Origin of the sequence: Parapedobacter sp. SGR-10, assembly GCF_011030405.1 — a bacterium.
Classification (GTDB): Bacteria; Bacteroidota; Bacteroidia; order Sphingobacteriales; family Sphingobacteriaceae; genus Sphingobacterium.
This window is the reverse complement of record NZ_JAAJTJ010000001.1, coordinates 461,371-507,503: the sequence shown is the minus strand read 5'-3', so window position 1 is coordinate 507,503 and position 46,133 is coordinate 461,371. Positions and strand designations below refer to the sequence as shown.

Genomic DNA, 46,133 nt, shown 5'->3' with positions numbered 1-46,133 from the left:
AATCCCACTGGGTGCATATGTTCCGGAATCACTGTCTACGAAACTGAAAACAACGGTTCTCTTTCCTTTTCTGGGTGCATATCCTCCGGAATCGTCCCGGATCTATACCCGAATCCAATAACTGGGTGCATATGCTCCGGAATATCGACGGATCGGCTCAGTATCTCTCCCTAAACAGCTCCTTTTACGCTGTTTTTGGGTGCATATATGCCGGAATGGCAGAGATATCAGCTCCTTTTGAGCCTGGATTAACAGCCGGATATTGGGTGCATATCCTCCGGATTATGCACAAAGTTTTTTCCATAATAAAATGTGTTATTCATTGTGGAAATAGGGCCTCCTTTTACCTCTAATACAATTAATCCATGCTTTGAAAGTATTACAAAATCAATTTGCGCACTTGTCTTTTTGTAATAATTGTGATTATCTGAGTGCTCTGGTAATTTTAAATCGTGCCAAACATCCCATTCAATTTCACTTTTACTCAAATCCTCCCAAAGTTTTCTGTAAACAGTAATTTCTCCGTTAAGAGGACTTCCGTCTTCTTTTACGATAATTTTTTCTAATGCATCTATTGGGTTATTTGGATGAAAGTGATTTCTTGTAAATGTTTTCTAGAATTGACTACATTTTCCATGAACCATCCTTCAAGAGTTGAATTTGCTTGATGTTTTTTTACAGCAACAATTCTTAAAAAGGTTTTTATTAAACGTAATCCTAATTTTTTATCTGCTTTTCCTGATTTGTTTGATGAAGAGAAGCTGACACAAGGAGGACTACCTAATATTACAGATGTATTAGGAATGTTTTCAATTTCTTCAATCGAGTTTTCAAAATCTAAAATATTTTTCACTTCACATTGAAGATTGAAATTATGATTAAAAGTATCGACAGCTGGCTTCCAATGGTCATAACCCTGCACGATATTAAATCCCATTTGCCTAAAACCTTCTGAAAAACCTCCTGCTCCGCAGAAGAAATCAACTGTTGTCAATGGATGATATATTTTGAAATTATTTTCTTTCATTTTTTGTAACTAATACTCTTATACCAATAGAAAAACGCTTCTGGATTGGTCTTCTTTAATTTATTTAATTTATTGTAGGTTGGATCTTCAATCAGCCAATCCTTAATCTCCAATGGATTTTTGAACCGTTCAATTTCCTGACTTCCTTTATTCAGCAATGAAGTCAGATAGGCAACTTTAGCTGATGCCGTTATGGCTTCCTCTATCGAAAAACGGTCGATAATGAAATTCGTAAAGTTCTTAATGCCCAATTGCAGGTGTTTGAATTCATCAGATTTTGTATCTCTTTCTGCTAATGTGTAACAGGCCTGCCAAGTATCTTCCAATACCTCTTTGGCATCCATATTTAACTTTCGATAGCCGATTTCCTCCTGTACCACTCTCGAATAACTTTCTTTTACTACGTTGAGGTCATTTATTTGGTCAAACAAGAAACCTATATCATATAACTGTTTAATGATTTCGACAGGACGATTTTTTGAATACAATATACCTGTGGTTTTCGGAGCGAAAGCCGTAAGCTTATCTCCCAAAATAGCCTCAAACGTTGGTAATACAACTATCGTATCTTTTCCCGATGTGGTTAACCAGCTATGATTTATTGGATATTCTTTTGTTTCAGGATATGGATTGGGCGTGTATAACAAATCCAATAATATTGGTTCTTCGTGACCATCTACCACACTTTTGTAGAATATTTTAAAATGCCCGATCGGTGCATCAGGCGTATGCTTTCGGTCGTTGTCATCTTCCCAATGGATAAACATTTCTAATTGGCTTATCTTTTCTAAAATCGCCTTGATTTTATCTTCCGGTTCTTCTGTAATGATGTCAATATCTATCGAAAATCGCTTAGGTGTTTCCGTAGCTAAAAGCAGAGCTGTTCCGCCTTTAAACACAAAATTTAGATTATTCAATTGCAATTGCTCCAAAAGTGTTAAAGCGTATATTACTTTTTCAATCAGTTTTGGGTCAATGCGTTTCCCCAACTTATTTCGTAAGTCGGTGATCCATTCAATAGTATATGACTTTGTGTCTATCATAATTTATATATCATTGGCATAAATAAATTTATTTTGCCAAACTTATATTTATCAGTTCGTCAATTTCTTCCTCTCTGTTTCTTCGGACAGCGTACCTACGCATCTTTAACTCATTTAAAGTATATTTCTCCATTACACTCTGCATAATAAATTCCTTTTCATTTTGCTGTGCTGAAAAAAGTGATGTGTCAATCAACATATCCACCAATAACTTTTCTAATGCAGGAATAATAATTTTGTCTTTTTCTATCAAAGGAGGTTCTGAAACCATATTCTTCACAATAAGGACTTCATCTTGGTTGTGAATGTAGCGGTCAAATATTTCCTCATCAGGATTAAAGAAAACGCTTTTAGTAGTGTCCGTTAAAAACGCGAATACAGATTCGGAAGCATCTTTTTCAACTTCCACGACGGTATAATGCTTAAAAGGTTGATGACGCATAAAATCATTCAACCACACGGTATCCCAAACACAAAAACTGATATAGGGAAATTCCCGCTTAACCTTATTGAATATTCTTTTTAGCGTGGTTGAAATATTGGGCTGAAAAGGCTTTTGTCCATCAAGTTCATAAATCCCTCTGGAGGGAGCATTTATAACCCCTTCTTTTTTCAGCTTGGACAGATACATATTAATGGTGTTGTCAGACCAATCAGGAAAATCCTTTTTTATTGATTCCACAAGCTTCTGCTTGGAAAGTCTTTCACTTTCCTTAAAATAGCGACCGATATGTTTTTCTAACGTTTCTGCCAAAACAGTTTTTTATGGTAAATGTAGCACTAATTTATATAAGTTCGGCATAAAAAATATATTTTATCAAAGTTATATTTTAATTAAGTTTTGTTTTTCAAGGTTTTAAGTCTGGATCTTGCTGTAAATTAACGTCTAAAATAAGATGTTATGAAAAAGGGTAAAACGCCAGAACAGAACCTTGAAGATATAAACAAGTTTTATGAACAGATGGAGAAAGAAAAAGAAGACCGTCTGATAGACCTTATTGTGGAGATAATTGCGGATGCAACGCTAAGGGAATATTATGGACAGATTGATGCCAGAGATAACCCGACATCTGGTAAAGAAAGAGATGAATAGTTCTTAAAATTCACTCCAAAAGAAAAAAACAGAAAAAAAAGAAAGCCTTTCTACCTAACGGATATAAGATAACGAAGCACTATAAGTCCCGAAAGGTCCTTAAGGAAGATGTTTTGTTGTTTAAAATACCAATAATTAGGTATTGATGTTTATTTTTGTGCCTAAATAATAGTATATGTTGTACTGTGTAATATGTTTGCATACATGTGTTTGGGATAAAATTAAAAGCTTTTGTTATGTTTGCTACTCATATCCAAATGATGTGTACCGTTACCAAGACTAGTATAAATAAATATGAATAAGCCGCGCGCCGTAGTACTGGACGATCATCAGCTATTTGCCGATTCCTTTTCCTTGTTGTTAGAAAAATACAGGTTTTTTGAATATATTCATTTATTTTATACGGCAGAAGAATTTAGTGATTTTCTGATTTCGTTGGGTAGACAGGATATTTATGTTTTTTTGGATTATTATCTTCAGGACAAAAGCGGGCTTTCCCTGTTACCTGATATCAAACGATTAAATAAAAATGCGCGTGTAGTATTTGTGACCAGTGCTACTTCGCCCGATGTCATCCAGAATATATTGCTTGCAAAACCATATGGAATTATCAGTAAATTGTGTGACCCTGCCACACTGATCGAGTGTATGCAACATCTTGACACGAAGGAGCCTTTTCTGGATACATACGTCCAAAAAATATTGGAAGATCATCGCGCCATCATCTTGAATTTTACCCCCAGAGAACTGGAATTGTTACGCTATTTTGCCAATGGGATGAGTATAGCGGAGACCGCCGATAAAGTATCTCTTAGTGTGCACACCATTATTTCCCATAGGCGTAAAATGATGAACAAAGCCAATTGCCATTCTATAGGACAGCTGGTCAAATACGCACGAGACCACGAACTTATTTAAAGATTTCGCATACGACTCTTATCATGGCAAAGGTTTATCCATTACTTCTGGCCATCCTCTATTCTCTGCTATTCGCTACAGCCAAGGGTCAATCTCCATTAACCGATTCACTGGAAGCATATTATAGACAATATGAAAAAAAGGAAATAACGGCTAAGGGTTATCTGAGACAGGCAGGGCGATTGCTCGATAAGCAATTTGCACAAGGTGTTCTCTTCGAACGGGAAGATCTCATCCGTATCCTCGAACCATACAAAAAAATCGCATGGAGTGCAGATTCGCTGAACGCCTTTCGTATCAACTATTACATCAATCTGAGCAATAATGCCAACTATGCGAATCGTGAAGGGGAAAGCGTGTATTTTTTGGAAAAGGCCGAGAAAGAAGTCAATACCCACTATGGACAACGTAGCCTGATGGTGGCCGGTAGAAAATGCAACACATATTGGGATAAGCATGCCTACCAAAAAGTGATTGATACCTATGAGGAATGTGTTGATTACCTGAATGAATTTCCTACGCTCATTAGCAATAAGGATATTAACATGAATATAGCTGCCAGCTATATCAATGTCATCAATCCTGCCATAGCCTCCTATGCTCACTTGAGGGATACAGCGAAGGTGGAATCTACGCTCAAACTCGCTGAAAACATCCACCAGGCATTGATAGCTGTGATTAAGCCGCAGCACCAAAACACGTTGACGATCAACTTTTATCAAAATCACCTTTATTTCCATAAATATTTCACCTTACTGCACAAACGGCAGGAGAGTTATGATACTTTGGAGAAAATGTCGGCTGCTCTATTCAACTCTGAACATGCATCTGATGCCATCATCGGCAACCTACTCCCGATACTCTATACGGCTAAAGCAGATTTTTTTCTGCATTATGAAATAAATGACAGTGCAGCCTATTATATAGATAAACTCAAGGGGGATGCTGTCGATTTTGGACAGCACTATTATACGATCAATCGTTTGGAAGCCAATCTATGGGCCAATAAGGGGCAATATCGAAAAGCATACGAAATAGCCATGTCAGCTGCACATCATATCGACTCTATACAAGGTGTACTCGTCAATGATATCGACCAGATGCTGTACGCACATACGGCATCCGAAGAGAGCAGAGCTCTGCTGATCGAAGCGGAGAAAAAAGAAAAAGAGCGCAATGTATGGGTTGCAGTGATTGCAGCACTGGCCCTTGTATGTTTCTTGTCTTTATATCTCTATATGCGGGCAAAGAGTTTAAAAACCCGGCAGCTTGTTTCCAGGCTGAACCAGGAAGCCAATCTGCAAGTGGCCGTACTAGAGGAGATAAGAACGACTATCCGAACTGAAGAACAACAAAAGCTTGCCCAGGATCTCCACGACAATCTGGCCGGTACACTCGCTGCTATCAAAAATAATATCACGTATATGTACGATGGATTACTCACCCCTTCCCAACAGGAAAATATCCAGATCATTTCGGCCCTCTTGGATAGGGCCTACCAACAGACGCGCACCAAAAGCCATCATATGTCCGAGGAAAGTATCATACGGCAAGAGGAGGCCTATATCGAACATCTACATAAATTGATGCGGACAGCTTTGCCATCAAACCGATATGAGACGCATATCGCAATCGACAAGGATGTATTTGCGGGGACATCTATAGACCTGCGTATCAATATGCTCCGTGTGATACAGGAAATACTGACCAATATCATTAAGCACGCCTATGCCCAAAAGGTCAATATGGCTATATACAAAGAAGTTGATTTGCTGTATATACATATAGAGAATGATGGAAGAACTTTTGATCCTGATAAAATCACTACCGCTAAAACATTTGGACTGAACTCTATACGCGAACGGCTGAAAAGTATGAAAGGGACGATGGATATGGCGTCCAAAGGTATCGGAACGGAGATAACGATCTGTGTGCCTATATAATGCTTCAGCGACACACGAAAGAGTTCGTGGGCCAGCATGGGTCAAACGAAAAAGTCCGTAGAGAGCCCTCCGCTTTGGTCTTGGTCCAACTCTACGGACAGACAGAGAGTCTCTACTACTTTAATTCCTTCAACAGCTTACTTGCTTTCTGACCTACTTTGCCTTGAGCAGGTATCTCGTTGAGTAATGCTATAGCTTTATCCTTTTGTTCCGTTTTGTGGTATGCCACTGCGAGGTAGTATTTTGCTTCATCGGCAAAAATTGATTTTCCTTCTGCTAATGGTGTGAGTTCCTGTATGCTTTGCGCCCAGTTTTCTTCACCAAAATAGGTCAAAGCGGCGTAGTACTGGTACTGTACGATTGTCGAATCGGCTGTGATGAGGATATCCAGCATGGTTCGTGCCTGTTCGTATTCTTTGTTATTGAAAGCCTTCACGGCATGTTCATAGCTTACATTCTCCTCCTGTCCACGTACGATCTCTGACTGCATGGTTGGCAGATCGTACAGTCCACTGTCACTGTTGCGGAGTAGGAATAGCGAAAAGAAGACCAGCAAACATGCTACAGCGGCGATAGGAAGATACAACTTGTACACTTTCTTGGAAGAACCTTTGGTGGACTGTGACAATATGCGGGCATTCTGCATATGGGTACGTAGTATTTTCTCGTTTGAGTTCAGCCTACTGCGGATGATGCCTTGTAGCTCCTGTTGTAGGCTGACTTCCACCTTCAGATCCTCATCCTCTGCGATCTGTTTTTCGAATTGTATTAACTCTTCACCTAGCAAGAGTCCATCGATATAATCCTGAATTTTTTCTGCCCTGTTTTCCATTACGTTGTTCGTTTTAAAAAATCCCGCTTTGTTTTACTTTCTGAATCAATGAAGCCATACACTCACTTTTCTTTTTGCGTAGGTAAGCATAAGAAATGCCCATCGACTCTGCAATCTGTTCCTGGTGCTTTTCGGCCAGGCAACGCTTAATGATTTCCTGACAGCTTTTTCCTAGTGTATCCAATAGACCCATGACTTTGTTTTCTTTGTCCACCTGGCTTAACATTTCTTCCCACTCGTGCTGTGAATGATCTTCAATATGAAATAAGTCATCGGATGCTTTTGTTACCTGTATTTTTTGATTTTTTTTCAATACATTCAGCCATTTGCGTTTGCACACCAAAGCGAGAAAAGATCCGAAGCTCGTGGTCAGTTCAAAATTACGTTCGCGGGCCATGTGATAAATGTCCACCAACGATTCTTGCAGGATATCGTACCCATCATCTTCCGTTCCACTATTTTTCTGTATGAGGGTAACAATTTGCCTTGCGTATTTATTATATATAAGCTGTATACCCTTACTATCGTTATCTTTTAGATATTGGATATAAATTTGGTCGATGTGCATCAAAAACGAAGTTTATTTGTAAATTTAACAATATTTGTATAATTCGAGTACAATACCTTATTAATATTAACAGAGCTGCTACCATGAAACCAGTTATATACTTGGCAACGATCCTAATGTATGTGCAATCTCTCTTTGCACAGCAGCCCGAATCCCTTGTGCCTGTCGATACTTTTGAAAGCAAGATATATACAGAGATACTGGGCAATCAGCTGTCATTCAAATCCGAGTTGAGGCCTTTGGTACAAGTACCGGGTGGGCGTGCTCCTTATTACACCTATCTGTGGGATTTTGGTGACGGGCATTTCAGTACGCAGGCTGAGCCTGTACACCAATATACAAAGCCTGGTGAATATAGTGTGACCTTGTATGCCGTAAATAACTATGATGATGGTGGAAAACCCAAACGACCCAGAAAGAAGGTGGAGGTTAGTTCAGCCATTGCTTCTCAAACGAGCTCTCCCAATCCGTTCGAACAAAACTTCTTTTCTTCCAATGGTATATTCCAGATTTTTAAACTCTCCGATGCCAAACCGGGAGAGGATATTGCGCTTGTAGTGGGTGTAAATACGGAGGGTAGAAAGGGTAGGATATATCTTTTGTCCAATGAAAAGGTCGCTGGTCTTGATGGTTTTAAATTTGCAAACCAGAGCTGTTATTACCAGGAAAAAATTGATACGTTGCCACAACGGGATGGGTTACAAAGTCTATGGGCTAATGTCAAGCAATCTACCTTTACCAAAACCGGTAGTCCCGATTATGGTGTCAAAGAAGTCTCGCTTTTTGCAAATGCCAATCAAGCCGTCGACTATTTCAAAAACCTTTACAGTGCGTACAACAGCCTAACAGCCTATGATGTAGACCCTTCAAACGCAGAACAACAATTTTCCCTTATCAATCTGGATGTGACCGAGGATATGCTCGTAGATACCAATGCCATTGTGACCATTACAGGTGTGTTTATTCCCGAAGACGGTATAGCCAATGTACATCAAGTGGATATTCCGGTCGTGAAATCCCATGATCCCAACAAGATGTCGGTCAAGCCGGCACGGATGAGCTATAGGTTCCAGAGCAAAAACAAAACGCTGACCTACAAGGTACAGTTTCAGAATGATGGCGAAGGAGATGCCCGCAATGTCCGCCTGGAAATGGCTCTTCCTCCGGAAGTCAACAAGGAGACCTTTCGGTTAAAGGCACTGTACCCAAAATGTGACACCTGCCAGACTGCAAATGCAATGGGTTGCTACCGGTATTATATCAAGGACGATGGTACCTTTGTGTTTCACTTCAAGGATATCGCCCTACCGGGTACGGCAGCCAAGGACATCACAGATATGGACAGTACCAAGGGTTTTATCCTTTTCGACATCGACATGGAAAAGAAGAAGTTTCGGAACAAATCGTTCAAATCGTTCACAAATATCTATTTTGACAAGAACCCACCGATCAAGACCAATACCTCTACTTCTCGTTTTAGGCAGATCATCTCGCCGATTGTAACTGTCGGGACTACAGCAACATTTGGTACACCAAAGGAGCATGAAACCAAGTATCAGTTCAAACCTGGCATACAATTGGGCTTCGGATTGGCTCCTATGGCTCCTTACAAAAGACCATTCTGGCAGGCGGAAATCTATACCAGTTATTATGCACAAAACAGCTCCGTACCTCGTAAGGATGAACAAGGAATTGTTGATGTAACAGTTTGGGAAAACGGAAGGGAAATCGAGAGAAAACAGGAGTACAGCGCCAAAGATTCAAGTGATAGTCGGAGCTTTGTCTCCGTACAGCTACCGGTGCAGGTAAGATATAATATCAATGCATGGGTATCTATCGGGGTGGGTGTGTCGCTAAGAAAGGATTTCAACACTTCAGTTAGCAATCAAGTCGATTATTATTTTACAGGTGCCCAAGGTACACCGGAAAAGGTTGCTTCTTTTGAAAACATAGATATTGTCACAAAGCACAGCAATATTAAATATAACCCATTTCTCGACATCAATATCGGGCGTGTCTACATGGGACCAGCAATAGGGTTTAGGGTGGCTTATGACAAAAACCAAAAATCCCACAGTGGTATATATGGTATCTGGCGGTTTTGACGGTATTGAGGGGCACACGAAAGGATTCGTGCGCCAGCGAGGCGGTTTTGATTTTTTATATGTATATTGTGTTGTAGGGACAAAAAATCTTTTGTCTATCAATGGGGTTTTTACCGTATCGGGCGAAGAACGTTTCGCCCCTACGATATATTCATAAAGATCATATGCGAATAAACCGGAGTGTATATGTTGTGATCGGTTGCTTTTGGGTGGTGACGCTTCTGCAATGTACATCACCTGTGCTTCCCACAGTTTCTACCAATAATGTTTCGGTAGTAATGCCTGATTCCATTTTCGAATACTTTGAGAACATTGCCGATACAGCTCCCGAAAGGTATGTCCATAACCCGGACTCTTTTTTGAATAGTCTACAACTTCATCCCCAATCTGTTGAACAGCAGGAAATGTATGTTTATGGATTGATATTCATGGCCTATGCCTTAAAAGAGTATGGTGATATATACCAGAGTGTCCGGTATTACGAGCGAGTATTAGGATTTATTCAGCAACACGATATGAAAGATCCTGCATATCTGGATTATGTCATTAAGCCACTCGCAAATAATTATATCCGGATCGATGATAACCGTAAAGCTATCAGCCTATTAGAAAAAACCATCAGCGAGATACCCAGGGATGACTATACGTCTCTTTCCGGTTTTACCGGAAATTTGGCAAATGCTTATCTTTTTAACGGTGAACCTCATAAAGCTGAAGAGCTACTGCTCCGAACCCTTGCCTATCCGATTCCTTCTCTTTCCAAAGGATTGTTATACAATACACTCTCAGACGTGTTGAAAGATGATCACGAGCGAAGTAATCGGTATAATAGACTGGCATTGGACGAGTTCAGCAAACATCGTCTTACCGGAGATACATTGGTCTGGTACACTTCCGCTTTGGGGCTGTACGCCGAACTCAATAATCATATACAACCGGCCCGGAAAGCTTTATCCGTTTTAAATCAAAATTTCCCAAACTCTCAATTCCGGACAAAAGCAAAGTTGCAACAGGTGATAGCCAACCTTCTGTATGAGAAGGGGGATATTCAGATGGCAAAAAAGGAATTTGTACAGGCCATTTCGCTGTTTACTCAAGCATTGAACGAAACATACATTCTGGACTATACCTATACCCAAGCATTGGTCGGATTGGCAAGGTGCCATAGTCGACAAGATCGTATAGACTCGGCTTTGTACTATTACCAATGGGCAATCGAAAATGACTTTAGAACCCAACAGCTCATTACGAGCAAAAGAAACCAAATCAACAATAATATCTGGAATAGGGGCATCATTGAGGAAATGACGGCGCTTTCTGAAAGACTGCTGGAACAAGGAAAACCTAAACAGGACTTGCTGGAAACCTTGTTGTGGTGTATCGAACTAAGTAAAGGAAGACTGCTGATCAATGAAATAAACCGATCGGATAACTGGGATAAAGCGAATCCAGAGCTGAAAAACGCCATACAGACGATCAGAAATCTCTATCAAAAGATCAGTCAATCTTCAGACAACGTTCAACGACAGGCGCTTCAAAAACAAATCGACCAGATGATGATTGATTTTCAATTGTCCGAACGCTATTTCGAGACCTACAATTATTCACCGGATAAGGTCATATTTTTGAAGCATCTGCATGATGAGACAAAGACTTATTACAGTTATTTTGTACATGAGGACAGTACGGTTACGGTCATTGGGCGGCTAGGCCAGCAATATGTCTACCATAAGGTAGAAGATCCAGCTTTTATAGACCGGATTGGCCGTTTCAAAGAAAGATATTTCGGTCTTTCACCTCATGCGTACAATCAGGATCCACAGCATTATCGACAGCAGTCCAGACATATCGTCCATGAATTATTGCCCAAAGTCCAGTTCGCTGAAAGCGATATATGTCTCTCGTTGGACGGTGAGCTCTATGGCTTACCCTTTGATGCTTTGTATGCAAATGACTTTTTGGTGTATACGCACAATTTTGCCTACCTCAATTCTTTTATTCTGTACGATTTATTGGACGCACCCAATGTGGACAAGACAGATATCAGTTTGCTGTACCGATCTACTTTCCCCAAGCCTTTGCCTGATCTACACTTTGTACAGGAAGAGGTTAACAATCTCAGTCGGCATTTTGGCAGCGAGCGCATCGGTCCGGAGCAGCAGCATGATACGGCCATTGTCCGGCAATTTTCCAGCGCACATGTGATCCATATTGCAGCCCATACCGTCTTGGACCACGAAGAAAACCCTATTATTTATTTACAAAATCCTATATCGACAGCGCAATTGCGTTTTTATCATATTTATTCGCCAATGGTCTTTTTGTCGGCTTGTAATACCGGTAGTGGCAAGGCACTTCCTTCAGAAGGCATGGAAAGTGTACAACGTGTTTTTCTGGGCAAAGGTGTACCCTCGGTCATTTCCACCTATTGGTTTGCTAACGATGAAACTATGCTCCGGTTGACTTCACTTTTCTATGAGGAACTTTATCGGCATAAAAAACCAGTTATGTCTCTGGCCAATGCAAAGCGGATATTCTTGTCAAAAGCCTCAGTAGAACACCAAAACCCCTGGTATTGGGCCAATATCAATTATTCGGGTATAGGGAATGAGATAGGGTTGAAAAAAAAGACAGATGATTCTGTCCTTATGTGGATTGGCGGTATTTTGTGCATACTCATTTTCATAGGGATAAAATATAGAGGTGTCTAAAAAGTCTGTCATCCTGACAATAGGAAGGATCTAAAATGGCTTTGAATATAGATTCCTCCTGTCGTCGGAATGACAAAATAACGGTAGCTAGACACCCTCGTCTGTGTAAAGCAGATCAAGGCCGTGATCTGCGGTAAAGAAATATAAAAAAACCAAGGATAAAAGCTATTAAACCAGGTTCTTCCCGGGTTTTCTCCTTTTGTGTAAGGGTGTTTATGTTGTTTTTCATAGTTGAGGTTTGTTAGTGCTGTGATTTAAAACGAAATCTTTTTCAGTTTTGCTACTCTGGTTTCAAATAAAGGACACGTGGCACGCTTACCTACCATCAGGAGTGTGCCGCGTGTGCCTTTTCATCTATTTAAAAATCCAAGACCTTTATTTCCGTGCGTCTGTTTTCTTGATGCTGTTCTTCGGAACAATCGGCTCCATTTCCGCAATTGTTCTTTAGTCTGGTCTCTCCGTATCCTTTAGAGATCAACCTGTTTCTCGATATACCATTTTTGACGAGGTAATCCACAGCTGAATCTGCACGACGTTGGGAGAGTTTCAGGTTATATCCGTCATTTCCCCTACTATCTGTATGTGAGGACAACTCGATACGCAGGGAAGGGTTCTGTTTTAAGATAGATACTACATTGTCCAATATCAATGCTGCATCGGGACGAATATCGCTCTTGTCAAAATCGTACAGGATGTTTTTCAGTTCCCAGGAACTATCTTTGACCAGCTCACATACACCTAGTTTGAGTGTCACGTACAAAGTTTGGCTGCGGTCCAATCCTTTGGTAGATACCAATTCTGTCTGCGAGTATTTTCCTTGTTGGTTGGCCACGACAGTAAATTCACTTTGAGGATCCAATTGGTAGATGAACTGACCTTTTGTGTCCGAAATCTGACTTATGTTGGTTTTATTTCCAGTATTGGTCAGCATAGTATTGATACCGCCGAGATTGCTCTGTGTGGTACAATCAAAAGTTTCTCCGACCAAAGTAAACCGAGGGTCATCGTGATAAATTTCTTTGAAAATGACCGATGAATTGCTTTTGAAATCTGCTTCGCTCAACGTCAGGATAGGTGTTTTAATACCATTTTTCTCGCCGACGATTTGATAATTTCCGGGTTTGATATCCTCTATTTTGGCTGCTTGCCCACTGGCGTCCGAAATGGATTTCTCTTCCACGCTTCCTCCACTGATGGACACAGTCACACCACTGAGCGCCAGATTGGTCTGTTTATCCTTGACGACGATCTGTAAGGCTTTGGTTTTGGCCACCGGTGCAGGGATATCCTCGTATTTGACGGGCTCTTCTTTTTTTGGAGGGACGACCGGTACTGTTTTTCCAAAGATCATTTTTACGCCTATACCTGCCTGTACGGTTTGATGCGGTGTTCGGCTAGAGACTTGTAGCTCTTCGTAATGATCCAGAAAGCTCAGGACGGAGGTCGTGGCATCTACGGGTTGAATCTCTACACTATTTTTGACCGTAAATTGGCTAGCTTTGCTGCCGAATTTGGTGCCAAATGTCTGCACATAGTCTGCATGTGCAAATACCGCAATTTTGGGACTGATCACGTAGTTGAACCGTAGTCCGCCCAACCCGGCCCAGCTATTCGCTCTGTTGTCTGGGCCATTTTCTGTCCATTTGGGATCATACAGTGTCGCATTCCCAAGAGCATCGGTGTAGGTCATGGTGCGTACATATTCGGGAAAATACTGCATCATGATACCTCCACGCACATATGCTTCCAATTGGAATTTGTTTTTGCTAAATTTATAGGTCGGCCCTAAGGTAAACAGGAAATCTTGAAAACGGGTTTTGTTGCGGTAGTCAGTCCCGAAATGGCCATTTTCAAATTTGAAGCTATCCTGCTTGTTTATTTCGTTGTAGATATAGCGGGCGTCCACACCTATACCAAACTTGTTGCCGGAAAAATATTTATCGACAAACAAACCTGTGTAATAGCCTATTTTGGTTTCGCCGACTTTTTTGTAACTGTCCATGGGTACACTGCTTCCTCCCTGTACACCGATTTGAAGGTCTCCTTTGCTACTTTCCTGTGCAAAGGTTAAAAAGGAACAGCTCAATAACATGAGGGTAAGTAGAAGTTTTTTCATAACATTTTATTTTTAATCTGTATAGTCTTAATGGCAGATGCATGTTCCTGATGCGTCTACATACAGATCAAAAATTTGTTAGGAATGTTACCTGTGTTTTTGGGAAAAAGTTAGGGTATTCTTGTTGGTGCACAAATCCTTTCGTGTACCTCTTAACAGGCACACGAAAGGATTACCTGCGGTGAGCTCGCTTTGCTCGGTTCGTGCCAGCGTGGGTCATTTATAAAAAATGCCTATGCAATTTGTTGAAAAGGCATAGGCATTTTTTTTAAGATTACGCACTCTTTCACGGATTGCCTTGTATTATACCAAATACTCAAACAAAGTCTGATCTTTGTTGATTTCGATGAAATCGAACTTGTAGGCTTTCAACCGTTCGATGAAAGTGATATAGTCTTTTGGGTCATTCAGCTCGATACCGATCAATGCTGGACCACGTTCGCGTTCGGTTTTCTTGATGTACTCAAATCGTGTAATATCGTCTTTAGGGCCAAGTACTTCTGTTACCAATAGGCGTAAGGCTCCGGGACGTTGTGGAAAACGCACGATAAAATAATGCTTGAATCCCTCGTACAGCAGAGACATTTCCTTGATCTCGCTCATACGGTCGATGTCGTTGTTGCCTCCGGATATGATGCAGACGACTTTTTTACCTTTGATCTCTTCTTTGTGGAACTCCAGAGCGGCTACGGACAGCGCTCCTGCAGGTTCGACGACAATGGCGTCCTTGTTGTACAACTCAAGGATAGTCGTACAGATTTTGCCTTCGGGTACCAATTTTACGCTATCCAACAGTTGGCTGCTGATGGAATAGGTCAATGAACCTATTTTTTTTACGGCAGCTCCGTCTACGAATTTGTTGATCTGTTCCAGTTCAATAGGCCCTCCATTGTCCAAAGCGGCCCGCATGGAAGGGGCTCCTTCGGGTTCTACGCCATACAATTTGGTGTCTGGCGAAAACTTTTTCATGTGGTAGCTGAGTCCGGAAGAGAGCCCGCCACCACCGATAGGTATGAGGACTACCTCCACATCGGGAAGATCTTCCAATATTTCGACAGCTACGGTTCCCTGGCCTTCAATGACTTTGAGGTCATCAAAAGGAGGGATAAAAGCCATGCTGTTTTGGTCGGCGTATTCCATTGCTGCTTTTTGGCAATCGTCAAAAGTATCACCCGTCAGGACGATTTCGATACTGCCATTGCCCCACATTTCGGTTTGCGTGATTTTTTGGCGAGGGGTGGGGCCGGGCATGAAGATCACTCCTTTGATATCAAGCTTCTTGCAGGACAGTGCTACGCCCTGTGCATGGTTGCCTGCACTGGCACAGACTACGCCCTTGGCTCGTTCTTCTTCGGAAAGACTGCTGATCTTGTTGAATGCTCCACGGAGCTTGTACGAGCGTACGACTTGAAGATCCTCCCGCTTCAAATAGATTTCGGCACCATATCTCTCAGAAAGGTGCAGGTTATATTGAAGAGGTGTACGGGTGACGACTCCTTTTATCCTTTCGTTGGCTTGTAGGGAATCTATGTTTAGGGTTGATAAGTCCATTTTTAGAATATTTAGATTAAAGAATAAGGAGCAAAGACCGTTTTTTCTTTTTGTCCTTACTCCTTTATCCTTATTGTCTTTGTTCTATTTCTATTTCACCAACGACAAAAGGTCATCGTCGGTAATTTCTTTTTTCACGTCCGCTAGTACTAAGAAGCGTTGGTAGGTTTCCGCCAATGTATCTTTGTCCAAATGGTGACCAAGGCGCTCTAAATGGTGCTTTAAGGCGTGGCGACCTGAACGGGCTGTCAAGATGATGTCGGCTTCTTCCAGACCTACATCTTCCGGACGGATGATCTCGTACGTCTCACGGTGTTTGAGGAAGCCATCTTGGTGTATGCCCGAACTGTGCGCAAAGGCATTGCGGCCGACGATGGCCTTGTTGGGTTGTACCGGCATGTTCATCATTTCGCTGACCTTGCGTGAGATATAGGTGAACATTTTGCTGTTGATGTTGGATGATAGGTTGCCGAACTCTTTGTTGTGGACTTTGAGTATCATGGCTACTTCTTCCAAAGAAGTGTTTCCGGCACGTTCGCCTATACCGTTGATGGTACATTCAATCTGGCGGGCACCGTTCAATACAGCTGAGATAGAATTGGCTGTGGCCAACCCCAAATCATTGTGACAATGGGCTGAAATAATTGCCTCGTCAATGTTTTTTACGTGTTCTTTCAAATATTTGATCTTCGAACCATACTGGTGTGGTAAACAATAGCCATTGGTATCGGGGATATTGACTACCGTTGCTCCGGCAGCGATTACGGCTTCGATCATGCTGGCCAAGAACTCCAGATCCGCCCGTCCTGCATCTTCGGCATAGAATTCTACGTCTTCGACATAGCTCTTCGCATGTTTTACGGCGGATACAGCTCTTTCGAGAATTTCTTCACGTGTGCTGTTGAACTTGTACTGTATATGTACATCCGATGAGCCTATTCCGGTATGTATACGGGGCCTTTTGGCGTATTTCAGTGCTTCGGCGGCTACATCTATATCATTTTTATTAGCACGTGTCAAGGCACAGATAATGACATCGTTGACCGCTTTGGAAAGCTCCACCACGGATTGGAAATCGCCGGGACTGGACACGGGAAACCCAGCTTCGATAATATCTACGCCGAGTTTTTCCAAATCTCTTGCAATATCGATTTTCTCAGGAGTAGTCAATTGACAACCCGGTACCTGCTCACCATCACGCAAGGTGGTGTCAAAAATGTATAAGTGATTAGGATCGTGTAGCATAGTTTTAAAATTAAAAATTAAATATAATGAGATAATTCAATGATTTGGAAATTTGGAAATGCCTTTATGTTATTCATGTCCAAATTACCTCATTTTCAAATCTTCAAATTAAAAAATCAAGCACTTTAGCCCCCATTTCGTTTGTTCCCAATATTTTGTCTGAGGCCGTTGCCGCATTGGCAATATCGCCTGTGCGCCAACCGGCTTTGAGTGTAGTAGCTACGGCATTGGTTACGGTCTTAGCTTCTTCTTGCAGGCCGAAAGCGATGTCCAACATCAGGGCTGCCGATAGAATGGAAGCTAGTGGATTGGCTTTGTTTTGACCAGCAATATCATGTGCTGAGCCATGGATAGGTTCAAAGAAGCCTGTACCGTCTCCGATAGAGGCTGAAGCCAACATGCCCATAGACCCCGCAATTTGCGAAGCCTCATCCGTCAATATATCGCCAAATAGATTTGCGGTAAGTACGACATCAAATTTCTTTGGATTTTTGACTAATTGCATAGCTGCATTGTCGATAAACATGTGTTCGGTCTCTACGTCCGGGTATTCTTTGGCAATTTCCTGTACAACTTCTCTCCATAGGCGGGAGGTTTCCAATACATTGGCCTTATCTACCGAACATAATTTCTTGCTACGTGTACGAGCTGCATCATACGCTTTACGGGCGATGCGTTCGACTTCGTAACGGTGGTAATTCATCAGATCCGAAGCAAAGGTATTGTCATCGTTGCGCTTTTTTTCTCCAAAATAAACATCACCTGTCAGTTCGCGGAAAAATAAAATATCTGTTCCACGAAGCACTTCGGGCTTAAGGCTTGAGGCATCCAATAGTTCATCAAACAGGAGGATAGGACGTAGATTGGCATACAACCCCAGTTCTTTACGTATTTTTAATAAGCCTTGTTCGGGACGCACTTTGGCCGAAGGGTCGTTGTCGTACTTGGCATGACCAATGGCACCAAACAGGATGGCATCGGATGCCTTTGCTTTTTCCAATGTCTCGTCCGGTAGTGGGTTGCCTATAGCTTCAATGGCTGTATGCCCCATGATCGCTTCATCAAATGTGAAGTCATGGCCATATCTGCTGGCTACAGCTTCCAGTACTTGTTTACCCCAAGTCGTTACTTCTTGTCCGATTCCATCTCCCGGAATAATAAGGATATTTTTTTTCATTTTTTATAAAAAGTTGTCAGTTGTCAGTAATCAGTTGTTAGTACTACTTACTTATCACTATTTCCAAATAGTCTTTTATCTTTTTAGTCAGGTCATTGTGAGGGCGAAGCAATCTTTTGTATATTATAAGTTTGCTTTGCAGCTGTCTTTGTGCCTCCTCGCAATGACGAATTTTCAAATCCTCACATTTATAATTACCTTACCTTTTTCCAATACAATTTTATGTTCATCGAAGACAAACCGTTTTTTGTCATGTCGAGGATACGAGACATCTATACATTCAGGATAGATTCCTCCTATCGTCGGAATGACAAAACATGAGACCATCTTCAAATTCCCACATTCGTCATCACCTCACCTTTTTCCAATACAATCCTGTGTTCGATGCAAGAGGGCAACTGACTTTCGTAATGCCCGACATATATTAACGTCTTGCCGTGCTGTGCCAACTCATCTACCACATCATTGAAATATTTTGTCTGCTCACTGTCCAGCCCCTGGCACGGTTCGTCCAATACCAATAGGGGAGGATTTTTGATAATGGTCCTTGCTAACATAGCAAGTCTTTGTTTGCCCAAAGGTAATGTGTGCAGTAATTCGTCTTTATGTTTTATTAAATCGAAAAATTCTAATAATTCTATTATTTGTTTTTTCTCCTGAAACTTTACATCGATAAACCACCCGATACTGTCGTAAAAACCCGATGCGATCGTATGCCATACGGTTGCATTTTGATCGAAATACCAATGCATTTCGGGAGAAATCATCCCAATCTTGGCCTTGATATCCCAAATGCTCTCCCCAGAGCCTCTCTTGTTGCCAAACAACGTAATATCGTGTCCATAAGCTTGTGGGTGGTCACCGTTGATCAGGCTCAATAGGGTAGACTTACCAGACCCGTTGGGCCCTTGCAACAACCATTTTTCGCCGACCTTGATTTCCCAAGAGATATTTTTCAGCACCTCTTTATCTCCATAACGGATATGGATATTATTTAATTGTGCTATGATGTCATAATCCGTCTGTGGTACTTCTTTCAAGAATTCGGGAAGTTTCTTTTTTTGACGTTTGTTATCCTTTGGAAAGTCTAAAGCACCATGCACGTTTATTAATCGGCTGTCTTCTGCAATATAGGCAAATCTGTTGATAGTCGAAGGCAGTTTTTGGTCGTTGGTGATCAGGATAAGTTGAACGCCTTCCTTTGCCAACTCGTCCAGCCAGTCGTTCAACACTACTCTTGACCGGGCATCCAGACCGGTATAAGGTTCATCAATAATGAGGAGCTGGGGTTTTAGCCAGAGACCTTTGACCAATTGGAGTTTTTTATGTTCGCCACTGGATAGCTCGATCAACTGCGACTGCTGTACATTTTCGAAACCGATCTCGACGACCTTGTCCGCAATATCGGCAAAGTCCAGGTTTTCTTGTTCGGCAAAATGTTCCAGTTCAGCTTTGACGGTCAGCGTATCTTGTCCTTGATGACGGTTGTAGCGTTGCTGATAGTAGAAGTTGCGATCTCCTTCCAGATTGGTAAATTGATACCAATTGCTGATGTAGTGCACTTTTGGGGACAAAGGAAGCGTAGGGTCAAAATGAATGCTCACGCGGCCATCACTAGGTATTAATCCTGCAATGGCTTTTGCCAAGGTTGTTTTTCCCGTACCGCTTTTGCCTCCCAAGACATAGTTTTCCCCTTTGTTGATTGTCCATGAAAGATCGTTCAATACCATCTTAGGTGGGTATTGAATGGTCAGTTGGTCGATATGCACAAAAGGTTCTGTCATTTGTATCATGTTGTAGAGACGCAATGCATTGCGTCTCTACCTGTAAAACGAAAAAGGTCTTGTTCTTTCAAATTCTTCGATCTCTGCTTTGTGGCTGAGGATAAAATCGATATCGTCGTAGCCATTGATCAAGCAGGATTTTTTGTATGCGTTGATCTCAAATTCGAAGTTATCTCCAGTGTCGTTGATCGTTACTGTTTGTGCTTCCAAATCGACCGTGAGCCCTGCATTTGGATTGGCAAAAACTGTTTCGAATATTTTTTCTAAAAAAGCATCTGGCACCGTGATAGGCAGTACGCCATTGTTCAGGGCGTTGCCTTTGAAGATGTCCGCAAAGAAAGAGCTGATCACAACATCAAAGCCGTAGTCTTGTATCGCCCAAGCAGCGTGTTCACGTGATGAACCGCAACCGAAATTCTTTCCGGCCACAAGTATCTTACCTGAATAGGTCGGATCGTTCATGACGAAATCGGCTTTCGGCTGATTGTCGCTATCAAAACGCCAGTCGCGGAACAGGTTGTCGCCAAATCCTTCGCGTGTCGTTGCCTTGAGGAAACGAGCAGGGATAATCTGGTCGGTATCGATATTTTCAATAGGTAGGGGTACTACCCTTGATGTTAATTTTTCAAATTTTTTCATTTTTCATTAAATTTCTGGTAACCTTCCGGTTGTTATTCCAACTCTGTTCCAGGCATTCATCGCGATGATAGCCATCATCACTTCCGTGAAATATTGTTGGCCCAAAACTTCCAGAGCTTGGTCGTATACATCGTCCGGTACACCTTGTTGATGAATGAGCGTGATGCAATCACATAAAGCCAATATTGCCCGTTCTTCTTTGGAAAAACAAGAAACTTCATGCCATACGGACAACAAATGGATACGCCTATGGTCTTCACCATATTGGATGGCATCCTGGATATGCTTGTCGATGCAGTACGAACAACCGTTGATCTGTGACACTCTGATTTTGATTAATTCAGCGTGTATTTTGGAAAGTGAAGTTTGCGCAAGGTACTCCTCAAAACGAAGCATCGTCTGAAAAGCCTTTTTGTCCACATCTCCCAAAAGTTTGCGATTGTACGGCTTAAATTCCAATTTGTTTTGTTTCTTCATCATTTAATTACAAGAATCATGATTCTGACAACAGCTCTCTCACATCCACAACCTTGCCGGTAATGGCCGCGGCTGCGGCAGTCAACGGACTGACCAGCATGGTGCGAGCATTTGGGCCTTGACGGCCTTCGAAGTTACGATTAGACGTAGATACACAGTATTTTCCCGCAGGGATTTTGTCTTCGTTCATACCCAGACAAGCCGAGCAACCCGGCTCACGCAACATAAAACCTGCTTCTTCGAAAATCTTGTCTATACCTTCTTTTTTTGCCTGTGCTTCAACCTGCTTTGATCCCGGTACAATCCATACTTCCACGTTTTCGGCTTTCTGTTTGCCCTGTACGAATGCGGCTACCTGACGAAGGTCTTCGATACGGGAATTGGTACAGCTTCCGATGAAAACATAATCTACAGGCTTGTCCAGCACTTTTTCACCATCATGGAAACCCATATAATCCAATGCCTTTTTGTAGGACGGTTGTTCGCTTTCCGGCTGCGAAGCTGTCGTAGGAATATGTTCAGTCACCCCTATACCCATACCCGGATTTGTACCGTAGGTAATCATTGGTTGGATATCGGCTGCGTCAAATACCAATACTTCGTCAAATTGTGCATCTTCGTCTGAATAGAGTGTTTGCCAGTATGTCAGTGCTTCATCCCATTTCTCGCCTTGGGGAGCAAATTCGCGACCGTAGATATAATCAAAGGTGGTCTGGTCAGGGGCGATCAATCCACCGCGAGCACCCATCTCGATGCTCATGTTGCAAACGGTCATGCGGCCTTCCATGCTTAATGAGCGGATCGCTGAACCTGCAAATTCTACAAAATAGCCCGTGCCACCGGCGGCGGTTATTTTTGAGATAACATATAAGATAATATCCTTTGCACCTACACCTTTGCCCAACTCGCCATTGACTTCGATTTTCATCGTTTTGGGTTTTTGCTGCAAGAGGCATTGTGTCGCAAACACTTGCTCTACCTGTGAAGTACCGATACCAAAGGCTATCGCTCCGAATGCACCATGTGTAGAAGTGTGGCTATCGCCACATACCATCGTTTTGCCCGGTAGGGTGATACCCAATTCAGGTCCGATCACGTGTACAATCCCTTGATATGGGTGGCCCAAGCCGTAAAGTTCGATGCCAAATTCTTTGGTATTCTTGGTTAACATATCCACCTGATAGCGCGAAAGCTCTTCCTGGATGGGTAGATGTTGATTTAATGTAGGCACGTTGTGGTCTGCCGTAGCTACAGTTTGCTGTGGACGAAAAACAGAAAGACCTCTTTTTCGAAGACCATCAAATGCCTGTGGCGAAGTCACTTCATGAATCAGGTGTGTATCGATATATAGAATATCCGGAAATCCTTCCTGACTCTTGACAACGTGTGCATCCCAAATTTTTTCTACTAATGTTTTTCCCATTTTCTCTCTTCTTTTTTAGTGGTCAGTCGTCAGTGGACAGTAATCAGTACTGACCAACTGAACACTGTCCACTGATAACTATTACACTGTCTTAATCGCTTTCATAGCGGTCATCGCTTTACGTAAGCGTGTGCCTACGATCTCAACAGGGTGGTTGCGTAAAATCTCATTGACTTGTACCAACTTAATGTTGTCTACCGCACTGTCTTTGCCTTCGTTGAAGTTTTTGCCGACTACATCTGTATCGATTTTTTTCATGAAGTCTGCCAACAAAGGCTTACAGGCTTGATCGAACAAATAACAGCCGTATTCTGCTGTGTCTGAAATAACACGGTTCATTTCGAATAGTTTTTTACGAGCGATTGTGTTGGCGATCAACGGTGTTTCGTGCAGTGATTCGTAGTAAGCGGATTCGGGTTTGATACCTGCTTCTACCATAACCTCGAAGGCCAATTCTACACCGGCACGTACAAAGGCTACCATCAGTAAGTAATTGTCGAAATATTCTTGCTCACCGATCTTTACATCACCTGCGGTAGATTTTTCGAAAGCGGTCTCCCCCGTTTCGGCTCTCCATTTCAATAAGTTGGCATCTCCGTTGGCCCAGTCAATCATCATGGTACGGCTAAATTCGCCGGACATGATGTCGTCCTGGTGTTTTTGGAACAAGGGACGCATGATGTCTTTCAGTTCCTCGGACAGCTCGAAAGCCTTGATCTTGGCAGGGTTGCTCAGGCGATCCATCATACCGCTCACACCACCGTGTTTTAAGGCCTCTGTAATGACTTCAACACCGTATTGAACCAGTTTTGAGGCATAACCTGCATCAATACCTTTTTCGATCATCTTGTCAAAAGACAGGATAGAGCCAGTCTGCAACAGGCCACAAAGGATTGTTTGCTCACCCATCAAATCGGATTTTACCTCAGCAACAAAAGATGATTTCAATACACCTGCACGGTGACCACCTATGCCTACACAATAGGCTTTTGCTTCGGCCCAACCTTTACCTTGAGGGTCATTCTCCGGGTGTACGGCGATCAAAGTCGGTACACCAAAACCTCTCAAATATTCTGCACGTACCTCTGATCCCGGAGATTTAGGTGCAACCATGATGACGGTCAAATCCTTACGGATCTGCATGCCTTCTTCTACGATGTTGAATCCGTGGGAATATGACAATGTAGCGCCTTGTTTCATCAAAGGCATGACGGCATTGACCACCGCTGTATGCTGCTTGTCGGGAGTAAGGTTGATGACCAAGTCTGCACTAGGAATCAACTCTTCGTAAGTTCCTACCGTGAAGTTGTTGTCAGTTGCATTCTTCCAGGATGCTCTTTTTTCTTCAATAGCTTCTTTACGTAAAGCGTAAGATACGTCCAGTCCGCTGTCTCTCAAGTTGAGACCTTGGTTAAGGCCTTGTGCACCTGCCCCTACGATTACGATTTTTTTACCTTTCAAAGCATTTACGCCATCAGCAAACTCTGATGAATCCATAAATTCTGCTTGTCCTAATTGGATTAGTTGCTCTCTGAGCGGTAATGTGTTGAAATAATTTGCCATTGTATGTTTTTGTTTTTTTATGTTGATTACGTTGTTTTAATGTAGAGACGCAAAATTTTGCGTCTCTACGGTGTTAATATTATCCTTCTTTGTGCCAACGCATAGCCGAAATGCAGATTGTCATGGCCTGCCGAGGTGATGACGACATCCTCGATGGTCGGCATCACTTCGTTGTAGGTGCTGGTCTCAAAAGGTGTGATTTCCTTGAAGATTCCTGCCTGGTAATCCTTTTCGATCTGTTCAATTGTTTGGATAGCCAATGCTTTCAGGTCTTCAACTTCCTCTTGTGACACGGTGTACGTGGGTTTTGTCCCCTTGGTGTAAGCAGGCCCGTACTTGATCGTATAGTCGGGTCTCACCCCTGTACGCAGGTAGCACAATCCTTGTGTGGCAACGACGATATGACCAAAATTCCAGATGATATTGTTGTTGAATCCATCGGGAATGTGGTTTAATTGCTCCAAACTAAGTCCATCGACAAGCTCAATAAAGGCTTTGCGTGCTTGGATGATGTATTTGAATGTTTCTTTCATGTTTAGTTGTCAGTAGTCAGTGATCAGTTGTCAGTAACTTTAAACTTTGAACCTTAAACTTTTAAACCCTTACTTACATCGTAAACACCTTATCCTGTTGGTCCAAGAACTCATTTTCTATCACTTCCGGAGAGGGCTCCTCTTTTTCGAACTGCTTTAATTTGCTGTGAAAGCCGGCGCTGTCTTTGATGATGGCGATACGTGCTCCACGGACAAATTCGATCAGGCTATATTTACCGAGCTCTTCTGTCAAGCGGTCTATTTCTTCGCGATGCCCTGCTGTCTCGAAGACAATATAGTCATTACGGATGACGACCACATTGGCTCCGTATTGGCGTAGCAACCGTTCGACATAGGCTTTTTCAGCAATCACGTCCGCAGGTACTTTGTACAGTGCCTGCTCCTGCCAGATCAGTTCATCGTTGGTATTGTAGTAAGCTTTCAACACTTCCACTTGTTTTTCGATCTGACGGCAAAGTTTGCGTGCCACTTCTTCCGATTCGGTAATCAGAATCGTAAAACGGTGGATACCTTCGACTTCTGAAGGGGAGGTGTTCAAGCTTTCGATATTGATCTTTCTTCTGGAGAAGATGCCCGAGATACGTCCTATCATACCGATAGAATTCTCTGTGTATATGGTGATGGTGTATTCTTGTTTTTCCATTGTTTTACGCTATAAGTTCTAGGCCTTAGGCAATAGGCTCTAATTGCTTAAAGCTTACTGCCTATAGCCTGCAGCTGTCTTATTTTAACCTAATTTCCGATACGGCTGTACCTTGTGCAACCATGGGGAACACGTTGTTCTCTTTGCCTACGACGACTTCCAATAGGTAAGATCCATCATGATCCAACATTGTTTTCAATGCTTGTTCCAGATCTTTTCTATCCGAAATCTTGTTGCCTTCAATATAATAAGACTTGGCCAAGGCTACAAAGTCAGGGCTGGTAATGTTCACAAAAGAGTAACGTTTGTCATTGAACAATTGTTGCCATTGTCTTACCATACCTAAGAAACTATTATTCAAGATCAGAATCTTGACCTTAGCGCCGAATTGCATAATCGTTCCAAGTTCCTGCAAAGTCATCTGAAACCCTCCGTCGCCAATGATGGCGATGATATCACGATGAGGGGCTCCATACCATGCACCGATGGCTGCCGGCAATCCGAATCCCATAGTCCCCAACCCTCCGGAGGTAACGTTGGATTTGCTCTTGTTGAATTTAGCATAGCGGCAAGCAATCATTTGGTGTTGACCTACGTCCGTCACGATGACGGCGTCACCACCAGTTAGCTCATTCAGTACACGGACGACTTCGCCCATGGTCATGATGTCAGAGGTTGGATTGAGCTCGTCGTAGATGACTTCTTTTATCTCTTCTTTTTCCAATTCACGGAACTGTTGCAACCAAGCACTGTGATCGGCTTTGTTGATCAATTCAGTCAACATAGGTAAGGTTTCTTTACAATCCCCCCAAACCGGTACGGTTGTTTTGACGTTTTTGTCGATCTCGGCAGGATCTATATCCAAATGGATCACCTTTGCCTGCTTGGCATACTTGTCCAGACGGCCCGTAACCCGGTCATCAAAACGCATGCCTACAGCGATGAGTACATCGCAAGAGTTGGTCATGACATTAGGAGCATAATTGCCGTGCATACCCAACATACCCACGTGCAGCGGGTGATCTGTTTCCAATGCAGACAGCCCCATGACCGTCGCTGCAGCAGGGAGGCCTCCTTTTTCGATGAAATCCTTAAATTCTTGCTCGGCTTTGCCGAGAATGATACCTTGCCCAAACAAAACAAAAGGTTTTTTTGCTTCATTGATGACTTTAGCAGCCTCTTCGACATATTCTCTGCGTACGATAGGGGCAGGCCTGTAACTACGTACGTGGTTGCATTTCTCATAGCTTTTATAGTCGAATAGCTGAATCTGCGCATTCTTGGTAATATCGATCAATACAGGGCCGGGACGTCCGGTCTGTGCGATATAGAACGCTTTGGCAAGTACTTCGGGAATTTCGGTTGCATCGGTCACCTGATAATTCCATTTGGTAACGGGTGTCGTGATGTTGATGACATCTGTTTCCTGAAATGCATCGGTTCCTAATAGAGCTGCAAAGACTTGTCCGGTGATGCAGACGATGGGATTACTATCAATCATGGCATCGGCAAGACCTGTGACCAGGTTTGTTGCGCCGGGACCACTTGTCGCAAAAGCCACACCTACACGTCCTGATGTACGTGCATACCCTTGTGCGGCATGAATCCCACCTTGCTCGTGGCGTACCAAAATATGCTTTAGCTTGTCGTTGTAGTCATACAGCGCATCGTAAATAGGCATGATGGCACCACCTGGATAACCAAACACAGTATCCACACCTTCGTGGATCAACGCTTCCAACACGGCTTGAGATCCGGAGATCTGTGTATTGGCCAATGTGGATTGGGTTTCCTTTGTTTCCGTTTTTTCCAGTGTACTCATTTTATATTAGTATTGAGATGTTAGTATTGGGTATTGAGATTAAGGAATAAGGAGCAAGGATCAAGGACAATAGACTAACCGGAAATCTTTGTTCTTTGCTCTTTAATCTTTGTTCTTTTTTATAAATCCGTCACACAACCTTGTGAAGCATTTGCTACCGTTTTGGCATATTTGTACAGGACGCCTTTGCTTACTTTCAGTGCAGGCTGTTGCCAGTTTGCTCTGCGTTTAGCGATTTCCTCATCCGAAAGCTTGACATTGATCGTATTGTTCACGGCGTCTATTTCGATGATGTCATCGTCTTCGACCAGACCGATCAGTCCTCCTTCATAGGCTTCAGGTGTGATATGTCCCACGACGAATCCGTGTGTCCCACCGGAGAAGCGTCCATCGGTAATCAAAGCGACAGATTTACCCAGGCCCGCACCGATGATCAAGGAAGTTGGTTTCAGCATTTCTGGCATTCCCGGAGCACCTTTTGGCCCTTCATTTTTGATGACGACAACATCGCCGGATTTTACACGTCCAGAAGCTATACCTTTTGCCAAGTCCTGCTCGCCATCGAATACGCGGGCGGGTCCGGTGAATTTCTCTCCTTCTTTGCCCGAAATCTTGGCCACCGAACCTTGCTCTGCCAGATTGCCGTACAAGATTTGCAAGTGCCCGGTCTTTTTGATCGGGCTGGACAAAGGTTGTACGATAGCTTGATTGTAATCCATGATGGATTTGACATCTGCCAGGTTTTCGGCGACCGTTTTTCCGGTTACTGTCAAGCAGTCACCGTGTAAGAGTCCTTCGTCTAATAAGTAACGCATGACAGCAGGTGTACCGCCATATTGGTGGAGATCCTGCATCAAGTATTTGCCTGATGGTTTGAAATCTGCCAATACAGGTGTTTCGTCGGACATACGTTGAAAATCATCCGGTGTGATGTCTACGCCTACGGAATGACCAATAGCAATGAAGTGGAGTACCGCATTGGTCGAACCACCAAGGACGACAATCAGACGCATGGCATTTTCGAAGGCTTTGCGTGTCATGATATCCGATGGTTTGATATCCTTTTCCAACAGGATGCGTATATATTTACCTGTTTCAAAGCATTCTTTCTTCTTTTCTTCGGATACAGCAGGATTGGAGGACGAATACGGTAGACTCATCCCCAAAGCCTCGATTGCAGAAGCCATAGTATTGGCTGTGTACATTCCTCCGCAAGCACCAGCTCCCGGGCAAGTGTGGCGGATGACACCGTCATAATCTTCATCGGAAATCGTACCAGCAATTTTTTTACCCAATGCTTCAAAAGCAGACACGATGTTCAATTCTTCGCCTTTGTAATAGCCGGGTGCAATAGTTCCACCGTAGACCATAATAGAAGGGCGATTGAGTCTGGCCATAGCCATGATCGCTCCGGGCATATTCTTGTCACAACCTGGGATCGCGACTACACCATCATAGTATTGTCCGCCACAGATGGTCTCTATGCTATCTGCAATGACATCACGGGATACCAAAGAGTAGCGCATACCTTCTGTACCATTGCTCATACCGTCACTCACACCGATGGTGCCAAAGGTAAGACCTACCAAGTCATTGTCCCAAATACCTTTTTTGACCACTTGTGCCAAATCGTTGAGGTGCATATTGCAGGTATTACCATCGTAACCCATACTAGCAATACCGACTTGACCTTTGTCCATGTCGGCATCGGTCAGTCCGATACCGTATAGCATGGCTTTCGCTGCAGGCTGTGTTTCGTCCTGCGTAAAGATGCGACTGTACTTGTTTAAAATCGCTTTGTCAGATGATGACTTCATAATTCTCTTGCTCTAATACTAAGTTTTTATATTTTCGTTGGATAGATGCTCCAATGGTGTCTTTCCACTCTTCTTTATAGACGACGTGATCCACCTGTTTGATACCGATGATTTCTGTGGCGGTACCACTTAGAAATGCGCTATCGGCCTTGTACAAGTCTTCTACGGTCAGTCGCTTTTCAATGAGGTCAAATCCCAGTTCATGACAAATGCCAATGACTGTCTGCCGTGTGATACCCGGAAATATATTGCCCAAAGGTGGAGTATATATCTTAAAATCTTTTTCGATAAAGATATTTTCACTGGATGCCTGCGATACGAAGCCTTCCTGATCCAGCAAGATTGCCTCGTCGAAGCCTTTTTGTAGCGCGTCACTAGTTGCCAATATGGAGTTGATATATTGACCGGATACCTTTGCATTGACCAAGAACGACTTGGGATTGGGCCTCTCAATAGGTGAAATATTGACCCGAAGCAGGTTTTGTCCCAAGTAAGGCCCCCATTCCCATGCAGCAATCATGATGTTGGCTTCCTTGGATGCGGTGAGGTGCATGTTGGAACCGGAGAATACCAACGGGCGTATATAGGCTGCACGAAGATTGTTTGCTTCGAGTAGTTCATAGCTTTTCTCGATCAGTACACGATTCTGCCAAGTATAGGAAAGATCTATGGCCTGACAGGAATGCTGTAGCCTTTCGAAGTGTTCCTCTGCTTTGAATATACGTGTGCCATTGTGGGTATTGTATGCTCGGAGACCTTCGAATGCACCATAACCATAGTGTAGGGACTGACCAAAAAGGTCAATGCCAGCCTGACTTGCTTTTACAAACTCGCCGTTCAAATAGATTAAGGTGTCCTGATGATAGTATTGCATTGCTACGTCTAAAATGAATAAAGTGTTCCTTCCCAAAACAATTTATTCCTATGAAATATTTACTTGGTTAAGTTAGCCCGATTTGAAATTCTTTACAATAGCTAAACAAACTATTTTTAAAAAGTTTTTTATTTTGTTTTATATATGTTTATATGTAATTATGTATTTGTTTTATTGGTTTCAATAGAATATTATTTGTTTTGTTGTGAACTATATTTAAAATCGGTATATTTTTTGAAAAGATGAGTTTTCCGTTTAAGAGCTGAAATTCTTCCTAAAATTAGCTTTTTGCCTTATAAAGTTGTAAAAAATAAGCCCTTAAAACAGAAGTCTTAAGGGCTTGTTATTTGTATTTTTTACTTTTATTTTTCAGTAATTCCTTCGGCTAAGATGACGATATTATTATCCTTGGCTTCGACGACACCACCTTTGATAATAATGGTCCGTTCCTCATTATTGTTGATCTTAATAATGACCTTTCCATCCTCAAGTGTGGATACTATGGCCGCATGATCTTTCAATATCTGGAAAGAGCCTGCTGCGCCCGGTACGGTAACGGCTGTTGCCTCACCTTCGTAGGCCAATTTGTCGGGAGTTATGACTGTTAATTTCACTTGATTTACGATTTACGATTTACGATTTACGATTTACGATTGCAAACAAATCTACAATCTAAAATCCGCAATTGTAAATTAGTTTAAACGGCTTCAGCCAATAGTTTTTTGCCTTTTTCGATTGCATCTTCGATCGTACCGACCAAGTTGAATGCAGCTTCTGGGTATTCGTCTACCTCACCATCAATGATCATGTTGAATCCTTTGATGGTATCTTTGATGTCTACCAATACACCTTTTAGACCTGTAAACTGCTCGGCCACGTGAAACGGCTGAGACAAGAAACGTTGTACACGACGTGCGCGATGTACGGTCAGTTTGTCTTCTTCCGAAAGCTCGTCCATACCTAAGATGGCGATGATATCTTGCAATTCTTTGTAGCGTTGAAGGATTTCTTTCACGCGTTGAGCTGTATTGTAATGTTCGTCACCTAGTACGGCCGGAGAAAGGATACGTGAAGTCGAATCCAAAGGGTCTACCGCAGGGTAGATACCTAGCTCGGCAATCTTACGTGATAATACTGTAGTAGCATCCAAGTGTGCGAAAGTCGTCGCAGGGGCGGGGTCAGTCAAGTCATCCGCAGGCACGTAAACCGCTTGTACGGATGTGATAGAACCATTTTTTGTAGAAGTGATACGCTCTTGCATCAACCCCATTTCAGTAGCCAATGTAGGTTGGTAACCAACCGCTGAAGGCATACGTCCCAATAGGGCAGATACCTCAGAACCGGCTTGTGTGAAACGGAAGATATTGTCAATAAAGAACAACACGTCACGTCCTTGGCCTTCACCATCACCATCACGGAAGTATTCGGCAACAGTAAGACCAGAAAGGGCTACACGTGCACGTGCTCCGGGAGGCTCGTTCATCTGACCGAACACAAATGTACATTTAGAGTCTTTCAACAGCTCTTCGTCTACGCTTTCGATAGGCCATTCGCCTTTTTCCATGCCTTCCATGAAGTGCTCACCATATTTGATGATACCCGACTCCAGCATTTCACGAAGCAAGTCGTTTCCTTCACGGGTACGCTCACCTACACCGGCAAATACGGATAGACCACCGTGACCTTTAGCAATATTGTTGATCAATTCCTGGATTAATACGGTTTTACCTACACCCGCACCTCCAAACAAACCGATCTTCCCACCTTTTGCATAAGGCTCCAACAGGTCAATGACTTTGATACCTGTGAAAAGTACTTCTGATTCGGTAGAAAGGTCTTCAAATTTAGGAGGTACATTGTGGATAGGACGTCCATTGGTCGTATCCAAAGCGCGGATACCGTCGATAGGACCACCGACGACGTTGAATACACGACCTTTGATCTCTTCGCCCACAGGCATTTTGATCGGAGCTCCGGTGTCCACTACTTCCATGCCGCGTACCAAACCTTCGGTAGCGTCCATGGCAATCGTACGGACACGTTCTTCGCCCAAGTGCTGCTGAACTTCTAAAACGATGCGTTGTCCATTTTCTTTCTCAATGTACAAGGCGTCATAAATCTTAGGAAGATTTTCATTGTCGGCGAAGTTGACGTCAACCACGGGGCCGATAATCTGCGCTATTTTACCAATATTGGCCATATTATAGGAACTAAATTTATTAATCTATTTATCCACAGGTCTTTCGATCTGTAATTTGGAATGCAAAAATAAGTTTTATCAAATGAAAAGCAAAACGAAAAGCAAAATAAAAATTATAATGGTAGAGACGCAATGCATTGCGTCTCTACCATTATAATTTTTATCTGGAATAACGGAACTGCTGTTTGTCCATTAGTCCCATCTGGTCTTTCATCATTTTGATCTGATCGGCCAATAATTTATTCTTGTCAGCTCTTTTTGCTTCCTGCAATAGTTTTTCTGCTTCCCGCTTGTTTCGTTTGGCCATGGCTACACCTGCCAGGCTGAGCTTTGCCAAGGCGACATTATGATCCATGTGAAGCCCCAACGACAAGGCTCTTTTAAAGAACTTTTCCGACTGCATAGGCGCACGTTGGGATTCAATAAGACCTAGCAGAAGGTGGTAATAACCATGTTGAGCAGAGATCAATTGCTTTTCGTAGCTCTTGATGTTTTTCAACCATTTTTCGGCTTTGGCCATATCCTGCTTACGAAGATACCATTGGGCAATGAGCATATTCTCATTGAAAAATACGGTCACCCAAGCCAGTATCGTCACGAGAATGCCTAAGATCCCCCATCCCCAATGACCAAACCAAAATAATACTACCGTGCCGACAAGTAGAAGCGAACTCAATATGATGCGGACTATATTTGACATGTCTGTTCCTTTAAATTAGAACTGCAAAATTAGGTAAAATGCTTTGCATTAGCGAATGCTATGGCAGAAAAAATGTTGGTGGTAGGATTCGAGCAGAAGGTCTATGTAGGGGCAAATCATGATTTGTCCTTAATCTGGGCGAAAGATGTTTCGCCTACGTGTATCGGAGATATATTGGGATCGTTTCTTTCGTAGAGACGCAAGATGTTGCGTCTCTACGTTGGGCTTGAAAGAGGGATTCGTGTGCTAGCAACAGCTTTGTGCCTTTATTGTTTCAGAAAAAAAATGTATTTTTGAAAATATGGCAACACTATATGACGAGAGCTGGGCTCCGATACTGAAACCTTTGTTCCAGCAAGATTATATGAAGCAGTTGTCTGCTTTTGTGCAGCAAGAGCGAAGTAGAGCAACTGTTTTTCCTCCTCAGAATCTCGTATTTAACGCTTTCCGCCTCACGCCTTTTGACAACGTGAAAGTCGTGATATTGGGGCAGGATCCTTATCATAATATTGGCCAGGCTCACGGATTATCTTTTTCCGTTCCGGCGGGAATTCCCCATCCACCTTCCTTGCGTAATATCTTTGCCGAGTTGGTCACGGATATTCCAGGATTTCAGGTACCAGCATCGGGAGATCTGACCCGCTGGGCCCAACAGGGAGTGCTGTTGCTCAATGCGACGTTGACTGTCCGTGCCCATGAGGCAGCATCCCATCAGGGAAGGGGGTGGGAAACGTTTACGGATCAAGTCATTACGGCTATTTCATCCCAGCTGGAAAATGTTGTCTTTCTTCTTTGGGGTTCTTATGCACAGCGTAAAAGTGTGCTGATAGATGCCAATAAACATCTGATCTTGAAAACGGTACATCCATCACCCTTATCTGTATACAGGGGATTCTTTGGCTGTCAACATTTTTCCAAAGCAAATGCTTATCTAACCCAAAAAGGTAAGCAGCCTATTGATTGGCGGTTGGGCTAAGCATATCTTTCTTTGATATGTTCGTAGCGGTGTTCTTCTGTCGGGAGATGTGCCGTATGTTCGATCTTTATTTTAACGCCATTTTGTTCGATATGGGTAAATAACAAATGACTATCGTAGGTGACCGACCACTGCTCTGCGGGATCAAAGGACGCGGATGCAGCACCTTGAACGACATACTCCAATCGCCCATCACTTGTGAAGCGTTTGATCGTAAATAGTAGTTTTTCCTTATTGTAGGTTACGGTGTACCAGGCACCGTCTCCTACACCACCGAGGTACATCGCATTCTTGGGGAGGGTAATAGGCTTTGAATTAAATTTCATTGCCCCGATAACCCGATCTGTGGGGAGCAAATTAGCTTTTTTGCTTTTAATATTGTCCCCTAGCTGCTTGATCAGAAACCACAGGGATTGCCATCGGTTCATCTTAAAATGTTTTAAGCCCTCTTCCCGTAAGTAGGAATAGATCATCCTATCGGAAGCTGCATTGACCAAATTGCTGACAGGACTGGATTTGATGGTTTCCGGAAGGTTGATACTATGCCAAAAATGAAATCTTGACGACGATTTTAAGAGCATCCTAGTAATGAAACGGGAGCAATTGTTGTTGTTGCGGGCTACTGCGCCATAGGGATAGGTTCCACGTGCTACCCACTCATCCCCAAATTGTTTAGCGGTGTCAAAATCTATACCTTTTACGATAGAAAAAAACAGTTTTCCTTCGCCGTACATAAAGGGTTTTAAGCTTTCAAAATGTGCGATGATTTCTTCCAGGTTTTGAATGTTGCCATCGCTTATCTTTGCCGTGGTTTTGATTTCGAGCAAAGGATCCGAATACTTGGATCTGGCTCTGCCAAAACCACGTGGGGTAATATATCTTCCAAAATCATAGAAGAGCATTTCGCCACTTTTGTGATTGACGACAACTATACCTGTGTGGCCTACTTTAAAATTCAGATTCTTGACTAGCCCTATTCTTTTGAAAAACATCATCCATGCTTCATCCCCGCGTATCGTTGCATCGGGCCAGGTCAGTATGATTGCAAAGTCTTTGTAGGGCATGGTGTACACTTTGTTTTTAGTATTCGAGTGGGACGATAGGCTCTTTTTTGGAGGTAGACATGATCATCATCGTCTGAAAAGTTTTTACGTACGGTATTTTTGCAATTTTCTCCATAATGACCGCTTCGTATGCTTTGATATCCTTGACATAGACTTTGAGAATAAAATCGCAGTTGCCAGTGACATGGTGGCACTCGGTGACTTCTGGAATGACTTTCACCGCTTCCACAAACTCAGGAATAGCATTGTGCGTATGAAAATCCAACGAGATCTGTATGAAAGACTTGATACCCAATCCTAATTTCTCTTCGTCTACAAAAGCGTGGTAACTTTTGATAAAACCAGAATTTTCCAGTTTTCGGACACGTTCCAAAGTTGGAGCAGGAGAGAGGCCAATGTTTGTGGCCAATTGCAGGTTCGTAATACGACCGTTTTCCTGGAGCAGGCGTAATATCTTGAGATCTAATTTGTCCGGTTGGTACAACATGTCAGCGTGTAATTTTTACTTCCAAAGATAAATATAGAAAATATTTTGGAGAAGTGGGGCACGAAGAATCTTGTACTTTCAAAATAGAGGTTATTTTGAGAGAATTGAATCGTCATAAAGGGCGGATTAATCCCTTATATTGGAATGCATAGGTTGTATCAATATAGCTATAAGGAATGGTGATAACCTTCGTCACTGAGGGTATCAGATACCAATTGTAACCGAATCGTACTGTTGCCTTTTTGTTTAAACTTCCTTCATTAGTCCGGGGCTTAAACTCCGGGCTAATGAAGTATATATTAGTACTGTCCGTAGACTTCTGTAAGGGCCTCCCAAAACTCTACCAAGGCAAAGAAAAAGTCTTCACAAAGCTGAAGCACTTCATAGCCTCTATGACCCCTTCTTTGATGCCCAAACCGGAATCTTTGAGGCCCCCGAACGGAGAATTTTCAATACGATATCCTGGGACTTCATTTATGTTTACGGTACCGACGTTCAGCTCTTTGATAAACCGGGTCGCATAAGCCATATTATTGGTCACTATACCCGATGACAGGCCGTAAGCTGTAGAATTGGACAAGGCGATCGCGTCGTCGATATCTTTGAACGGAAGTATAGGGGCCAAAGGACCGAAAGATTCCTGTACGATCATTTGTGCATCCCGCGGTACCTCGTCGATCACCGTAGGCTCCAGCAAAGCTCCTGTGCGTTTACCGCCCAACAATACTTTGGCACCTTGTGCGACAGCCTTGTGTACGACACTTTCCAAATAGATGGCGGCTGCTTCGTCGATGACTGTACCCACTTTTGTTTCCGGGTCTGCAGGATCACCGCAGGTGTATTCTTTTGCTTTTTCCACAAATCTCGCGACAAAATCAGCTTTGACTTTTTCGTGCACGAGAATACGTTTTACTGCTGTACAGCGCTGTCCGCTGTTGCGAAATGACCCTTCTGCTGCCAACAGGACGGCCTTGTCCAGATCGGCATCTTCCATAATAATCAACGGATCGTTGCCACCGAGTTCAAGAATTACCTTTTTATAACCGGCAGTAGCCGCAATATGCTTGCCCACGGCAACACTTCCTGTAAACGAAACAATGTCTACCCGTGGATCTTTGACCAAGGGCTCAGCCACATTGGCAGTCTCGCCGAGCAATACGCTCAACATCGCCTTCGGAAGTCCTGCTTCGTAGAACAATTCGGTAATTTTGATGGCTGTCAAAGGCGTTTTTTCGGAAGGCTTTAGAATGACGGGTGTTCCTGTTGCCAAGGCTGGTGCAATTTTGTGTACGACCTGATTCAACGGATGGTTGAACGGTGTGATACATACTGCGAGATTTAAAGGTTCTCTTTGCGTAAATATCTTGCGTGCTTTGCCCTGAGGAGATATGTCACAGGAAAATATCTGTCCATCGTCCTTTAGGCATTCTGTCGCGGCAAAAAAGAGTACGTCATGTGCTCTTCCGGTTTCGTATCGGGCTTCACGTATGGCCAGTCCGGCTTCAGCACAGATCGTTTGTGCAAATTCTTCCTTCTGCTCCAGCAGCAGTTTGCGTACATTGTCCAATATGGTGTAGCGTTCGTATCTGGACAGGGTTGTTTTGTTTTCCAATGCCAGTTTGATAGCTTTTTGCGTATCTTCTGGGCCGGCCAAAGTCACTGTGCCGACAAGACGGTTATCGTATGGGCTGCGCACTTCCAGCACATTTTCCGATTGCAGTGGTATCCCGGCGACATAGCTGCTTGCCCGGATCACTTCTGTTGATGTTGTTGTCATTATACCAAATAATTAATGTGTTCCGTTAACCGTAAAGTCAAAAATATCAAAGTTGCGCGGATCGCCGGCCGCTCTGACACGGTATTCATTGTTCAAAGGGTGCGATATGATCATGGGTACCATTTCTTCATAGCGTCCTCCGTGCGAACGCAATGTGCCGTCGAGTGCCGCAAGATCATGATATTGTGGGCGACGTCCTACGACCACATCCCGTGCGGACATGACGACCAGGTCGCCGGTCCTATCTTCTGGTTGTTCCAGGTTGCGAACGGCAGATTGTTTGTCGTGCACTTCCGTAATACCCGGCTGTAATGATAACCATTCTTTGACCTCTTCAATGCGGGACTTGTCATCTACATGCACGACGACATACGAGCCCAAAGCACCGTGGTGTTTGACGTATGGGTCTGTGATCGGGCAAATGACCCTATATCCACTACCAAACTGTTGTTCCAACATGTCTTCTACAAACAATACGTTGGGCGTGCCATCGGATTTGATCTTGGCATTCATGCCGTGATCTGCTGTGGCACCGATGACGGCTCCGAGTTCAAGCATCTTGCCTATTTCCTTGTCCATCTCTTCGTAAAAAGCCAATGATTCTTCGGCTTCCGGAGCATAAGTATGTTGCATATAGTCCGTGAGGGAAAGGTATAGAAAATCAGCTAATCCTTGCTGTATTAAGGCTGTTCCGGCTCTCAGTACAAACAGACTTGCTTCGGGACTGTAGATAGTGGGTGTAGGATAACCTACTTTTGCTTCTACATCATCTATACCGTGTGTTTCCGTCTTTGCTTGATTTGCTTTTTCGGCTGAGATAGCGATACCGTTGAGCTTGTGCGACAGGATATCACGTAGCTTTTCTTTTGCGGTCACGACGGCCACTTTGCGGCCTGCATTGGCTGCTGCGGCCAATAGAGTCTCGGCTCTTAGGTATTCCGAGGAGTTCATCATTACTTCCTCATCTTTGGTGGTATCGTAAAAGAAATTGCCACAGATACCGTGTACGGCCGGAGATACGCCTGTGACGATGGATGAATTGTTGACATTGGTAAAAGAAGGCAAGGCCCCACGTACCATTCCTCTATATCCGTTTTTGCTCATCTTTGTCAAGGATTGCAGGCGGCCGTGGGCCGCGGTGACATCCAGGTATTCATCTGCTGATCCATCTATACAGATGACGACGATAGGTTTGTTGGACGGGCGATAGGTTATTCCATTTGCTTGGAAAGTGTTTGTTGAGATATTATTCATGTGTTGTTTAGGGTTTAAAATTTAATGTTTAATAGTTATTATTCCTCATTGGTTTTGTGTAATGGGATGGTTTCATTTAGTATTTCTTTTTTATAGCCTACGAATGATATGACGAAGGCACATATCAACGAGATGATGGAAATAGCCAAAAAGACAAAGGATGTATCTTTGGTAAGGTCTATGATTTTGCCCAATATCGGTTCGCCCATAGCGGCAAACAAGTAAGCGCTCATGTTCATGATGCCGATACCCGTGCCGGTATATTTGCGGCCCAAGAGATCAGGGCTCATAGGCCAGAAATTGGCCTGCACACCATAGGCAAAGAACCCTGCACAAAACATCAATATACTATTCTGTATAATATTGTGTGAATGCGTAAAAAATATGAGTAGTGCGACGATTGCGCTAGCGGACATACCTACTGCAATGGACCGGGGCCTGTTGCCTTTAAAGACACTATCGGACAGGTTGCCGAATGTCACTGCTCCGATAGCCATGCCGATCGGCATAAGGAGCGTTACCCATAGGCTGTTTGGAGAAGCTTTCCAGTTTTCTCCGAGAAAATGTACGGGTGCCCAGAAAATTAATCCGTAGCGGGCCATGTTCTGAAAACCTATGGCCAGAGAGGCGATCAGGAATTTACGGTTGCTCAATACGATCTTGTACCTTTCCCGCCAGGATGTTTCGGTATTATCCTCGCCATCTTCCATAAAGTCGGCATAACCCTTGTCGCTGGGTTTGTCTCGGGCGATGATCGCGAAAATAATGGCCGCCACCAATAACAATAATACAGGCAGGCGAAACAGGTATCGCCATGATTGGTCTTGATGAAGCAGCATTATGGAGAGCAGGTAGGTCACAGCCGACGAACTGCCTGCAGCCATTGTATAAAAACCAAAAGCTTTGCCCCGTTCTTCGGGTCGCCACCAATTGGAAATGAGTCTACTGCCTGGCGCCCAAGCCATAGATTGGAAGTAGCCGTTGAGTGTCCATAGTATTAATACTACCGTGACATCGGTCGCGTAGCTGATGCCAATATTGGCACTAATGGATAAAAATGCACCAAGAGGTACCATTCTGCGCGCTCCGAAATGGTCGGCCAGATTACCGTTGACCAACTGTCCGATAGCGTACCCGATCAGCATAGAAAAACTGATCCATCCAATCATCGTATACGATATGCCCAGTTCTGCGGCCATATCTTTGGCTGCCCATCCGAAATTGTGCCGGCCCGTATAAAAAAACAGGTAGCAAAACATCGTCACGAGTAGCATGAGCCATTGGTCTTTCCTGAAATTTTTCATATTCATTTCGATTTGGGATAATTTTATATCCGTATACCTACCCGAAGCGGCTTGTGAGAGATGGCATATTCAAAGGCCTGTTCCGCTTCTTTCAACTCAAATTCTTGTTCGACCACGGTATCAAAAGGATATTTTTGCCAGCTATTTTCTAGAAAATCGAGGGCATATTTAAAATCGTCGAAATTATAATTGTGGATTCCTTTGATGGTATGCAGGTTGCGTATGATCTTTTCGGCATCAATGCCTACTTTTCGGTTTTTGAACACGGCACCGACCCACACGGCAATACCCCCTATGGCCAATATGTCCATTCCCAATTCCATCGCATCGGGCGAGCCGCTCATATCGAACACGACGTCAACCCCTTTTTTGACAAATTGTTTCTTCAGCACATCTGTCCCTTCTTCCGAATGTTGTCGTAGATTGATGCGTTGATTGGCTCCAAAATGTTGCGCGTGAAGTAATCTGTCGTCTGCAATATCCGCCGCGCCAATCCAAGAGGCACCTGCTTCGCGGCACATGGCTATGCAGGCGATTCCCAATAATCCCATGCCGAAGATGACTACATTCTTGCCGGTCAGATCACCTGCCATGCGGAGGGATGCGGCGACCGTGGCGATGGCACAGTTTAGCGTTGCCGCGATAGGCAAAGGCATGGATTCGGGTATTTTTAAGACACCCGTATTGCGGCGCAGCACACAATATTCGGCCAGCCCACCATGGAAAGCATTATTTTTCGTGATCTTGGCATGACCGTATTTGAACAGGTTGGTGCCCTTTTGAGGAATGCCTTCTTGTGCGAAGACCGATTGGGGGTCGCTTGAAAAGATGGACCAGGTAATGATGTCCCCTGGTTTTAAGGCTTCGCCGTTATCATCTGTTCCCGGATGCGAGTCGGCTATTTCTACGATCTCACCTACGATCTCATGTCCGAGTACAGAAGGACAGGCTTCTTGTCGGATCCCGCAATAGGTGTGTAGATCACTGCCACACAATGTGGTATAGCGGTTTCTGACGAGTATCTCCCCTTCTCCTAAAGAGGGTATATCATGTTCTAAAAGTGTTAGGGGTTGACCGCTCCCGTTAAATGCTACTAGTTTTCCTTTTCTCATTGTTTGTTTTAAGGTTATGTAAGTGAAGTAAGTTATGATCGTGATGCTGTTCATAGCTTCATCACCATCATCACTTTTATCACTTTATTAAATCATACGTCCCATAAAAGGGTCGGTAAAGGTATCTTCTCCGGTTTCTACGTGTCCGGCAAAACATTGTTCAAAAGTGTCAAAACCTGCAATGCGGACACTGAAATCATACCAGCCAAAACTTTTTTCAAGAGGCAGTACTATGTTTATCGAGTCTTTTGGTTTTATTTTTTTTTGAATATCGGTTGTTTTGTACGCATTGTCCCTTATGTGTATGGTGTATTCCTTTCCTTGATGCAGGTTTTCTATATATAGCACAATATTGCCTGTTGGTTTTCCGGATTTTGGATGGCACTGTTCATCAGGTTTCAAGATAATCTCGGGATCTTGTGCGTTTCCTGTAAACTCCCGATAGAATCCATTGGGGCCATAGACGCGAAGATGGTAAGTTCGGTTTTCAAATGAGTCGATTGCCCATTCATCGGTGAGGCTATCTCCCGGAACAACTGCATAGTTCCAGCTTGGGGCTGTTTCAAAGCCCTTCTCTGACGTTTTGTCCTGATATTTGTCCGGCGCATAGATTTTGAAAGGGGCTCCTGCAGATCGTTTGCCAAATGTTTCATTGCCTGCACTAAGATGGATTTCGAAGGATTTTTTATCTGCATTCCAATTTCCCGTCGCCTGCAATTGATAGGGGAGAGCACAAGCTGTGCGTACCCCCGGCTCTTGTCGAGGCATGAAGAATGCAAGTGAATTACCTCGCTTTACTTGTTCTATTTCGGTCTCTGTCAGTTCTTTGAATCCCGAAGGTACATCTTTGAATTGGGCTTGATGGATGGATTTTATCTGGCCTTCTTTGGACAAAAAATTTATTTTGGGTTCATTGATGTCCGGATTGAAAGGTCTAAATGCTGTTGTCAGATCTCCACATATTGTTCTGCGCCAATCACTGATGTTTTGGCATTTTATGGCCTTTCCTGTTTTTTTGCTTAGGAAGCCTTCCAGAAATTGCAGGGTAGAAGTATGGTCAAATACTTGTGAGCATACTTTGCTGCCCCGGCTCCAAGGGGAGGCAATAATCATAGGTACCCTATATCCTAAGCCTAGAGGAGCTTGACGGGCAACTTTTTTGTTGACACCCGCCTTCAGTTCGTCTTCGAGGGACACAAATTCGGTTCTGATATCTATTCCTTTTGATGTTTTTCCCGAATTTGGGTTGAAGGGAGAAGGTGGGGTAAATGGTGGAACATGATCAAAGTATCCATCATTTTCATCATAGGTAAGGATGAAAATGGTTTTTTGCCAGATTTCAGGTTTTTTGGTGAGGATGTCGAGTATTTCCGAAACATACCAGGCTCCATACCAAGGTGAACTGGGATGATCGGAAAACTTGGCCGGAGCGACCAGCCAGGAAACCGTGGGTAGATTGCCACTGTTGACGTCTGCCCTGAACTGGTGCAATACATCTCCTTTCGGAACTTCTAATGTCCGTTTTTTGCCCTCGTCATTGTACGTCAGCGTAGCAAGTTTATCGTAATCGGGATCGTTTTTATTAATTGTAAAGGCCTTGTTGTAAAGGTTTTTTTCTTCCTGCGACAGCTTTTCGAAGGTTTCGGCCGTATATTTTTTTAAATCCCGATAGGCTTTGTCCAATACGTCCTGTTTGGTCTGTATGGCTTTTTGTATTTTTTGATATTCTTCGGGATGTTCGCTAAACTCGTTTAGTTTTGATTGGAGCGCTCTGATCTCATCGGGAAGCTTTTCGATCTGTGCTTTTATACTTCGGATATACCTTGTGTTGAACTGCACATGGTAGCGGGAAAAATATTCGATGACATTACAATCGTAATTGGCCAGCCAGGACTTTTCTTCTCCCTGATACCCTCCTCCGGTACTGAGGTCATTTTGGTAGATCTTCCATGATATATCGTTCTTTTCCAACACTTCGGGAAATGTCTCCCACTGGAGCCCACCCCTGGTGACGTCCGGATTACGGATATGCGCTTGATTCTCATGTCCGGGTTTTTCTCTTATCGTGCCGGACATCAGGTAGAGCCTATTGGGAAAAGTGCTGGTATTGACCGAGCAAAAATTATGGTCACAAACGGTAAAGGCGTCTGCAAAGGCATAATTAAATGGAATATCCTGTCTGGTGTAATAGCCCATGGTCAAGGGGAGGTCTGCGTATTCTTTCTTGCGCCGGGATTTTTTTGCTTCCAGCCACTGGTCATGTTTACCTCCATTGCCGGCATCGACCTGATCATGTCTTCCGTGGGGTAGGTCTCCTGTCCAGGTGGCATTGGATCCTTTGATGTCCAGACGAAATGGGGCATAGGTTGCTCCTTTATCATTGCTTTGTAGCCAAACCGGATTGCCGTTGGGAAGGCTTATTGCCCGGGGGTCGTTGAACCCTCTTACACCTTTTAATGTGCCGAAACAATGGTCAAACGAACGGTTTTCCTGCATCAGGATCACGATATGTTCAGCATCCAGATAGGTGCTGCCAGGTTGTGGATCGATCGCCAAAGCCCGTTGGATGGAAGCCGGTAGTGCGGTCGAAAGTCCCGCAGCACCCGACAGCAGAAGTGCTTTTTTGATAAATTCCCTACGTGTATTTTCCATGTTTGAGTGTGTACTATTAGCCTTATAATTTCTTGAATCACTTATTGCAAATGTATATTTATTTTTTCACATAATGAAAATTATATTTTTTTATTTTTTTACTTTATGACATATTAATATGCTGATTATCAATCTTAATATAAATAAAATAGACGCTTAACATTTATGTAACATAAATTTATTTTTTTTGTATTGTGAAAAATAAAAATAATATTTATGTTTGTCTTAGTATTATAAACTGATGATTATGGCTTGCGATAAATTAGTGGATTTGAATAGGCCGAGATATGTCACGATGACGGTGTTAGGTTTTTTTGATGTGCTGTTCAGATGGTGACATTCGGCGGAGGATGGTGTGTGATGAAATTGAAGGTATTGTAAAATACGGACAATGTTGCAACACCTCAGATGTCGTATTAGCGCCTATATGTAATTGTATTTCTAGGTTCCGTTAAGAGGTCTGTCAATTTCTAATGAGCAATGAGGAGAAATGTTGCCTTCCCTCAGAAATTAAGTTGAATATTTTTGACAAAAGAAAAAGGAGGTAAAATAATGTGAACAGAAATTCTGAGCACTTGAATGAAGTGTTAGGCATAAAAATAGGGATGCTGTGAACATCCCTACATTTAGCTATTTAAAAAAATAACCTATTTAAATTATTCATTCAATTTAAACAATGCAAAGGTATAAATTACGCACGAATTCTCACTTTCTTATACAAATAAAGAAAGGTTTAGGATTATTTTATCTAACAACTGTATTAGGCACATGTGTCAATATAGGATCAGTATGCGGCCAGCCGTTGAGTCTCGCCGTTTCAAAAAGCAAAGCGACCAAAGATATTGCGGCGTTGAAGAAGAGCGCTTTCAAGTCCAATCAACAAGTAAAGACATTGAAAGGTAAGGTGAGTGATGAGCGCGGTAGGCCGCTGGCGGGTGTGACAGTACGTGTAGCCTCTACGGGTGTACAGGCTATTACGGACAGATCCGGCAATTTCTCTATCAGAGCTGCTGAGTCGGATTACCTGACTTTCACTATGTTGGGGTATGAAACACTTATTCAGCCAGTGGGAAGTAGCTCGGAGTACGCAGTGAAAATGGTGCCTATTTCTACGGCTATAGAAGAAGTTACGGTCAATATAGGTTACGGAACGGTGGATAAAAATGACTTGACAGGTTCTGTAGCACAGGTAAATATGGAGGATCTGAACAAAGCGCCTGTTGCCTCATTTGATGAAGCGTTGGCGGGTCGTGTCGCCGGTGTGCAAGTCTCAGCCAACGAAGGACAGCCCGGTACAGAAATGAATATTGTCATTCGAGGGGGTAATTCGCTCACGCAGAGTAATGACCCTCTGTACGTCATCGACGGATTTCCCATTGAAGACCCGGGTGCCGCAGTCCTCAACCCCGCTGATATTGAGTCTATCGATATTCTAAAGGACGCTTCGGCTACTGCTATTTATGGGTCTCGGGGAGCTAATGGGGTAATCATTATTGAGACTAAGAAAGGACAGGTTGGCCGACCGACTATCCGATACGAGGGGTCTGTTGGGTTTCAACAGGTTACCAAAAAGATGGAGATGATGTCACCGTACGAGTTTGTGAAGTATCAGCTTGAAATGAACCCGGAGGTGAGCCCGATCGTGTATTTGACTCGACCAGGGCGTGAATTGGAAGATTATCGTAATATCCAGGGTGTGAACTGGCAGGACCTGATGTTTAGGCAATCGCCTATGCACAACCACAACCTATCTGTTACGGGGGGAACGAAAGAAACTCATTATCGTATCTCGGGTTCGTTGTTTAGCCGTGACGGAATCGTTGTCAATTCGGGTTATGAAAGGGCGCAGGCCCGGATCGGCTTGGATCAGACCATTGTCGATAAATTGACCGTGGGCCTGCAGTTCAATTATTCTCGGGACAAAAACTATGGAAGTTTATCTTCTGCAGCACAGGGTGTCTCGACAGGTTATTCCACATATATGTTATACCGCATATGGGGATATCGGCCGGTTACTGGTACGGGAGATTTTAATGATTTGGTGGACGAGCTCATGGATGAGGAGGGTCTCGTTTCTTTTAGCGATGCACGTGTCAATCCGTTGTTGTCGGCGGAAAATGAAGTGCGGGAGCAGACGAGGAATACGCTTATTGGAAACGCGTATGTCAAGTATAAAATTACGGATGATCTCGAGTTAAATATTCGAGGTGGAATCAACTCCAGATGGCTTAAAGATGAAGAATTCTATAATTCCCGAACGGCTAGGGGATATCCAAGTGTCAACAATTTTAAGGGTGTGAACGGTGAATTTAGACAAGTTGAACGGAATGATTGGATGAATGAGAACACCCTGACGTATAAAAAACGAACCGCCAACAAGCGTCATTCCTTCAATGCGGTTCTGGGAATGACCATGCAGGGACGGCAGCAATCCCAATACGGCTACGAAGCATACGAGCTTCTTAACGAAAACTTGGGTCTGAGCGGAATGGATAACGGTGTTCCAGGCCCTCTGGATGCTCTCAAAACAGGCCATACCCTGGTTTCTTTTTTAGCGAGGGGGAATTACAACTACCGCTCCAAATATTTGTTGACCGGAACGTTCCGAGCGGATGGTTCTTCGAAATTTGCACCACAGAATAGATGGGCTTATTTCCCATCCGTTGGGCTCGCCTGGCGCAT

At 43.3% G+C, this 46,133-nt stretch carries 38 protein-coding genes (1 of these 38 running past the window's edge); 8 read left to right on the top strand and 30 right to left on the bottom strand.

The window, feature by feature from the left end; genetic code table 11:
- Positions 1–248 precede the first annotated feature (248 nt).
- The 4 genes from G5B00_RS02070 to G5B00_RS02055 are packed head-to-tail and all read right to left on the bottom strand — an operon-like array spanning position 249 to position 2,824.
- The gene (locus G5B00_RS02070) at positions 249–518 is read right to left on the bottom strand and encodes a nuclease-related domain-containing protein (RefSeq protein ID WP_317168824.1); all 270 of its coding nucleotides are present in this window, start codon (positions 516–518) and stop codon (positions 249–251) included.
- A gap of 53 nt (positions 519–571) precedes the next feature.
- Positions 572–1,027, bottom strand: a complete 456-nt coding sequence (locus tag G5B00_RS02065) for a DNA cytosine methyltransferase (RefSeq protein ID WP_205966254.1) — start codon at positions 1,025–1,027, stop codon at positions 572–574.
- Positions 1,024–2,070 carry a nucleotidyl transferase AbiEii/AbiGii toxin family protein gene (locus G5B00_RS02060; RefSeq protein ID WP_163871572.1) on the bottom strand — a complete coding sequence of 349 codons (1,047 nt, stop codon included), beginning with the start codon at positions 2,068–2,070 and terminating at the stop codon, positions 1,024–1,026. The genes G5B00_RS02065 and G5B00_RS02060 overlap by 4 nt, the downstream gene beginning before the upstream one ends.
- A 28-nt stretch (positions 2,071–2,098) precedes the next feature.
- Positions 2,099–2,824: a DUF6577 family protein gene (locus tag G5B00_RS02055; protein WP_163871571.1), complete on the bottom strand. Its 726-nt coding sequence runs from the start codon at positions 2,822–2,824 to the stop codon at positions 2,099–2,101.
- Positions 2,825–2,971: 147 nt separating this feature from the next.
- Between G5B00_RS02055 and G5B00_RS02050 the strand changes: the two genes are divergently transcribed.
- From G5B00_RS02050 to G5B00_RS02040, 3 genes are all read left to right on the top strand, one after another.
- The gene (locus G5B00_RS02050) at positions 2,972–3,163 is read left to right on the top strand and encodes a hypothetical protein (RefSeq protein WP_163871570.1); all 192 of its coding nucleotides are present in this window, start codon (positions 2,972–2,974) and stop codon (positions 3,161–3,163) included.
- A gap of 294 nt (positions 3,164–3,457) precedes the next feature.
- The gene (locus tag G5B00_RS02045) at positions 3,458–4,081 is read left to right on the top strand and encodes a response regulator transcription factor (protein ID WP_163871569.1); all 624 of its coding nucleotides are present in this window, start codon (positions 3,458–3,460) and stop codon (positions 4,079–4,081) included.
- Positions 4,082–4,104: 23 nt separating this feature from the next.
- Entirely contained in the window at positions 4,105–6,024 is a 1,920-nt protein-coding gene (locus G5B00_RS02040) for a sensor histidine kinase (RefSeq protein WP_163871568.1), read from the top strand.
- A gap of 115 nt (positions 6,025–6,139) precedes the next feature.
- Here G5B00_RS02040 and G5B00_RS02035 read toward each other — a convergent pair whose 3' ends face one another.
- The gene (locus G5B00_RS02035) at positions 6,140–6,856 is read right to left on the bottom strand and encodes a hypothetical protein (protein WP_163871567.1); all 717 of its coding nucleotides are present in this window, start codon (positions 6,854–6,856) and stop codon (positions 6,140–6,142) included.
- Positions 6,857–6,869: 13 nt separating this feature from the next.
- The gene (locus G5B00_RS02030) at positions 6,870–7,424 is read right to left on the bottom strand and encodes an RNA polymerase sigma factor (protein WP_163871566.1); all 555 of its coding nucleotides are present in this window, start codon (positions 7,422–7,424) and stop codon (positions 6,870–6,872) included.
- Between the two features lie 83 nt (positions 7,425–7,507).
- Between G5B00_RS02030 and G5B00_RS18255 the strand changes: the two genes are divergently transcribed.
- Both G5B00_RS18255 and G5B00_RS02020 read left to right on the top strand, forming a co-directional pair.
- Positions 7,508–9,529, top strand: a complete 2,022-nt coding sequence (locus G5B00_RS18255) for a PKD domain-containing protein (RefSeq protein WP_163871565.1) — start codon at positions 7,508–7,510, stop codon at positions 9,527–9,529.
- A 164-nt stretch (positions 9,530–9,693) separates the two neighbouring features.
- Positions 9,694–12,240 carry a CHAT domain-containing protein gene (locus G5B00_RS02020; RefSeq protein WP_163871564.1) on the top strand — a complete coding sequence of 849 codons (2,547 nt, stop codon included), beginning with the start codon at positions 9,694–9,696 and terminating at the stop codon, positions 12,238–12,240.
- A 358-nt stretch (positions 12,241–12,598) separates the two neighbouring features.
- Here the strand turns inward: G5B00_RS02020 and G5B00_RS02015 are convergent, their stop codons facing one another.
- The 17 genes from G5B00_RS02015 to G5B00_RS01935 form a co-directional block, all read right to left on the bottom strand.
- The gene (locus tag G5B00_RS02015; RefSeq protein ID WP_163871563.1) at positions 12,599–14,356 is read right to left on the bottom strand and encodes an OmpA family protein; all 1,758 of its coding nucleotides are present in this window, start codon (positions 14,354–14,356) and stop codon (positions 12,599–12,601) included.
- A gap of 303 nt (positions 14,357–14,659) precedes the next feature.
- Entirely contained in the window at positions 14,660–15,907 is a 1,248-nt protein-coding gene (gene ilvA / locus G5B00_RS02010; protein ID WP_163871562.1) for a threonine ammonia-lyase IlvA, read from the bottom strand.
- 90 nt (positions 15,908–15,997) lie between these two features.
- On the bottom strand, positions 15,998–17,152 hold the full coding sequence (locus G5B00_RS02005; RefSeq protein WP_163871561.1) for a 2-isopropylmalate synthase: 1,155 nt from the start codon (positions 17,150–17,152) through the stop codon (positions 15,998–16,000).
- A 103-nt stretch (positions 17,153–17,255) separates the two neighbouring features.
- The gene (gene leuB, locus G5B00_RS02000) at positions 17,256–18,329 is read right to left on the bottom strand and encodes a 3-isopropylmalate dehydrogenase (protein WP_163871560.1); all 1,074 of its coding nucleotides are present in this window, start codon (positions 18,327–18,329) and stop codon (positions 17,256–17,258) included.
- Between the two features lie 329 nt (positions 18,330–18,658).
- The gene (locus G5B00_RS01995; protein WP_163871599.1) at positions 18,659–20,113 is read right to left on the bottom strand and encodes an ATP-binding cassette domain-containing protein; all 1,455 of its coding nucleotides are present in this window, start codon (positions 20,111–20,113) and stop codon (positions 18,659–18,661) included.
- Between the two features lie 36 nt (positions 20,114–20,149).
- Positions 20,150–20,752, bottom strand: coding sequence for a 3-isopropylmalate dehydratase small subunit (gene leuD, locus G5B00_RS01990; protein ID WP_163871559.1), 603 nt, complete (start codon positions 20,750–20,752; stop codon positions 20,150–20,152).
- A 6-nt stretch (positions 20,753–20,758) separates the two neighbouring features.
- Positions 20,759–21,232, bottom strand: a complete 474-nt coding sequence (locus G5B00_RS01985; protein WP_240894348.1) for a carboxymuconolactone decarboxylase family protein — start codon at positions 21,230–21,232, stop codon at positions 20,759–20,761.
- Between the two features lie 13 nt (positions 21,233–21,245).
- Positions 21,246–22,652, bottom strand: coding sequence for a 3-isopropylmalate dehydratase large subunit (leuC, locus tag G5B00_RS01980; RefSeq protein ID WP_163871558.1), 1,407 nt, complete (start codon positions 22,650–22,652; stop codon positions 21,246–21,248).
- A gap of 81 nt (positions 22,653–22,733) precedes the next feature.
- A complete protein-coding gene (gene ilvC, locus G5B00_RS01975) occupies positions 22,734–24,215 on the bottom strand; it encodes a ketol-acid reductoisomerase (RefSeq protein ID WP_163871557.1) in 1,482 nt (493 codons plus the stop codon).
- Between the two features lie 65 nt (positions 24,216–24,280).
- Positions 24,281–24,748, bottom strand: a complete 468-nt coding sequence (locus G5B00_RS01970) for a DinB family protein (RefSeq protein WP_163871556.1) — start codon at positions 24,746–24,748, stop codon at positions 24,281–24,283.
- A 73-nt stretch (positions 24,749–24,821) separates the two neighbouring features.
- On the bottom strand, positions 24,822–25,412 hold the full coding sequence (ilvN, locus tag G5B00_RS01965) for an acetolactate synthase small subunit (protein ID WP_163871555.1): 591 nt from the start codon (positions 25,410–25,412) through the stop codon (positions 24,822–24,824).
- Between the two features lie 79 nt (positions 25,413–25,491).
- Entirely contained in the window at positions 25,492–27,234 is a 1,743-nt protein-coding gene (ilvB, locus tag G5B00_RS01960) for a biosynthetic-type acetolactate synthase large subunit (RefSeq protein WP_163871554.1), read from the bottom strand.
- Positions 27,235–27,353: 119 nt separating this feature from the next.
- Complete coding sequence (ilvD, locus tag G5B00_RS01955; RefSeq protein ID WP_163871553.1) at positions 27,354–29,051, bottom strand: dihydroxy-acid dehydratase; 1,698 nt, start codon at positions 29,049–29,051, stop codon at positions 27,354–27,356.
- A complete protein-coding gene (locus G5B00_RS01950) occupies positions 29,035–29,925 on the bottom strand; it encodes a branched-chain amino acid transaminase (RefSeq protein WP_163871552.1) in 891 nt (296 codons plus the stop codon). The genes ilvD and G5B00_RS01950 overlap by 17 nt, the downstream gene beginning before the upstream one ends.
- A gap of 362 nt (positions 29,926–30,287) precedes the next feature.
- The gene (gene atpC, locus G5B00_RS01945) at positions 30,288–30,539 is read right to left on the bottom strand and encodes an ATP synthase F1 subunit epsilon (RefSeq protein ID WP_163871551.1); all 252 of its coding nucleotides are present in this window, start codon (positions 30,537–30,539) and stop codon (positions 30,288–30,290) included.
- A gap of 83 nt (positions 30,540–30,622) precedes the next feature.
- The gene (gene atpD / locus G5B00_RS01940) at positions 30,623–32,125 is read right to left on the bottom strand and encodes a F0F1 ATP synthase subunit beta (protein WP_163871550.1); all 1,503 of its coding nucleotides are present in this window, start codon (positions 32,123–32,125) and stop codon (positions 30,623–30,625) included.
- A 160-nt stretch (positions 32,126–32,285) separates the two neighbouring features.
- The gene (locus G5B00_RS01935) at positions 32,286–32,825 is read right to left on the bottom strand and encodes a DUF2892 domain-containing protein (RefSeq protein ID WP_163871549.1); all 540 of its coding nucleotides are present in this window, start codon (positions 32,823–32,825) and stop codon (positions 32,286–32,288) included.
- Positions 32,826–32,885: 60 nt separating this feature from the next.
- Here G5B00_RS01935 and G5B00_RS18250 point away from each other — a divergent pair, with 60 nt between their 5' ends.
- Positions 32,886–33,020, top strand: coding sequence for a hypothetical protein (locus G5B00_RS18250; RefSeq protein ID WP_255453771.1), 135 nt, complete (start codon positions 32,886–32,888; stop codon positions 33,018–33,020).
- A 106-nt stretch (positions 33,021–33,126) separates the two neighbouring features.
- On the top strand, positions 33,127–33,801 hold the full coding sequence (gene ung / locus G5B00_RS01930; protein WP_163871548.1) for a uracil-DNA glycosylase: 675 nt from the start codon (positions 33,127–33,129) through the stop codon (positions 33,799–33,801).
- On the opposite strand, the gene G5B00_RS01925 is transcribed toward ung, so the two are convergent.
- The 7 genes from G5B00_RS01925 to G5B00_RS01895 all read right to left on the bottom strand — a co-directional run bounded on the left by G5B00_RS01925 (position 33,798) and on the right by G5B00_RS01895 (position 43,451).
- Positions 33,798–34,865 (bottom strand): DUF6695 family protein, encoded by a 1,068-nt coding sequence (locus G5B00_RS01925; RefSeq protein ID WP_163871547.1) that lies wholly within the window; start codon positions 34,863–34,865, stop codon positions 33,798–33,800. The genes ung and G5B00_RS01925 overlap by 4 nt on opposite strands.
- A gap of 16 nt (positions 34,866–34,881) precedes the next feature.
- Positions 34,882–35,352: an Lrp/AsnC family transcriptional regulator gene (locus G5B00_RS01920; RefSeq protein ID WP_163871546.1), complete on the bottom strand. Its 471-nt coding sequence runs from the start codon at positions 35,350–35,352 to the stop codon at positions 34,882–34,884.
- 340 nt (positions 35,353–35,692) lie between these two features.
- The gene (gene phnY / locus G5B00_RS01915) at positions 35,693–37,129 is read right to left on the bottom strand and encodes a phosphonoacetaldehyde dehydrogenase (RefSeq protein ID WP_163871545.1); all 1,437 of its coding nucleotides are present in this window, start codon (positions 37,127–37,129) and stop codon (positions 35,693–35,695) included.
- A gap of 12 nt (positions 37,130–37,141) precedes the next feature.
- Complete coding sequence (gene phnA / locus G5B00_RS01910) at positions 37,142–38,383, bottom strand: phosphonoacetate hydrolase (RefSeq protein WP_163871544.1); 1,242 nt, start codon at positions 38,381–38,383, stop codon at positions 37,142–37,144.
- Positions 38,384–38,421: 38 nt separating this feature from the next.
- Positions 38,422–39,687: an MFS transporter gene (locus G5B00_RS01905; RefSeq protein ID WP_240894347.1), complete on the bottom strand. Its 1,266-nt coding sequence runs from the start codon at positions 39,685–39,687 to the stop codon at positions 38,422–38,424.
- 23 nt (positions 39,688–39,710) lie between these two features.
- Complete coding sequence (locus G5B00_RS01900; protein WP_163871543.1) at positions 39,711–40,799, bottom strand: zinc-binding dehydrogenase; 1,089 nt, start codon at positions 40,797–40,799, stop codon at positions 39,711–39,713.
- An 87-nt stretch (positions 40,800–40,886) separates the two neighbouring features.
- Complete coding sequence (locus G5B00_RS01895) at positions 40,887–43,451, bottom strand: phosphocholine-specific phospholipase C (protein WP_163871542.1); 2,565 nt, start codon at positions 43,449–43,451, stop codon at positions 40,887–40,889.
- Positions 43,452–44,253: 802 nt separating this feature from the next.
- Here G5B00_RS01895 and G5B00_RS01890 point away from each other — a divergent pair.
- A protein-coding gene (locus G5B00_RS01890) for a SusC/RagA family TonB-linked outer membrane protein (RefSeq protein ID WP_240894346.1) crosses the window boundary here: on the top strand, positions 44,254–46,133 show its 5' portion. The gene runs 1,282 nt beyond the window's last position; the window shows 1,880 of its 3,162 coding nt (coding positions 1–1,880); it begins with the start codon at positions 44,254–44,256; its stop codon lies beyond the right edge, outside the window.

What these genes read in the sequence shown, in the direction of transcription:
- phnA (WP_163871544.1), bottom strand. Translation starts at nt 38,383, where the DNA reads ATGAATAATATCTCAACAAACACTTTCCAAGCAAATGGAATAACCTAT.
- G5B00_RS01950 (WP_163871552.1), bottom strand. Translation starts at nt 29,925, where the DNA reads ATGCAATACTATCATCAGGACACCTTAATCTATTTGAACGGCGAGTTT.
- G5B00_RS02030 (WP_163871566.1), bottom strand. Translation starts at nt 7,424, where the DNA reads ATGCACATCGACCAAATTTATATCCAATATCTAAAAGATAACGATAGT.
- G5B00_RS01985 (WP_240894348.1), bottom strand. Translation starts at nt 21,232, where the DNA reads ATGATGAAGAAACAAAACAAATTGGAATTTAAGCCGTACAATCGCAAA.
- G5B00_RS02060 (WP_163871572.1), bottom strand. Translation starts at nt 2,070, where the DNA reads ATGATAGACACAAAGTCATATACTATTGAATGGATCACCGACTTACGA.
- atpD (WP_163871550.1), bottom strand. Translation starts at nt 32,125, where the DNA reads ATGGCCAATATTGGTAAAATAGCGCAGATTATCGGCCCCGTGGTTGAC.
- G5B00_RS01995 (WP_163871599.1), bottom strand. Translation starts at nt 20,113, where the DNA reads ATGACAGAACCTTTTGTGCATATCGACCAACTGACCATTCAATACCCA.
- G5B00_RS18250 (WP_255453771.1), top strand. Translation starts at nt 32,886, where the DNA reads ATGGCAGAAAAAATGTTGGTGGTAGGATTCGAGCAGAAGGTCTATGTA.
- G5B00_RS01935 (WP_163871549.1), bottom strand. Translation starts at nt 32,825, where the DNA reads ATGTCAAATATAGTCCGCATCATATTGAGTTCGCTTCTACTTGTCGGC.
- G5B00_RS02065 (WP_205966254.1), bottom strand. Translation starts at nt 1,027, where the DNA reads ATGAAAGAAAATAATTTCAAAATATATCATCCATTGACAACAGTTGAT.
- G5B00_RS18255 (WP_163871565.1), top strand. Translation starts at nt 7,508, where the DNA reads ATGAAACCAGTTATATACTTGGCAACGATCCTAATGTATGTGCAATCT.
- G5B00_RS02005 (WP_163871561.1), bottom strand. Translation starts at nt 17,152, where the DNA reads ATGCTACACGATCCTAATCACTTATACATTTTTGACACCACCTTGCGT.
- ilvD (WP_163871553.1), bottom strand. Translation starts at nt 29,051, where the DNA reads ATGAAGTCATCATCTGACAAAGCGATTTTAAACAAGTACAGTCGCATC.
- G5B00_RS01895 (WP_163871542.1), bottom strand. Translation starts at nt 43,451, where the DNA reads ATGGAAAATACACGTAGGGAATTTATCAAAAAAGCACTTCTGCTGTCG.
- leuD (WP_163871559.1), bottom strand. Translation starts at nt 20,752, where the DNA reads ATGAAAAAATTTGAAAAATTAACATCAAGGGTAGTACCCCTACCTATT.
- ung (WP_163871548.1), top strand. Translation starts at nt 33,127, where the DNA reads ATGGCAACACTATATGACGAGAGCTGGGCTCCGATACTGAAACCTTTG.
- G5B00_RS01905 (WP_240894347.1), bottom strand. Translation starts at nt 39,687, where the DNA reads ATGAAAAATTTCAGGAAAGACCAATGGCTCATGCTACTCGTGACGATG.
- G5B00_RS02045 (WP_163871569.1), top strand. Translation starts at nt 3,458, where the DNA reads ATGAATAAGCCGCGCGCCGTAGTACTGGACGATCATCAGCTATTTGCC.
- G5B00_RS02015 (WP_163871563.1), bottom strand. Translation starts at nt 14,356, where the DNA reads ATGAAAAAACTTCTACTTACCCTCATGTTATTGAGCTGTTCCTTTTTA.
- ilvC (WP_163871557.1), bottom strand. Translation starts at nt 24,215, where the DNA reads ATGGCAAATTATTTCAACACATTACCGCTCAGAGAGCAACTAATCCAA.
- leuC (WP_163871558.1), bottom strand. Translation starts at nt 22,652, where the DNA reads ATGGGAAAAACATTAGTAGAAAAAATTTGGGATGCACACGTTGTCAAG.
- phnY (WP_163871545.1), bottom strand. Translation starts at nt 37,129, where the DNA reads ATGACAACAACATCAACAGAAGTGATCCGGGCAAGCAGCTATGTCGCC.
- G5B00_RS01900 (WP_163871543.1), bottom strand. Translation starts at nt 40,799, where the DNA reads ATGAGAAAAGGAAAACTAGTAGCATTTAACGGGAGCGGTCAACCCCTA.
- G5B00_RS01970 (WP_163871556.1), bottom strand. Translation starts at nt 24,748, where the DNA reads ATGAAAGAAACATTCAAATACATCATCCAAGCACGCAAAGCCTTTATT.
- G5B00_RS01920 (WP_163871546.1), bottom strand. Translation starts at nt 35,352, where the DNA reads ATGTTGTACCAACCGGACAAATTAGATCTCAAGATATTACGCCTGCTC.
- G5B00_RS02035 (WP_163871567.1), bottom strand. Translation starts at nt 6,856, where the DNA reads ATGGAAAACAGGGCAGAAAAAATTCAGGATTATATCGATGGACTCTTG.
- ilvN (WP_163871555.1), bottom strand. Translation starts at nt 25,412, where the DNA reads ATGGAAAAACAAGAATACACCATCACCATATACACAGAGAATTCTATC.
- G5B00_RS01925 (WP_163871547.1), bottom strand. Translation starts at nt 34,865, where the DNA reads ATGCCCTACAAAGACTTTGCAATCATACTGACCTGGCCCGATGCAACG.
- G5B00_RS02020 (WP_163871564.1), top strand. Translation starts at nt 9,694, where the DNA reads ATGCGAATAAACCGGAGTGTATATGTTGTGATCGGTTGCTTTTGGGTG.
- ilvA (WP_163871562.1), bottom strand. Translation starts at nt 15,907, where the DNA reads ATGGACTTATCAACCCTAAACATAGATTCCCTACAAGCCAACGAAAGG.
- G5B00_RS02050 (WP_163871570.1), top strand. Translation starts at nt 2,972, where the DNA reads ATGAAAAAGGGTAAAACGCCAGAACAGAACCTTGAAGATATAAACAAG.
- G5B00_RS02040 (WP_163871568.1), top strand. Translation starts at nt 4,105, where the DNA reads ATGGCAAAGGTTTATCCATTACTTCTGGCCATCCTCTATTCTCTGCTA.
- leuB (WP_163871560.1), bottom strand. Translation starts at nt 18,329, where the DNA reads ATGAAAAAAAATATCCTTATTATTCCGGGAGATGGAATCGGACAAGAA.
- ilvB (WP_163871554.1), bottom strand. Translation starts at nt 27,234, where the DNA reads ATGAGTACACTGGAAAAAACGGAAACAAAGGAAACCCAATCCACATTG.